The organism is uncultured Bacteroides sp. (assembly GCF_902491285.1).
Classification (GTDB): domain Bacteria; phylum Bacteroidota; class Bacteroidia; order Bacteroidales; family Bacteroidaceae; genus Bacteroides.
The window spans coordinates 1-57,671 of sequence record NZ_CABUHK010000025.1; the positions used below are offsets into that span (position 1 = coordinate 1).

The 57,671-nt window shown below is 42.8% G+C and carries 42 protein-coding genes, 1 tRNA gene and 4 pseudogenes; 29 read left to right on the top strand and 18 right to left on the bottom strand.

What is annotated here, in order from left to right:
- Window positions 1-100: 100 nt before the first annotated feature.
- The 9 genes and pseudogenes from RDN93_RS08525 to RDN93_RS08560 form a co-directional block, all read left to right on the top strand.
- Complete coding sequence (locus RDN93_RS08525; RefSeq protein WP_044919641.1) at window positions 101-1,060, top strand: phosphodiester glycosidase family protein; 960 nt, start codon at window positions 101-103, stop codon at window positions 1,058-1,060.
- A gap of 13 nt (window positions 1,061-1,073) precedes the next feature.
- Complete coding sequence (locus tag RDN93_RS08530) at window positions 1,074-2,987, top strand: BACON domain-containing protein (protein WP_308745117.1); 1,914 nt, start codon at window positions 1,074-1,076, stop codon at window positions 2,985-2,987.
- 84 nt (window positions 2,988-3,071) lie between these two features.
- The gene (locus RDN93_RS08535) at window positions 3,072-4,016 is read left to right on the top strand and encodes a phosphodiester glycosidase family protein (RefSeq protein WP_195402029.1); all 945 of its coding nucleotides are present in this window, start codon (window positions 3,072-3,074) and stop codon (window positions 4,014-4,016) included.
- Window positions 4,017-4,058: 42 nt separating this feature from the next.
- Window positions 4,059-5,012, top strand: a complete 954-nt coding sequence (locus RDN93_RS08540; protein ID WP_004323715.1) for a DUF6528 family protein — start codon at window positions 4,059-4,061, stop codon at window positions 5,010-5,012.
- Window positions 5,013-5,018: 6 nt separating this feature from the next.
- Window positions 5,019-5,589: pseudogene (locus RDN93_RS08545) on the top strand (glycoside hydrolase family 3 N-terminal domain-containing protein); the annotation flags it as partial.
- Complete coding sequence (locus RDN93_RS22085) at window positions 5,565-5,699, top strand: fibronectin type III-like domain-contianing protein (protein WP_349894419.1); 135 nt, start codon at window positions 5,565-5,567, stop codon at window positions 5,697-5,699. The pseudogene RDN93_RS08545 and the gene RDN93_RS22085, both read left to right, overlap by 25 nt.
- Window positions 5,700-5,723: 24 nt before the next feature.
- Complete coding sequence (locus RDN93_RS08550; protein ID WP_270592602.1) at window positions 5,724-8,303, top strand: glycoside hydrolase family 3 C-terminal domain-containing protein; 2,580 nt, start codon at window positions 5,724-5,726, stop codon at window positions 8,301-8,303.
- A gap of 4 nt (window positions 8,304-8,307) precedes the next feature.
- Window positions 8,308-10,731, top strand: a complete 2,424-nt coding sequence (locus RDN93_RS08555; protein WP_308745118.1) for a PQQ-binding-like beta-propeller repeat protein — start codon at window positions 8,308-8,310, stop codon at window positions 10,729-10,731.
- 515 nt (window positions 10,732-11,246) lie between these two features.
- A pseudogene (locus tag RDN93_RS08560) lies at window positions 11,247-11,549 on the top strand (transposase); the annotation flags it as partial.
- Between the two features lie 21 nt (window positions 11,550-11,570).
- Here RDN93_RS08560 and RDN93_RS08565 read toward each other — a convergent pair.
- Window positions 11,571-12,806: pseudogene (locus RDN93_RS08565) on the bottom strand (site-specific integrase).
- 456 nt (window positions 12,807-13,262) lie between these two features.
- Window positions 13,263-13,335 (bottom strand) — tRNA-Phe (locus tag RDN93_RS08570).
- A 203-nt stretch (window positions 13,336-13,538) separates the two neighbouring features.
- Between RDN93_RS08570 and RDN93_RS08575 the strand changes: the two genes are divergently transcribed.
- Window positions 13,539-14,795 (top strand): HAMP domain-containing sensor histidine kinase, encoded by a 1,257-nt coding sequence (locus tag RDN93_RS08575; RefSeq protein WP_308745119.1) that lies wholly within the window; start codon window positions 13,539-13,541, stop codon window positions 14,793-14,795.
- A gap of 93 nt (window positions 14,796-14,888) precedes the next feature.
- On the opposite strand, the gene gadC is transcribed toward RDN93_RS08575, so the two are convergent.
- Window positions 14,889-16,535, bottom strand: a complete 1,647-nt coding sequence (gene gadC / locus RDN93_RS08580) for a putative glutamine/gamma-aminobutyrate antiporter GadC (protein WP_308745120.1) — start codon at window positions 16,533-16,535, stop codon at window positions 14,889-14,891.
- A gap of 217 nt (window positions 16,536-16,752) precedes the next feature.
- Here gadC and RDN93_RS08585 point away from each other — a divergent pair, with 217 nt between their 5' ends.
- On the top strand, window positions 16,753-17,535 hold the full coding sequence (locus tag RDN93_RS08585) for a potassium channel family protein (RefSeq protein ID WP_308745121.1): 783 nt from the start codon (window positions 16,753-16,755) through the stop codon (window positions 17,533-17,535).
- Between the two features lie 107 nt (window positions 17,536-17,642).
- On the opposite strand, the gene glsA is transcribed toward RDN93_RS08585, so the two are convergent.
- Together glsA and RDN93_RS08595 are read right to left on the bottom strand one after the other, a co-directional pair.
- Complete coding sequence (gene glsA, locus RDN93_RS08590; protein ID WP_308745122.1) at window positions 17,643-18,608, bottom strand: glutaminase A; 966 nt, start codon at window positions 18,606-18,608, stop codon at window positions 17,643-17,645.
- 7 nt (window positions 18,609-18,615) lie between these two features.
- Window positions 18,616-20,061, bottom strand: coding sequence for a glutamate decarboxylase (locus RDN93_RS08595; RefSeq protein WP_308745123.1), 1,446 nt, complete (start codon window positions 20,059-20,061; stop codon window positions 18,616-18,618).
- 242 nt (window positions 20,062-20,303) lie between these two features.
- Here RDN93_RS08595 and RDN93_RS08600 point away from each other — a divergent pair, with 242 nt between their 5' ends.
- Together RDN93_RS08600 and RDN93_RS08605 are read left to right on the top strand one after the other, a co-directional pair.
- Entirely contained in the window at window positions 20,304-21,527 is a 1,224-nt protein-coding gene (locus tag RDN93_RS08600) for an MFS transporter (protein ID WP_308745124.1), read from the top strand.
- 4 nt (window positions 21,528-21,531) lie between these two features.
- Complete coding sequence (locus RDN93_RS08605) at window positions 21,532-22,446, top strand: DMT family transporter (protein WP_308745125.1); 915 nt, start codon at window positions 21,532-21,534, stop codon at window positions 22,444-22,446.
- Window positions 22,447-22,500: 54 nt separating this feature from the next.
- Here RDN93_RS08605 and RDN93_RS08610 read toward each other — a convergent pair whose 3' ends face one another.
- From RDN93_RS08610 to RDN93_RS08620, 3 genes are all read right to left on the bottom strand, one after another.
- Window positions 22,501-22,893 carry an HIT family protein gene (locus RDN93_RS08610; protein WP_308745126.1) on the bottom strand — a complete coding sequence of 131 codons (393 nt, stop codon included), beginning with the start codon at window positions 22,891-22,893 and terminating at the stop codon, window positions 22,501-22,503.
- A gap of 51 nt (window positions 22,894-22,944) precedes the next feature.
- Window positions 22,945-23,409 (bottom strand): transcription elongation factor GreA, encoded by a 465-nt coding sequence (gene greA, locus RDN93_RS08615; protein WP_308745127.1) that lies wholly within the window; start codon window positions 23,407-23,409, stop codon window positions 22,945-22,947.
- A gap of 181 nt (window positions 23,410-23,590) precedes the next feature.
- The gene (locus RDN93_RS08620) at window positions 23,591-24,742 is read right to left on the bottom strand and encodes a DUF4369 domain-containing protein (protein WP_308745128.1); all 1,152 of its coding nucleotides are present in this window, start codon (window positions 24,740-24,742) and stop codon (window positions 23,591-23,593) included.
- A gap of 196 nt (window positions 24,743-24,938) precedes the next feature.
- On the opposite strand from RDN93_RS08620, the gene pnp reads away from it, so the two are divergent.
- The 6 genes from pnp (at window position 24,939) to RDN93_RS08650 (ending at window position 35,039) form a co-directional block, all read left to right on the top strand.
- Entirely contained in the window at window positions 24,939-27,065 is a 2,127-nt protein-coding gene (gene pnp / locus RDN93_RS08625; RefSeq protein ID WP_308745129.1) for a polyribonucleotide nucleotidyltransferase, read from the top strand.
- A gap of 145 nt (window positions 27,066-27,210) precedes the next feature.
- Window positions 27,211-27,771, top strand: a complete 561-nt coding sequence (locus RDN93_RS08630) for an RNA polymerase sigma-70 factor (protein WP_308745153.1) — start codon at window positions 27,211-27,213, stop codon at window positions 27,769-27,771.
- 105 nt (window positions 27,772-27,876) lie between these two features.
- Window positions 27,877-28,818 carry a FecR domain-containing protein gene (locus RDN93_RS08635; RefSeq protein ID WP_308745130.1) on the top strand — a complete coding sequence of 314 codons (942 nt, stop codon included), beginning with the start codon at window positions 27,877-27,879 and terminating at the stop codon, window positions 28,816-28,818.
- A gap of 250 nt (window positions 28,819-29,068) precedes the next feature.
- On the top strand, window positions 29,069-32,386 hold the full coding sequence (locus RDN93_RS08640; RefSeq protein ID WP_308745154.1) for a TonB-dependent receptor: 3,318 nt from the start codon (window positions 29,069-29,071) through the stop codon (window positions 32,384-32,386).
- Window positions 32,387-32,405: 19 nt separating this feature from the next.
- Window positions 32,406-34,028 carry a SusD/RagB family nutrient-binding outer membrane lipoprotein gene (locus RDN93_RS08645; RefSeq protein ID WP_308745131.1) on the top strand — a complete coding sequence of 541 codons (1,623 nt, stop codon included), beginning with the start codon at window positions 32,406-32,408 and terminating at the stop codon, window positions 34,026-34,028.
- 327 nt (window positions 34,029-34,355) lie between these two features.
- Window positions 34,356-35,039, top strand: a complete 684-nt coding sequence (locus tag RDN93_RS08650) for a hypothetical protein (RefSeq protein WP_308745132.1) — start codon at window positions 34,356-34,358, stop codon at window positions 35,037-35,039.
- Window positions 35,040-35,276: 237 nt separating this feature from the next.
- Here the strand turns inward: RDN93_RS08650 and RDN93_RS08655 are convergent, their stop codons facing one another.
- Window positions 35,277-35,570 carry a hypothetical protein gene (locus RDN93_RS08655; RefSeq protein ID WP_308745133.1) on the bottom strand — a complete coding sequence of 98 codons (294 nt, stop codon included), beginning with the start codon at window positions 35,568-35,570 and terminating at the stop codon, window positions 35,277-35,279.
- A gap of 207 nt (window positions 35,571-35,777) precedes the next feature.
- Here RDN93_RS08655 and RDN93_RS08660 point away from each other — a divergent pair, with 207 nt between their 5' ends.
- The gene (locus RDN93_RS08660; RefSeq protein ID WP_308745134.1) at window positions 35,778-36,257 is read left to right on the top strand and encodes a helix-turn-helix transcriptional regulator; all 480 of its coding nucleotides are present in this window, start codon (window positions 35,778-35,780) and stop codon (window positions 36,255-36,257) included.
- A gap of 726 nt (window positions 36,258-36,983) precedes the next feature.
- Window positions 36,984-38,700: pseudogene (locus RDN93_RS08665) on the top strand (ATP-binding protein).
- Between the two features lie 62 nt (window positions 38,701-38,762).
- Here the strand turns inward: RDN93_RS08665 and buk are convergent.
- Window positions 38,763-39,824 carry a butyrate kinase gene (gene buk, locus RDN93_RS08670; RefSeq protein ID WP_308745135.1) on the bottom strand — a complete coding sequence of 354 codons (1,062 nt, stop codon included), beginning with the start codon at window positions 39,822-39,824 and terminating at the stop codon, window positions 38,763-38,765.
- Between the two features lie 18 nt (window positions 39,825-39,842).
- Window positions 39,843-40,799, bottom strand: coding sequence for a phosphate acyltransferase (locus tag RDN93_RS08675; protein WP_308745136.1), 957 nt, complete (start codon window positions 40,797-40,799; stop codon window positions 39,843-39,845).
- A gap of 180 nt (window positions 40,800-40,979) precedes the next feature.
- Between RDN93_RS08675 and RDN93_RS08680 the strand changes: the two genes are divergently transcribed.
- The 4 genes from RDN93_RS08680 to RDN93_RS08695 all read left to right on the top strand — a co-directional run bounded on the left by RDN93_RS08680 (window position 40,980) and on the right by RDN93_RS08695 (window position 44,192).
- Window positions 40,980-41,783 (top strand): glycoside hydrolase family 16 protein, encoded by an 804-nt coding sequence (locus RDN93_RS08680; RefSeq protein ID WP_308745137.1) that lies wholly within the window; start codon window positions 40,980-40,982, stop codon window positions 41,781-41,783.
- Window positions 41,784-41,793: 10 nt separating this feature from the next.
- A complete protein-coding gene (locus tag RDN93_RS08685; protein ID WP_308745138.1) occupies window positions 41,794-42,702 on the top strand; it encodes an LD-carboxypeptidase in 909 nt (302 codons plus the stop codon).
- A gap of 70 nt (window positions 42,703-42,772) precedes the next feature.
- Window positions 42,773-43,756: a M28 family peptidase gene (locus tag RDN93_RS08690; RefSeq protein WP_308745139.1), complete on the top strand. Its 984-nt coding sequence runs from the start codon at window positions 42,773-42,775 to the stop codon at window positions 43,754-43,756.
- Between the two features lie 10 nt (window positions 43,757-43,766).
- Window positions 43,767-44,192: a SufE family protein gene (locus RDN93_RS08695; protein ID WP_308745140.1), complete on the top strand. Its 426-nt coding sequence runs from the start codon at window positions 43,767-43,769 to the stop codon at window positions 44,190-44,192.
- Between the two features lie 27 nt (window positions 44,193-44,219).
- Here the strand turns inward: RDN93_RS08695 and RDN93_RS08700 are convergent, their stop codons facing one another.
- The 5 genes from RDN93_RS08700 to RDN93_RS08720 form a co-directional block, all read right to left on the bottom strand.
- Entirely contained in the window at window positions 44,220-44,999 is a 780-nt protein-coding gene (locus tag RDN93_RS08700) for a type II CAAX endopeptidase family protein (RefSeq protein ID WP_308745141.1), read from the bottom strand.
- Window positions 45,000-45,127: 128 nt separating this feature from the next.
- Complete coding sequence (locus RDN93_RS08705) at window positions 45,128-46,114, bottom strand: bifunctional riboflavin kinase/FAD synthetase (protein ID WP_308745142.1); 987 nt, start codon at window positions 46,112-46,114, stop codon at window positions 45,128-45,130.
- Window positions 46,115-46,126: 12 nt separating this feature from the next.
- Window positions 46,127-46,750, bottom strand: a complete 624-nt coding sequence (locus RDN93_RS08710) for an HAD family phosphatase (protein ID WP_308745143.1) — start codon at window positions 46,748-46,750, stop codon at window positions 46,127-46,129.
- The gene (locus RDN93_RS08715; RefSeq protein WP_308745144.1) at window positions 46,740-49,445 is read right to left on the bottom strand and encodes a calcium-translocating P-type ATPase, PMCA-type; all 2,706 of its coding nucleotides are present in this window, start codon (window positions 49,443-49,445) and stop codon (window positions 46,740-46,742) included. Before RDN93_RS08715 ends, RDN93_RS08710 begins: the two co-directional genes overlap by 11 nt.
- A gap of 90 nt (window positions 49,446-49,535) precedes the next feature.
- The gene (locus RDN93_RS08720) at window positions 49,536-50,711 is read right to left on the bottom strand and encodes an ATP-binding protein (RefSeq protein WP_308745145.1); all 1,176 of its coding nucleotides are present in this window, start codon (window positions 50,709-50,711) and stop codon (window positions 49,536-49,538) included.
- Window positions 50,712-50,934: 223 nt separating this feature from the next.
- Here RDN93_RS08720 and rd point away from each other — a divergent pair, with 223 nt between their 5' ends.
- Together rd and RDN93_RS08730 are read left to right on the top strand one after the other, a co-directional pair.
- Window positions 50,935-51,099: a rubredoxin gene (rd, locus tag RDN93_RS08725; protein ID WP_004306971.1), complete on the top strand. Its 165-nt coding sequence runs from the start codon at window positions 50,935-50,937 to the stop codon at window positions 51,097-51,099.
- A 131-nt stretch (window positions 51,100-51,230) separates the two neighbouring features.
- Window positions 51,231-51,938 carry a hypothetical protein gene (locus tag RDN93_RS08730; RefSeq protein WP_308745146.1) on the top strand — a complete coding sequence of 236 codons (708 nt, stop codon included), beginning with the start codon at window positions 51,231-51,233 and terminating at the stop codon, window positions 51,936-51,938.
- 89 nt (window positions 51,939-52,027) lie between these two features.
- Here RDN93_RS08730 and RDN93_RS08735 read toward each other — a convergent pair whose 3' ends face one another.
- The gene (locus RDN93_RS08735; RefSeq protein WP_308745147.1) at window positions 52,028-53,725 is read right to left on the bottom strand and encodes a Na/Pi cotransporter family protein; all 1,698 of its coding nucleotides are present in this window, start codon (window positions 53,723-53,725) and stop codon (window positions 52,028-52,030) included.
- 82 nt (window positions 53,726-53,807) lie between these two features.
- On the opposite strand from RDN93_RS08735, the gene RDN93_RS08740 reads away from it, so the two are divergent.
- Entirely contained in the window at window positions 53,808-55,481 is a 1,674-nt protein-coding gene (locus RDN93_RS08740; RefSeq protein WP_308745148.1) for a nucleoside kinase, read from the top strand.
- A 220-nt stretch (window positions 55,482-55,701) separates the two neighbouring features.
- The gene (locus tag RDN93_RS08745) at window positions 55,702-56,109 is read left to right on the top strand and encodes a hypothetical protein (protein WP_308745155.1); all 408 of its coding nucleotides are present in this window, start codon (window positions 55,702-55,704) and stop codon (window positions 56,107-56,109) included.
- Window positions 56,110-56,207: 98 nt separating this feature from the next.
- Here RDN93_RS08745 and RDN93_RS08750 read toward each other — a convergent pair whose 3' ends face one another.
- A complete protein-coding gene (locus RDN93_RS08750; protein ID WP_308745149.1) occupies window positions 56,208-57,581 on the bottom strand; it encodes an aminopeptidase P family protein in 1,374 nt (457 codons plus the stop codon).
- Window positions 57,582-57,671: the final 90 nt, after the last annotated feature.

Genomic DNA, 57,671 nt, shown 5'->3' on the forward strand with positions numbered 1-57,671 from the left:
AACTAAATTTCAAATATTTCAAAGAACTCTTTTAGATTTTAATGGGACAGCAATGGAAATAAATAGTCAATTACTGTAAATGAAAAGAAAAATGGAAAATATGAAATACACTATGTCATACATTGCAAAGAATTTTCGAGTAGCATTGATGCTGTCACTCATGATGTTATTGTGTAGCTGTTCTAGTGAAGATAAATTGGAGCTTCACAAAGGAGCCACACTTCCTATTATGCAAGGAATAGCCGATAATGTGCCTTACATTCAGTCGGTAGAAAAAGAATTAACTTACGACTTGTATGATGGGGTACGCATTACCGATGTCATCTTTACCTATTGCGCCAAACCTACCCGTATGATTATTGCGGAAGTAGATTTAAACAAGAATGTGACCATAGTTACCTCTACACCTGATAATAAGCCGGAGGTGGGTAAAATTCTTCAACAGGTAACTGTGCAGGCTGAGAAAGCCGAAGCAGCCGGACGCAAAGTGATTCTGGGAACTAATGGCGACTTTTATTCTAAGAAAAATGATCTTTGGATTCCTGGTGGGTTATTCTACAAAGATGGTGTAGCCATCAAGACTGAAATAGGTTGGGAGGCTGATCATGTATTCTATATGCTCAAAGACGGTACAGCACATATTACTTCTGTTCCCGAGTTTAAATTGGTAGAACAAGAGGTAGTGCATGCTATTGGTGGTTGGCAAAGAATGGTGCAAGACGGCGAGGTAGTGAAGAGCTTTACTGTAAATGACAACGCCATGCAATTCCATCCACGTACCTTTGTAGGTGTATCTGCCGATAATCGCAAGGTTTATCTATTTGTTGTTGATGGTCGTCAGCCCGAATATTCTAACGGTATGCGTCTTGAAGACATGATGTTACTCTGTCAAGGTGCTGGTTGCTACCAGGCGTTCAATATGGATGGCGGTGGTTCTACCACTATGGTACGTCGGGTAGAAAAGGGCAGTTCTGTATCATTTGAGGTAATGAATCAACCTTCAGACAATCCTGCCAGATCGGTGATAAACGGCTTGCAAGTTATTGAAAAAACTAATTAAAAAACGGAATAGTATGAATACATATAATATGAAATTCCATGCTTGGTTTAGGGAGGTGTTGGGGTTGTTCTTGGTAGCTTTCATAGCTTCGTGTGATGACTCCGATTTGATACGTCGCGTTGAACCAACTCTTGAAATTCAAGATGAATTGTTGATGGGGCCTGTCGCTTCTCGTCAGGTAATTGATTTACACTCTTCGTATCCATGGTTTGCCGAAGCTTCCGCTTCATGGATTAAACTGAAACGCTATCGTGGGCAAAGTTTGTTGCCCGACTCTATAGTGGCTGAAATCGAAGAGAACCCGGAGATGGCATTGCGTGAAGGCTGGATTGAGATTCGTTTGATGGATCAAATGTCGAAACGCATTGTTGTGAAACAAAACGGTCGTGGTTCATTGATTACGTTATCTAAGGAGGTACTTTACTTTAATATTAATGGTGGTGAAGCTGTTTTGGATGTAGTAACCGATCTTGAATGGAATGTAGAAGAGGAACAGATTGGTGGATTTACCTTTAAGAAAGTAGACGATACTCATTTGAAAGTTAAAGTAGCTAAGAACACCACTGGGGCCGAAATAAGAAAGAGTGTTATTTTATCCGACACGGGTAAAACTACGGAAACCAAATTGACAATTGTTCAGACCAATGTGGAAAAGATGTTGTCTATTTCTTTATCCGAAACAGAGAAAAATATGATTACCGACAAAAAAGGAATGCAATTTAATATTCCAGTCTCTTTAAATATACAATTTGATTGTAAGGTTTCTCATTCTTGGATTCATGTGGGTGAACTGCCTGAGTTTAGCGGTGATATTGTGCAGGATGTAAACATTCCTATCGAACTGGATGCTAACGACGGATTTGAAGACAGAACAGGATATATAGTTGTCAAGAATCAGGGCGATGTGGTAGAAGTATCGGATACTCTCTATGTTACTCAGCGTCTCTACACTCAGATTGTTTATGTGAAAGCTGGAGCCAATGGTGATGGTTCTAGCTGGGAGAGAGCGTTTGGCACTATCGAAGAAGGTCTGTCAGCCTGTGCTCACTATGGTGATATGCAAATGTGGGTAGCTGCAGGTGATTATTATTTGAAAGATTGGATTGAATTTAAGAAGGTGAATTTTTACGGTGGTTTTGAAGGAAAAGAGACTACAGTGTCTGAACGTACCATGAAGCGTAAATCTATTCTTCATGCTGCATCGTCTAATGTTTGGCCTTCTGTTTACATGTATAAATTGACAGAAGGTGCAACACGTGTTGTTGATGGTTTTGAATTTGTAGACTCTAAGGGAAAACAAGGTGAAGGCGCTTTGGTAGCTTATGAGTATTGGATGATTAGAAACTGTGTGGTGAGAAATAATACTTGTGCCCGTGATGCTGGTGGCGCATATTTTTTGTGTACATTGATTAACTGTGTGATACGTGATAACGAAACATTAAGTACATCTTCTACAATGAATGTTCAACAAAGCACTTGTCTATATAATGTGACTGTGGTCAACAATAGAAGTGCTGGTAGTAGTGCCGGTGTTCGTTTAGGTTCTGGTACCTGCCAGATGGTGAATTGCGTGGTATGGGGTAATGTTCATACTAAAGGTGATTTACACAGTGGCTATTTGGATCAGAACAAGGCTGCTATTTTTAAGAATTGTGCTATTCAAGGCGGATGGATTTATAATGGTGGAAATACTCCTCAAGTTTCTAATTGTATTAATCTGAATACGGATAATGCCGCTACCGATGGTCCTCAATTTGCTGATGTAGCAGGTAAGAACTATCAGCCCACAGAGAACTCTCCGTTGGTTGATGCTGGTTTGAACTCTGTGGTAAAAGATTGGAACTTGCTACTTGATATTCAAGGAGGTGCTCGTATATCAAACGCTGGAATTGATATCGGTGCATTTGAGTGGCAAGCCAATAAATAAAATATAGTGTAATATAGAAAGCAATTCTCTATAGTTCATAATAAAGAATTGCTTTCTTTATTTGTTTACCTAATTAAAAATAATATGAAAAGTAAATTCTTAACAATGAAGTTTATATTGGGAGCACTGATATTATCTTTTAGTTGTGCTTGTTCTAATAGTAATTCTGAAGAGGCTATGCCACAAACCGCCATAGGACGGCAATTGGTTGAATCTGGTATGGCCAATGATGTGACTTTAGATAACGAGAGTGTAGTGCGTGATGGGGTAAAACTGAATGAATTGGCTTTTAAAACGTTTGGAGAGTCTCAGCATATTTTCGTGGCTACAATCGACTTAAACAAACTTACTTTTACTCCGGCTACAAAAGACGATAAGAATGTACCGGCAACAGGGCCTGAATCTAGTGCGCCTCTCCCGATTCATGCTTTTGCGGCCGAGGCAAACGGCAAAACTGTTTGGCTGGGTGTGAATGGTGATTATTATGCTGACACACGTCGTGTTATGGGGGTTTTCTATAAGGACGGAGTGTGTATTAATTCGCAGTATTTTGAAGGGCACGATGAGGTGTTGTATCAACTGAAAAATGGTGAGACCTATGTGGGACAAGCTGATGAGGCGTTGGCTCACGAAGCCAATCTGTTGCATGCGTTGGGAGGATATGGACTATTAGTTAAAGATGGGGTGGTTCAAAATTCTTACGAAGAAATGGGTGATTTGCAGAATACCCATCCGCGTACTAGTGTAGGGCTTTCTCAAGATAGAAAGACCATGTATATATTTGTGGTGGACGGTCGTCGAAAAGACTCTTTCTTTGCATTGGGACTTACTTTGCCCCATCTGGCTTCTATGATGAAGGCTGTGGGATGCTATAATGCTATCAACCTTGACGGAGGAGGATCAACTACGCTTATAATCCGAAAGGTGAATGATGGTGGGAAGCCGACTTTTCCTATTTTGAATACACCGGCCGATGATCGGGTACCCCGTAAGGTTACCAACAGTATGTTGATTATAGAAAAGAAGTAATTGTATAAAGCCGACTTAATAGATTTAAAAGAAAATAGAATAATGGAAAAGATTTTATATGCCGCTATGTGTGCGATATTGTTCCTTTGTTGTAGTTCCAGCGATGAATCCGAAGCAAATTCCCAATCCCCTTTTACGCTTCCTGACAAAGCAATTGTACTGGCCGAGCAAGCCTCTAAGTCAGTTGTGATACTCGATGCTTCCACTTATCGTACTGTATGGAGTTGGAATCCGGAGAAGGCCGGTGTACCCTCCAATTGTCAAACATGGTTTCACAATCCTAGTGAGGTTAAGCCAGTGTTCAACAATCAGTATATCTTGATGACTGCATCAGGTGGTGCTGTAGCTCTTATACGTATTGCCGACAGTAAATTGATGTATTATGCGTATGTGGGTGAAAATCCACACTCCGCAGAGATTTTGCCCGATGGAAATCTCGTGGCTGTATCGTCTACCGATGGTAAGTTACGTACATTTATGACTGATACTATTAAAGGAACGGGCAAGTGGTTTGCCTCTTACGAGCTTCCTAGTGCCCACAACGTGGTATGGGATCTCCAAAGAGAGTTGCTTTACACCACCGAAGGGATTAAATTGTGTACTTATAAGTACAATTTCAACCGCAAGGAACCTAGATTGCAAGATCGAAGCGTAATCTTCGAATTACCCAACACCGAATCGTGCGGGCATGACCTTTTTCCCGTGTATAACAAGATCGATGTGCTATGGATCACTACTAATGAGAATGTGTGGCAATATGATATAAAGAATAACAAAGCTGAATTGATTTACCCGCTTTACGCTGTGAAGAGTGTGTGTAACAGTGCCGACGGGGTACTGATGTTGTATCCTACTACCGAGTGGTGGTCTGATGGTCTGATAAACGAGAAAGGTAAGAAACTATTTAACATCTACGGCGCTAAAATCTATAAGGGTCGCTGGGTAATGAATAATACCTTCAGCTACCCCAAGGAGCATAAACCCAAGTTTGAGTAATATATAATGAAAGTATGGATATTAGGAGCAGTGGGTCTTTGGACGATATGTAGTTTTGCACAGCAGCAAGAGGTTCCCATTTATTTGGATAATAATCAACCTATAGAGAAGCGTGTGGAAGAATGCTTTGGCACGCATGATTTTGGAAGAAAAAGCGGTAATGACCCATGCCCAATCTAAGTTCAGTTCTCCCGGTGTTCTTCGTTTAGGGATTCCTGAAAACTGGATGTCTGATGGTCCACACGATGTACGTGAAGAACTGCTTTGGGATCAATGGAATATAGCTAAGTGGACGAATGATTCTTGTATTGCCTTTCCGGCATTAACCTGTTTGGCGGCTACGTGGAATCCCGAATTATCTTATATATATGGAAGCAATATTGGAGAAGAAGCACGCTACCGCAATAAGAATGTCCTATTGGGGCCGGGAGTTAATATCTATCGTAGCCCGCTGAACGGCCGGAATTTCGAATATATGGGAGAAGACCCATTTGGGGCATCCCGTATGGTAGTACCTTACATAAAAGGTGTACAGAAAAACGGAGTAGCTGTATGTGTGAAACATTATGCACTGAATATTATGACGATGAGAAACACGAATGGGTGGTGGAACCGGGAGAATTTCGAGCTTTAATAGGAGCCTCCTCAGCCGATATTCGTAGTAGTGTAAAGTTTAAACTTAGATAAATAGATTAACCAAAATAAGAGAATATGAAGAAATATATAGGCCTCGTACTAGTGGCGATGTTGGGCTGTATACTTACAGTTAACGCACAGCAATCATTTTCTTATAAGAATCCACTTCTTCCTACAGAACTAAGAGTGAATGACTTGCTGGGCCGGATGACACTGGAAGAAAAGATAGCTCAGATTCGTCATTTGCATTCGTGGGATGTGTTCGATGGACAGATCCTGAATCAAGAGAAGTTGGATAAGATGTGCGGTGGAATAGGATATGGGTTCTTTGAAGGTTTTCCATTGACGGCTGCAAGCTGTCGTAAGACTTTCCGTGAGATACAAACCTATATGGTAGAAAAAACACGTCTGGGTATTCCCGGATTTCCGGTTGCCGAATCTTTGCATGGAGTGGTGCATGAGGGAACAACTATCTACCCTCAGAATATCGCGATGGGGAGTACTTTCAATCCAGAACTGGCTTACGAAAAGACTAAACATATTGCAGGCGAACTGAATACGATGGGAGTGAAGCAAGTGTTGGCACCTTGTATTGATGTTGTACGTGATTTACGTTGGGGACGTGTAGAAGAGTCTTTTGGTGAAGATCCTTTCCTTTGTTCAAAGATGGCGGTTGCTGAGGTAAAAGGATATATGGAACATGGAATTTCTCCGATGTTGAAGCATTACGGTCCGCATGGTAATCCTTTGGGTGGATTGAATCTGGCTTCGGTGGAGTGTGGTGTACGTGATTTATTTGATATTTATTTGAAACCATTTGAGGCTGTGCTTGCTGAAACTGAAATTATGGCTGTCATGTCCAGTTATAATTCTTGGAATAGAATTCCTAATTCTGCTTCTCGTTTTATGCTGACGGATATTTTGCGCAATAGATTTGGTTTCCGGGGATATGTTTATTCGGATTGGGGAGTTGTCAGTATGCTGAAGACTTTCCATAAGACGGCGGTGGATGATTTCGAAGCGGCCCGGCAGGTTTTGACCGCCGGAATGGACGTGGAGGCTTCCAGCTCTTGCTATGCAGTGCTGGCTGATAAAATACGGAATGGAGAGTTTGATATCAGCTATATCGATCAGGCCGTGAGACGAGTGCTTCGTGCTAAATTTGAATTGGGGTTATTTGAAGATCCCTATCAGGAACAAGCAGTCTATCGGCTTCCTCTCCGTTCGAAAGAAAGTGTGAAACTTTCACGTAGGATTGCAGACGAATCGACCGTATTGCTGAAGAACGATGGACAGTTGTTGCCGCTGAATGTTCGGAATTTGAAGTCAGTAGCGGTGATTGGTCCTAATGCGGATAATGTACAATTTGGAGATTATACCTGGAGTAAAAAGAAAGAAGATGGAGTGACACCGCTTCAAGGAATCAAAAACTTGTTGGGTGATAGGGTGAAAATCAACTATGCTAAAGGATGTTCTTTGGCTTCTTTGGATACTTCGGGGATAGCGGAGGCTGTGGATGCTGCCCGTCATAGTGATGTTGCTTTGATATTTGTGGGGAGTTCGAGTACAGCGTTCGTACGTCATACTCAAGAGCCGTCTACTAGCGGAGAAGGAATCGATTTGAGTGATATCTCTTTGACCGGTGCACAAGAACAATTAATACGTGAGGTTTTTGCTGTGGGAAAGCCGGTGGTTGTTATATTGGTGGCAGGAAAGCCTTTTGCCATACCTTGGGTGAAAGAGAATATTCCGGCGATATTGGCGCAATGGTATGCTGGCGAACAGGAAGGAAACTCTATTGCGGATATTTTGTTTGGCAATGTGAACCCTTCCGGAAAACTGACTTTTTCATTTCCGCAAAGTACGGGGCATCTCCCTGTCTATTATAACTATTTGCCTACGGATAAAGGATATTATAAAGAGCCGGGAACTTATGAAAAGCCGGGAAGAGATTATGTTTTCTCAAATAGTTCCCCGCTATGGGCATTTGGATATGGATTGAGCTATACTCAATTTGAATATCTGAAAGCTGTTACAGATAAGGAACTCTATCAGGCTAATGATACCGTTTGTGTGACTGTTCAATTGAAAAATACGGGGAAAAGAACCGGGAAAGAGGTGATACAGGTATATATGCGAGATGTGGTCAGCTCGGTGATGACACCGGTGAAGCAGTTGAAAGGTTTCAGAAAAGTAGATTTACTTCCCGGACAGACACGGGAAACGACTATAATGATTCCTGTTCATGAATTTTATCTGACAGATGATTTGGGCAATCGTTATCTCGAATCGGGCAAATTTGAATTACAGGTAGGTACTTCTTCCGACCGGATTTATTTCAACCTTCCGGTGTATATCGGTTCTTCCGGAAAGGGAGGACAGACGGTGTCCGGTACTTCTTTCAAATCACGGACAGATGGAAAAGTGATTCAAGTAAAAGGAACTGTCCGTGATATACAGGCAACTCCGCTTGCCAGAGTGAAAGTCCAGTCCGAAGAATCCGGTGAAAGTGCGTTGACTGACTATCGGGGCACATATACTATCAAGGTGAAAGATAATGGCAGACTTATTTTCTCGAAAAAAGGATTTGCCGATAAAACAATAGAAGTAGAGGGGCAGACTGATGTCAGTATTCAAATGGCTAAAGGTGAGTAGATACATGAAATACTGTATGGCTATTGGTTTGCTGGGTAGTATGACTTTACAAGCTATGGCTCAATATACAGGAAAGGTTTTCGTTGATGAGAACAGAAATGGTCTCCTCGATGAAGGTGAAAAACGATTGCATCGGGTCTCTGTTTCCGATGGGTTAAATGTGGTACAGACAGATTCAAATGGCGCATATCAATTGCCCGGACATTCCCGTATGCATTTTCTGTTTATTACTACTCCTTCCGGATATAAGACTGATAATGCCTACTATTACCGGATAGAGAACGGTCGTACGGAATACGATTTTCCGGTATATCCTTGTTATGGAGGAATTCAAGCTGACGGTAGTCACCGGTTTATACATATCTCTGATACAGAAATACGTGGAAAAGAAGGGAATCAAGCGTGGGTGGATAATCTCCGTGACTATTCGGCCAATGAGAAAATAGCTTTTATCGTGCATACAGGGGATATTTGTTATGAATCGGGACTGAACAGTCATATAGGCTTGCTGAATACCGCTTTGATGGAAGACACGCAAATCTTTTATGGAATAGGCAATCATGACTTGGTGAAAGGTGCTTATGGGGAAGAACTTTTCGAGAAACTCTACGGACCGGTATTCTATTCATTTGATGTGGGGAATACACATTACATAATGACACCTATGCTTCATGGAGATTATTTACCGGAGTATACTAAGGAAGATGTATATCGCTGGATGAAAAATGATCTTGCTTATGTAGGCAAGGAGAAGTCGATCATTGTTTTCAATCATAGCCTGCCGGAAGATACGGTAGCTTTTAAATATGGTATGAGTGATACGGAGTATATAGATTTACCGGCTATGGGATTGAAAGCTTGGTTGTACGGTCACTGGCACGTAAATCATGTGCATAAGCATAAAGTGACAGGGGTGTATACTATCTGTACCTCTACGCCTGCTTGTGGTGGTATTGACCATGCACCTTCTGCTTTTCGTGTACTGACTGTTGATACAGAGGGAAACGTGGCGTCCGAGTTCCGATACAGTTATCTGTCTCCTTCATTACATATTGTTTCGTTGGAGAATGGACAGCTGCCAACACTTCCTTCCGGAAAGATTCCTTTGTCCGTCAATGCCTACTCTACGGTTTCCCCAATACGAACCATGCGTTATTGGTGTGAATCGGAAGGTAAAAAAGTTCTTTCCTCCAATCTTTTGAAACGTCAGAGTGATTTCAATTGGTATGCGGAAATTCCTTTGCTTTCTCAATGGGAACATCGGCAGCTTACTGTAATAGTGGAGGCATTTTTCAATAATGGAGAGGTAAGGCGATGCAGGCGTTCGTTTTTTTATGAAAAGCCTGAAAGGAAACAATTGCCTTTGCGGTTGTCATGGATTAAAAATGTAGGCGCTTCTATTTTTATGTCTGCTCCTTTGGTATATCGGAAATGTCTCTTTACGGCATCGGTCGATGATAATGAATCAGGGAAAGCGGCTGTAGTGTGTATGGATGCGCAAAATGGAACAGTCTGTTGGCGGTATTCACTTCGTGGCTCTGTACGCAGTAGCATTGCGATTGCTGATGGACTGGTCTTTGCCCAAGATGTACATGGTTACCTATATGCGATTCAAGCAGAAACTGGGACATTGGTTTGGGAAAAAGATTTAAATATCGGTGTACTTCCTCCTTTGAATGACGGGCTGGTTGCTGCTTCGGATGTAGTATATGCCGGTACAGGAAAATCCTTATGTGCCTTGAAAGCAGCTACGGGGGAACTTATTTGGAAAAATGGAGCTTGGAGCAGGGGGGAGGGATGCGTGGCAACACTTTCTCTTGGACATAATATTCTGATTGGGCATGCAAACTGGAAGGGGTTGTATGCCAATAATGCAGTTAATGGTGAGTTGTTGTGGGAGAATAAAGATGCGGAATTAAAATATCGTTCGGCCTCTGTTGCTTGGGAAGGAGAGAATCTCTATCTTCTTTCTTCCCATTCCTTTTTTATATTGAATTCAAAGAACGGTGAGATTATAGTACGTAAAAAAATGAATTGTTCGGTCGATGTGAATTCAACTCCTTTAATTACTGAATCCGAGATAATATTTGGAACAGCTACTAATGGAGTCATAGCTTTAGACAAGCAGACCTTAGAAGAGAAATGGAATTTTAAAACAAACCCCGCTTTGATTTATACATCTCCTTATTCTAAACCATCATCTTCAACTGTAGAGACTAGTCCAGTGTTGGTTGGAGATACTATTTTCTTTGGGGCTTCTGACGGAATACTGTATGCATTGAACCGTATAAATGGCAAACTGCTGTGGAAATACCAAACCGGTGTACCCATATTTTCTACAGTATCTATTGCGGGAAACGCTTTGTATGTAACAGATTTTGCCGGTAATGTGTATGGGTTTATAATGAATAATAAAACACAAGATTAACGCGAATTATCGTAGATTATCACAGAAATGACTTTATAAGTTGTTGATTATTATATCAATATAGGGATATTCAATAAATGTCTTAAAAAAATACGATGGCATATGAAGATGATGTCCTAATATCGGGATGGGACTATCCATCTGATTGTGTAAATAGAAAGAGGCTGTCTCAAAATAGAATTTCAAGAACGAAAAACTTATAGATTGAAATCTCTTTAGAAAAATCCCCTTATTTTGCCCTTTCTTATTAAGGAAATAAGGCTAAAATAAGGGGATTCTTATACTTCAACTTACAGATTATAAGTAAGGCTGCCTCATTTTTCTATTTTGAGACAGCCTCATTTCTATCAAGAAAAGGTCTGCATGTATATGCGCCACCTTTTTTCAAAGGCTGTCTCTTATAACCGCTTTGTGGAATTGGAAAAGAGGTGGCCATCCCGTTGGCTTTGTTTATCAAAAAGATACTTTTAGGCAAATGTACAGGCATCAGTTTCGTTGACAGTACTCCTTTACGGGTATGCAAGAACCTCTTTCAAAGATTGTTTGTCAATGGCATACAGCTTATAACCAAGTTAAAAAGCAATATGAAAGGAACGTTGATGTCACTTTCAGACAAACTCCTTCTTAGGAAACGAACCATTATAGAAACCGTTAATGACGAACTCAGGAATATATCACAAGTGGAACATTCAAGACATAGAACCTTTGATAATTTCATTGTCAACCTCTTGGGTGCAATCGCAGCATACTGCTGTTTTCCAAAGAAGCCGTGTATCAATGTTACGAGAACAATTGATATACAGCTTGCCTTATTTTGAATTTGTCGAACTCACGTTAATTTATTGTGTCAATTGCTCCTTAACATGAATCATGGATTTCTTTAGGCTTGCATTCATTACTCGTGCGTAATGTTGCGTCATTCGTGTGGAAGCATGCCCAAGCATAACCGATACATCTTGTGGGGGTACATTGTTAGCGAGCGTAATGGTAGTCCCGAATGTATGCCGGGCAGTATGAGTGGTGATATTTTTTTTAATCCCGCAGAAATCTGCTATTTCTTTGAGATAGCTGTTCATTTTCTGATTGCAGGGAACTGGGAGACAATATCCTTTTTTGATACAGACAGGATTATTTTCATACTTTTTTAGTATGGCAAGCGGAACGGGAAGTAGAGGTATGTTACAGATTGAAGATGCTTTACGCCGATGCATCAGTTTGATTCTTCCTTTTCTGATCCACTAGTCTCCATTATTATCTTGCACCATATCTTCTTTTTTGAGCGTGGACACATCGACAAATGCCAGACCGGTGAAACAGGCGAAAATGAAAATATCCCGTACCAGTGCCAGTCGGGGTATAGTGAATTCCTTATTCATAACGGTCTGTAATTCGTCATATGTGAGGAATACAGGAGCTGTTTCATCCTGTTCCATTTTGTATCCATAAAACGCATCTTTCTTCATCCAACCTTTTGCCAGTGCCATATTTGTGATTTTCTTGAAACATTTCATATATCGTACAATAGTGTTGCGGCATAAACCGACTTCTGTTTTTAAATGAAGGTCAAAGGCTTTTATGAATTCCGGAGTGAGTTCATGGAAAGTAATATCTTCTTTGTCATAAAATGTAGGAATGGAATTTTCGAGTTTTTTCAGTACATTTTTGTAACGGTTGATGGTCACTGGTGCATAGTCAATATTCACAACTTTCTCCATCTCCTTGATTTCTTGTCGTATTGCTCCAAGCAGGGTACGCATTTCCGTATCCTTACCGAATACACGTTTTAATATTAAGGAGGGAGTGGATATTGCCTGCTCCAGTATAAGTTCCTTATACTTTTCCAATGCTCGCGTGGCTAATTCAGATAAATAACTGTTGAGTTCATTGGAAGCCCGGTCTTTTCCTTTACTACATCCTTTGGCTGCGTTCCACAGTTTGAGAGGAACGCTTCTTTGGATTCGTGTTTCTTCGTATTGACCGTTAATTGTGATTCTCATTAGAATAGGTGCTTCACCATTTTTTAATAATTTCGTTTTGAGAACGAAAAACAGAATCTTCATTGTTCCTTGTTTCATAACCTTTTTTCTTTAAGTTGGTAAATACAATTAGTTATTCTGTCAACTTGAAAGATGAGTTGGAAGTCGGTAAAAAAGTTAAAATCGGTGGCTTTTTGGTAGACATGGTCTGAAAAACCACCGTTTTTTTTAGTTTTAAGATTCTCTTTGTTTTCCTTCATCTTATATTTGTCAGTAAAGGAAGAATCTTTTTTGCTTTTCTTTTTTCGCTGTTTCCATTACATTCAAGCAGGTATGCAAAAGTATGTTTTTGCTCCTAAAAATGATTGGCGCAAATTATTGTAAATGAGTGAAATATAGTGCAATCGGTGGTTTTCTAAAGGGACTCTGAAAAAGCCACCGAATGGGACATTTCCAGATACTCGAATCGGCTAGAATTTGCGTATTGGAGTATAAAAGAAAACCCATTGAAATGACTGAATTTCAATGGGTTCCGAGAAATTACCGAATCGATAGTGGTGCCACCAGGAATCGAACCGGGGACACAAGGATTTTCAGTCCTTTGCTCTACCAACTGAGCTATGGCACCTTTCTCGTTTGCGGGTGCAAAGATAAGTATATTTTTTAATACCACAATAACTTTGAAAGAAATTTTCGTCAATTTCTGGTATAGGAAAAAATAGTAGCAGTTTTTAGTGAAGAAATATGTAGATAAATGCTGATTTTATGGTGTATATTTCATACTTTTACACAGTAAAAACAATTCAAGCAATATTAAAATCTTCTATTATCATGGCGGCATTAACTGTTTTTGTCATAGCTGTTTTAGCAATATTTCTCATTTGTGTGCTACTGAAGTTCCAATTAATCCGGAAAGAAATACGTGCCAAAGAGGCGGAGCTCGATAAAGTCGGAATCCCGTCCATGATTCTACAGAATATCAATGCTTACTTTCTGTTGATTGATAGAGATTTTGTGGTTAGCGATACCAATTATTATTCATTGAACGGCCTTTCGGCTCCGGTAGACGGGACAATCAAAAGAGTTGGGGACTTGCTGCATTGTCGGAATGCGATTGCGGCAGGCGAGTGTGGCAAGCATGAACAATGCAAATTTTGCTGTGTCCGTACAAATATCAGTAAGGCATTCCGTGACAAAACAGACTTTAAAAAATTGGATGCTTCCATGAGATTGCTGAGTGAAGACGAAAAGAAAGTGATTCCTTGTGATGTGTCGGTTTCGGGGACGTATCTGGAAATTGGTGGTGAGGATTATATGGTACTGACTGTTTATGATGTGACGGAGTTGAGAAATATGCAGCGACTGTTGACTATTGAAAAAGAACACTCCATCTCTGTCGAGAAGTTACAATCTGCCTTTATATCCAATATGAGCCACGAAGTGCGTACACCGCTGAATGCTATTGTCGGATTTTCCGGTTTAATCGTGTCGGCTGCCAGTGAAGAAGAAAAGAAGGTATATGCCGACATTATCACAGAGAACAATGAACGCTTGCTACGTCTTGTCAACGATATTTTCGACCTTTCGCAAATAGAAGCGGGGGCGGTGAATTTCCAATATTCGGAATTTGACGCAAATGATTTACTGCGGGAACTGGAGGGAGTCTTTAGAATGAAGATGAACGGGCAGTCTGCAGTAAAACTGGTTTGCGAGGCGCAAGTACAACCGATTATGCTGTATTCGGAACAGCAACGTATTATTCAGGTGGTGACGAACCTGTTGCATAATGCGATGAAATTCACAGAATCGGGCGAAATACGTTTTGGTTGTCATATGGAAGGTACGGAAGATGTGCGTTTTTATGTGTCCGATACGGGTATCGGCATACCTGAAGAGGAACAGGATAAGATATTCTCGCGCTTCATTAAGTTAGATCGTGAAGTGCAGGGGACAGGGCTTGGACTGGCGCTTTCGCAAACGATTATCAAGAATTTAGGTGGGAGTCTCGGAGTGGATTCCGAATTGGATAAAGGTTCCACTTTCTGGTTTATACTGCCACAGGGCATACAGCAAAAGATACAGGGATGAATCCGTCTTTGGATAAAAAATAATCCCGCTTTGGCTTTTTCGAATAGCTGAAGCGGGATTACTTTTTTCATAAACAGGATGTACGCTTAGTCTTTATGATTTAGGTGCATCCTTATTCGTGTCTCCGCTTCCCGAAGACGCTTTACTTGAAGCGGAACTTCCGTTCGAAGCAGTGGGACTGCCTGATGGAGTAGCGCTTGAAGCGTTGGTATGGGAAGTTGTGGTACTGGGGGCGGCTGTACTTGCAGTGGTGCTTCCGGTAGCTACATTAGCAGTAGCAGGTTGAGCCTGTACTTCCCAGTGGAACGGTTCGAAGTTAGAGTTAGGATCTACCCAGGACGGTTTCTTGGAAGCGTAGATGATGAACGGAGCAACGACAACGATGATTGCACCGATAATCAGTACGGAGAACCAGACAGTATTGCTACCTGTAGAAATCTGGCTGGGCGGAATGAAGCTGAGGATAAAGGCAAGCAATGAACCACAGAATCCGAGTCCGCCGACGAACCACATCAAACCGTTACCGGATTTACCGATACGGAACGGACGGTTCAGCTTTTTCATCTTATAACGCAGTGCGATAGCTCCTGAGAACATCAGCAGATACATGATAAGGTAAAGAATAACTGTCAACTGTGACAGAATCTGATAGAAACTCTGTACGGAAGGCATTACTACGAACAACAGGCTTAATACGGTAACAGCGATACCCTGTACGAACAAGATATTCTTCTGTACACCCAGCTTGTTTGTTTTCTGGAAGAACGGGGGCATATAACCTGCCTTACCTACGGCAAAGATACCTTTTGACGGACCGGCAACCCATGTCAATACACCTGCCAATACACCGAATGCAAGGGCAATGGCGATGATGGGTGACAACCAGGAAGCGTGGATATACTTGAAGTAGTTGTCAAAACCGACGAGCAGGCTCTGAGTAAGGTTGATGTCTTTTGCAGGGATGATAACACCGAGTGCGAAAGTACCGAGAACGAAAATAAGAACAGTGATAAGTGCACCGATAAATACTGCCTTCGGATAGTTCTTGGATGGGTTTTCTACGTCTTTCACGTGGATACCGCCCATTTCCATACCGGCATAAAACAGGAAGATACTGGCGGCAAGAACGACATTGTCAAAGTTGGTAAAGTCAGGGAAGAAACTGCTGTCGAAGTTCATGTTGGACTGTCCGCCGGTTGCCAGGTAGATGATACCCAGGATAATCAACAAGGCAGCCGGGATAATCGTACCGACCATACCGCCGACTTTGGCTACTTTACCAACCCAGCTCATACCTTTCAGAGAAATGAAAGTTGCCAGCCAGTAAATGATAAGTACCACGACAAGAGTGTAATACTTATTGTTAGCCAGTGACATGTCATGTGCGTCATTCATTCCGATAAAGGCGATGGATACGGCACCGAAGGTTAATACTGTAGGATACCAGATTGTACTCTCAATCCATTGTACCCAGATGGCAAGGAAGCCCAGTTTCTTACCGTAGGCTTCGCCTACCCACCGGAACACACCACCTTGCTTATCCTGAAACATAGCCGCCAGCTCTGCTGCGACGAGCGATGTAGGAATCAGAAAGACGATAGCTGCGAAAAGATAGTAGAAGGCCGAACTCATTCCGTATACGGCCTCGGCTGGTAGTCCACGCAATGATACTACTGCCGTAACGTTCATGATAGCGAGGGTAAACACCCCCAGCTTCACTGCATTTTTAATATTTGCCATAAGTTAAGGTTTTAAGTGAAAAATATTTTAAAGTCAGTGATATAACAACATTTTGCGTGAGATGTTCCCGCAATATCTTTCAAAGTTCGTTAATTAACATCGTAAAATCGAATATATTGTACCCTCAAAATGGCTTGTCACGAAACAATCGCTTTCTCTGATTGTTTCTACACATTATACATTATACAAGAATCATTTTATTATAAACTAAGTAGTTATGAAATCAGCACTTTCGGATTTTATCTTAGGGAAAAAGGGGATTTATGGCATTCTTCACCTTATTATATTAGTGATGTCCCTTTTTCTGGTTATCAGTATTTCTGTGGATACTTTTAAAGGAATTCCTTTTTATACACAGTCGTCGTACATGAAGACTCAGTTATGGATTTGTCTTTGGTTTCTTTTCGATTTTGTACTGGAGTTTTTCCTGGCAAAGCACAAAGGACGTTATTTACGGACACATTTCATCTTCTTGCTGGTAGCCATCCCTTATCAGAACATTATTGCCTATTACGGATGGACGTTTTCTCCGGAGATTACTTATTTTCTCCGTTTTATTCCTTTGCTGAGGGGCGGATATGCGCTTGCCATTGTGGTCGGCTGGCTGACGTACAACCGGGCTTCGAGCTTGTTTATCTCTTATCTGACTATGTTGTTGGCAACGGTCTATTTTTCCAGTCTTGCGTTTTTCGTGCTCGAACATAAAGTGAATCCGCTGGTTCATGGGTATGGAGATGCCTTGTGGTGGGCATTTATGGATGTGACTACCGTCGGGTCGAATATAATTGCGGTGACGACTACCGGTAGAGTGCTTTCCGTACTGTTGGCAGCTCTGGGTATGATGATGTTCCCGATTTTTACAGTCTATATCACGAATCTGATTCAGGAATCCAACAAACGGAAAAAGCAATATTACGAAGCACAAGAAGAGCAGAAAAAGGCTGCTGAGCAGAAAGCGGCTGCAACAGAGAAACCTGCGATACAAAATACGCAAGGATGATGATATTCGCCAAAGCCCTCAAGTATGAGCTTTTGGCCGGATAAGGGGAATGGAAAAAGGTTACTATCGCGGGATAGTAACCTTTACTTTTTTATCAGGAAAGTCTTTTAGTCGACAATGGTGATATGATTGTGACCGAATACATTCAGACCCAGTTTGTTCATGATGTATTGGATAGCCAACTGCGCTTTTACAGAGTTACCCGAACCATCCAAAGGAGGAGCGAATGCAGCGATACCGAATTGTCCGGGCAATACCCCCATTACGCCGCCACCTACACCTGTTTTTGCAGGGATACCGGAAGTGTACATCCAGTCGCCGGTATGTTCGTAGAAACCTACTGCGGCAATCATGGCAGTGATTTTTGGAGCCAGACTGGCATCGAACACCTCCTTCTTGGTTACAGGGTTTACACCGCCGTTGGCGATTGTTCCGGCTGCGATAGAAAGTTGCAGTGCGGTAACTCCCAGTGAGCACTGGCGGGTATAAAGGTCTAACGACATATCCGGGTCGTCATAGATACGGTTGTAGTTTTTCAGCAGCCAGGCGATGGAGCGGTTGTTGAAGTTCGTATCCGATTCGGACTTGTACAATTCATCAATCAACTGGGGAGCGCTACCGCACAAGTCGGTTATGTTTCCTACGATGGCATCCCATTTCTTCGCAGCATCACCGATAGGCTCTACCATGCTGCAGGCAGAAATGGCACCGGCATTTACCAATGGAGTGGACGGATGGTCATTCTCCAGTAAGATGGCGATGATTGAGTTGAAAGGCAGGCCCGTTGCATCGGCCCCGATCTTGTCCAGGATTTCCTTGGCGCCATATTGGCGTAATGCCAGAATTGCCGTATGTACTTTGGATACGGATTCTATGCCGAAGCGGTAGTCGGTGTCTCCTACATGGATGGTTTGCCCGTTGAGCAGGCAGACACTGATTCCAAAGAGATCTTTATTGACATTTGCCAGGTAAGGGATATAGTCGGCGTTCTTGCCGCCGGTATTGGTTTTTACCTGGTCGTATGCCTCCTGTACCACTTCTTTCAATTGAGCGAGTGTTACTTTTTTATCCATAGTTCTTTTATTTTTTTACTGTTTTGTGACGGCGGCCGCCATGGTTGAACATCTTGGTTTCTACCGGCAGATTCTTGTCCTGTGCCATACGGGTAGGAGTCGGATATTCCAGCTTTTCGAGTTCTGCGATAGCGTTGTTGATGTCACCCAACAACATATCTGCCATGTCGCGGCTGAATCCTTGACGGACAACGACACGCATTACTACATAACTTTCCAGTTTGGAAGGCAATGTATAAGCAGGAACCATCCAACCGTGCTGAGACAGTTTGTCTTGCAAATCGTACAAAGTCCATTTGGCTGTTTTGGCATATTCCGGTTTCAAGTACCAGATGAACAACGGGTTCACAACCTCTTCGGAGTAGTTGACGAACGGAACCATCTTGGCGATTTCGTCATGGATGTATTTGGCAATCTGCAATGAGTTGTATTGTACTTCCTTGTAACCCTGGAATCCTAAACGGATAAACTGGTAATATTGTCCGAGAATCTGGGCAGCAGGACGGGAGAAGTTCAAACCTACCTGAGTGATGTTGGCGCCCAGATAATTTACGCTGAATGACATCTCTTCGGGCAGATATTCTTTACCTTTCCAAACGACCCAGCCGAGTCCCGGATATACCAGACCGAACTTATGACCGGATACGCTGATAGAAAGTACCCATTTCAAACGGAAGTCCCATTTCTTTTCCGGATAAAGGAAAGGAAGGATGAAACCACCACTTGCGGCATCTACGTGGATAGGAATGTCATAACCGGTCTTGGCATTGTAAGCATCCAGTGCTTTGTCCAATGCTTCAACATCATCGTTCAGTCCTGTCCATGTAACACCTTGGATAGGTACGATACAGATTGTGTTTTCGTCACACATCTTCAAAGCTTCTTCGGGGTCGAGAGTGGTTTTATCGAGAGTCAAAGGCACTTCACGCATTTCGATCTGCCACAACTGTGCGAACTTTTCCCAAACAACCTGGAAACCTGTCGAAATAACAAAGTTCGGTTTATCGAATGGTTTGCCCTGGGCTTGTCTTTTCTTGCGCCAGCGCAACCAGGCAGCTACACCACCCAGCATACAGGCTTCGGAAGAGCCGATGGCCAATGCTCCGGTTTTCCAAGTATCTTTTTCAGGAGAGTTCCACAAGTTGGCAACTATGTTGATACATTTGCCATTCATTACTGCGATACGCGGATACTCTGTCTCATCAATGTAGTTGATATTGATGGCTTCGTTCATCAGTTTGGTGGCATATTCATCCATATAGGTGGTTACGAAAGTAGCCAGATTCAAACGTGGCTGAGTCTGGGCGAATGTTTCGTCTTTAACCATTTGGTAGGCAACTTCAGGAGTCGTTGGTCCATCAGGGATTTTCTCTACCGGAGAGGGTTGTAACATTCTGTCTGAACCAAATACATCGGTTTTTGCATCACCTTTTCTGAAATTTAAATCTTCCATACTTAATTTGTTTTTTTAAAGGTTTAGGACGATGGGGATTTTCCCCGTCGAATTTCCCACAACAACAGCAGATGGATTTGAAAGTTTTCGGCTTTTACATTATTTGGCGTTTATTAAGGGGGAGGTTTTTTCTCATCTGCATAAGGCCGGTTGATAAAATATAAAACCGTAAATAATACGCTTTGAACTTTATATGGTGAGTATTGTTTTCTTCAAACCTGAACTTTTTAACGAATAAGCATATGAAAATACAGACTGGACGAGGAACAATTCCTCTTATTACTTTAATTGCCATTTGGTCTATTTCGGCATTGACCTCACTGCCGGGGCTGGCTGTCTCGCCGATATTGGGTGATCTGACGAAGATATTTCCAAAAGCTACGGATTTGGATATACAGATGTTGACCTCGCTGCCGTCACTACTTATTATTCCTTTTATATTATTGGGTGGTAAACTGACGGAAAAAGTTGATTATGTCCGTATCCTGAAGATTGGACTCTGGCTTTTTGCGGCAAGCGGCATTTTATATCTGATTTCCAATAAAATGTGGCAATTGATTGTGGTAAGCGCTTTGCTTGGTATCGGTTCCGGACTTATTATCCCTTTATCTACCGGATTGGTCTCCCGCTATTTTGTGGGAACTTATCGTGTGAAGCAATTCGGATTAAGTTCTGCCATTACCAATTTCACACTGGTGATAGCCACTGCCGTGACCGGTTATCTTGCAGAAGTCAGTTGGCATTTACCATTTTTGGTTTATCTTCTTCCTTTAGTTTCTATCCTGCTGGTCGGGCATTTAAAGACGAACCAGCCGGGGACGGATACGGTTGATAGTGGCGGTTCAACGTCGGGACAGCCTGCCGTAGATATCGGAAAGAGCAAGTATGGCATCCATCTCAAACACTTGGTACAGTTGATGCTTTTTTATGGAGTGACAACTTACATTGTGCTGGCTGTTATTTTCAATTTACCATTTCTGATGGAGAAACATCATTTTTCCAGTGGTAACTCAGGGCTGATGATTTCGCTTTTCTTTCTGGCGATTATGGCGCCTGGATTTGGGCTGGATAAGATTGCAGGCGTATTGAAAGAGCGGACAAAAGCATATAGCTTGTTGGCAATGGCTTTGGGGTTATTGTTGATTTGGATAGCTCCGATAGAGTGGCTGATTGTTCCGGGGTGTATTCTTGTCGGTTTGGGATATGGTGTCATCCAGCCCATGCTTTATGATAAGACCACCCATGTTGCATTGCCGGAAAAGACAACTTTGGCATTGGCATTTGTAATGATGATGAATTACCTCGCCATTCTGCTTTATCCTTTTATGGTCGATTTTTTCCAGTGGATATTCCACACCCAGTCTCAGGAATTTCCTTTTATCTTTAATCTCCTGATTACGGTAGTAACCTTTTTCTGGGCTTACCTGCGGCGTACTACCTTTTTGTTTAATGATCAACTGAAATAAAAAAATGAAGAATAAGAAACTGGAGGCCAATCTGAGCATGGCTGTCTCGAAAATTTTTAGCGGTTTGAATATGAATGCCTTGAAGTTCCTTCTGCCTTTGTGGATGAGTCCGCTGACAGGGGCAACACTTCGTTGCACATTTGCAGCAGTCGCTTTTTGGGTAATCGGATGGTTCATGCCACCGGAAAAATCATCGGGCAGGGACAAATGTTTACTCTTTTTGTTAGGGGCTTTGGGACTTTATGGCTTTATGTTTCTTTATTTGGCGGGGTTGAGCAAAACAACCCCTGTCTCCAGTTCCATATTCACCAGCCTTCAACCTATCTGGGTATTTCTTATTATGATCTTCTTTTATAAAGAGAAAGCGACGGCAAAGAAGATAATCGGTATCTCTATCGGACTGGTCGGTGCGTTGGTCTGTATCTTGACGCAACAGAGTGATGACTTGGCATCCGATGCCTTCACCGGAAATATGCTTTGTCTGGCTAGTTCCGTAGTCTATGCTGTCTATCTGATTTTGAGCCAGCGTATTCTCACGGCTATCGGAGCGATAACTATGTTGCGGTACACATTTTCCGGTGCGGCCGTATCCGCTATTATCGTGTCGCTGATTACAGGTTTCGATGCTGCTGTGTTCTCTGTACCGTTTCACTGGATGCCTTTCCTGGTTCTGATGTTTGTCCTGATTTTCCCGACTACCATAAGTTATATGTTGCTTCCCGTTGGTCTGAAGTATCTGAAGACAACAGTGGTGGCCATTTATGGTTATTTGATTCTGATTGTGGCAACCATCGCTTCTCTTATTTTAGGGCAGGACCGTTTCAGTTGGATGCAGACGTTTGCTATCATTTTTATTTGCATCGGGGTATATTTGGTGGAAGTTGCCGAGAACAAGGGGAATAAAAGTCCCTCAGTGTGAAACAAAAAAAGAGCGTCCTTCACAGAACGCTCCCGTTTATTTCATCATCATGTTTTATAGAGAGGAGTTGATTGCTTGCGCTATGGACTTGAATTCTTCATCCGACAGCTTCAGCTTCGGATTCGAGAACAACATATCCGATTCCTTCTGAATAGGAATCAAATGGATGTGCGCATGAGGAACTTCCAGTCCGATAACAGCTTCGCCTACTTTCCGGCAAGGGAAAGCTTTTTCGATGGCACGGGCTACTTTTTTTGCAAATACATGCATTGCAGCCAGATCTTCATTGCTCAAATCGAAAATGTAGTCTACTTCCTGTTTGGGCACCACCAGTGTATGTCCCTTTACCAGTGGGTTGATATCGAGAAATGCAAAAAACTTGTCGTTTTCCGCCACCTTGTAGCAGGGGATTTCGCCTGCGATGATTCTACTGAATATTGTTGCCATAACTTTTTGGGATAAAATAAGGCAAGTCTTATACGAAGACCTGCCTTAACGTTAAATGGATATGTTTACTACTTCCAATGCAATCTTACCCTGTGGAACGGTAATTTCTGCTATTTCACCTACCTTCTTGCCAAGCAGACCTTGTGCAATCGGGGTGTTGACGGAAATCTTTCCTTCTTTCAGGTTAGCTTCGCTTTCAGAAACGATGGTATAAATCATTTTCATTCCATTCTTTACATTCTTCAGCTCCACTTTATTTAAAATCTGTACGGAATCAGTTTTGAGTTTGGACTCATCAATGATTTTTGCGTCAGCGATCACTGTTTTCAGTTTGTTGATACGCATTTCCAACATACCTTGCGCCTCTTTGGCTGCATCGTATTCTGCATTTTCCGACAGGTCTCCTTTATCTCTAGCTTCGGCTATTGCCGCAGAGATCTTCGGGCGTTCCACTGTTTCTAGTTCTTTAAGTTCCGCCATTAGTTTCTTGTAACCTTCTTCTGACATATAAGCCATGATGTTTTCCTCCTTTAATTGTTTTAAATGGTCATATAAACAAAAAAGAATTCCAACATGGCACATGTTGGAACCCTCTTTTCATTATTTCTTTGCAAAGATAGCCTTTTAAGAGATACGTGTCAAGCGAAAAATGATGCTATGTAACATATTTAAAAGAAATATGCTAAATTATAACAACTTAGAGCAATGACTTGACAGCCGCTTCCAAGTCTTTGATATCTTCACCGCGAAGTTTCAATTCGTTGTTGCGGTTTATCAAAAAGACAGATGGAACCTGGCGGACATTATATACGGCTACGTTCGTAGAGTATACTCCGTTTCCATCGCGTACACATACCCACGGTAGGTTGTCTGCCGATGTTTTCCAGTAGTGTTCGTCCGCATCGAGAGATACCTGGTAGATTTCCAGTCCTTGTGAAGCGTATGTATTATATAGTTCGCGAAGCATCAGGTTGTGAGGTGCTCCGGCGGGCGACTGGAAAACGGAAAAGTCGAGCAATACGACTTTGCCTTTCAGGTCGGTCAGTTTGCGTACATTCCCTTTCACGTCGCGCAGGGCGATATCGATGATTCCGGTTTCTACAATTTTATCCTGTGGAATTTCCAGTGCTTTCGCTTGTGGCTGGCGTGTATTCTTCATTCCCTTGATTACAATATTATAAAGATTTTTGGAACGTACGGCATCGGGGAATGCATTGTTGAGGCTCGTGGCAACGGCTGCGAAGCACTTCACGTCATCTTTATTGTTCAACGGGTCGAATATCAGATAATTGTTGAGCTTTTGGAATAAAGCAAAGTAAGCTGCCGCCGTGTTGGGTGCGGCAAAAATATAGTTTACTTTTACATCTTCCTTATAGTTGTTGAGCAGTGTGACCAAGCTGTCTTCAAAGACATCGTGACCTATCTTGTTGCTGCGCAGTGCAGCCAGTAAATCGTCCACTTCTTTCTGAAGCCGGATTTGTTTCAGTGTCAATTCTTTTATCTTGTTGCTGTTTTCCGAACCTTCCACAGTGTAAGTAGTGGAGAAATCTACATACGGTGCTTTAATCAGGATTGTTTCGATGGAGTCTACAGAAAAGTTGATGACTTTGTCGTCTACCCGCAAGCGATAAAATTCGGGTGATTCGGGACGGGGTTGCTTGAAGCTGAATGTACCTTCCCCTTTCAGTTTTATCGAATCGAGCGGAATAATACCTTCCAGACCGGAAGCTTCGAGATAAAGCATTTTACCGTCGGCTCCTGATACATCCCCGTTCACCTGGAATTCAGGGCCGGAACTACAAGCTGTAATAGTAAGTGCGGCGAGCGCTGCAAAAGTAACCTTTTTCATATAGTGTGTGTTATTAACGAGATGCAAATATACTTCTTTTCGAGATTAGTCAAAGCATTTTGCTGTGTTCTTCATCCTAATTTTGAAAAAAAATCAGTTCGCCACTAACTTTTTACCTCATTTCCACCTAATTACCACGATAAATGTATATCTTTGCAGGAATTTTGAAAGAAAAAGTATAGATAAAACAATTTTTATGATTAACCCAATTGTTAAGACAATCGAGTTACCTGATGGAAGAACCATCACGCTCGAGACGGGAAAGTTGGCAAAACAGGCAGACGGTTCTGTAATGCTACGCATGGGAAATACCATGTTATTAGCTACTGTTTGTGCCGCTAAAGATGCAGTTCCCGGAACTGATTTCATGCCTTTACAGGTAGAGTACAAAGAAAAATTTGCGGCATTCGGCCGTTTTCCTGGTGGTTTCACCAAGAGAGAGGGTAGAGCTTCCGATTATGAGATTCTGACTTGCCGTCTCGTTGACCGTGCTCTCCGTCCTTTATTTCCTGATAATTATCATGCAGAGGTATATGTAAACATCATCCTCTTCTCGGCTGATGGTGTAGATATGCCGGACGCATTGGCAGGACTTGCAGCTTCAGCAGCACTTGCCGTTTCAGATATCCCCTTCAACGGACCTATTTCTGAAGTACGTGTAGCACGTATCGACGGGCAGTTCGTTATCAATCCTACTTTTGCACAACTGGAAAAAGCTGATATGGATCTTATGGTTGCCGCTACTTATGAAAATATCATGATGGTAGAAGGTGAAATGCAGGAAGTATCCGAAGCTGAATTGCTGGAAGCAATGAAAGTAGCTCACGAAGCTATCAAGATTCATTGTAAGGCTCAGATGGAGTTGACGGAAGAAGTCGGCAAAACAGTGAAACGTGAATATAACCACGAAGTGAACGATGATGAACTTCGTAAGGCTGTTCGTGAAGCATGTTATGACAAGGCATATGCCGTTGCCGCTTCAGGAAACAACAACAAGCATGAGCGTTTTGAAGCTTTCGAGGCTATCCGTGAAGAATTCAAGGCTCAGTTCTCTGAAGAAGAGTTGGAAGAAAAGGCTGCGCTGATTGACCGTTACTACCATGATGTGGAAAAAGAAGCAATGCGCCGTTCTATTCTTGATGAAGGTAAGCGTCTCGACGGTCGTAAGACTACCGAAATCCGTCCTATCTGGTGTGAAGTCAGTCCTTTGCCCGGTCCTCACGGATCTGCTATCTTTACTCGTGGTGAGACTCAGTCACTGACTTCTGTTACACTGGGTACCAAACTCGACGAGAAGATTATCGACGATGTTCTGGAACACGGAAAAGAACGTTTCCTGTTACATTATAACTTCCCTCCTTTCTCTACAGGTGAAGCGAAAGCACAGCGTGGTGTAGGTCGTCGTGAAATCGGTCACGGTCACTTGGCTTGGCGTGCTTTGAAAGGACAGATTCCTGCTGACTATCCGTATGTAGTACGTGTGGTTTCAGATATCCTCGAATCTAACGGTTCTTCTTCTATGGCTACCGTATGTGCCGGAACATTGGCATTGATGGATGCAGGTGTGAAGATAAAGAAACCCGTATCAGGTATCGCCATGGGATTGATTAAGAATCCGGGCGAAGAGAAATATGCTGTATTGTCTGATATCCTCGGTGACGAGGACCACCTCGGAGATATGGACTTCAAAGTAACCGGAACAAAAGACGGTATTACTGCTACTCAGATGGATATCAAGGTAGATGGTCTGTCCTACGAAATCCTGGAACGTGCTTTGAACCAGGCTAAAGAGGGACGTATGCACATCCTCAATAAAATCACAGAAACAATCGCTGAACCGCGTGCTGACTTGAAAGAACATGCTCCTCGTATCGAAACGATGACAATTCCAAAAGAATTCATCGGAGCAGTAATCGGTCCTGGTGGAAAGATTATCCAAGGTATGCAGGAAGAAACAGGTGCTGTGATTACTATCGAAGAAATTGACGGTATGGGTCGCATCGAAGTTTCCGGAACAAACAAGAAGTGTATTGATGATGCAATGCGCATGATTAAGGCAATCGTTGCTGTTCCTGAAGTGGGTGAAGTGTACAAAGGAAAAGTTCGTTCTATCATGCCTTACGGTGCGTTTATCGAATTCTTGCCGGGTAAGGACGGTTTGCTGCACATTTCCGAAATTGACTGGAAACGTCTTGAAACTGTTGAAGAAGCCGGAATTAAAGAAGGTGACGAAATCGATGTAAAATTGATTGATATTGATCCGAAAACTGGTAAATTCAAACTTTCCAGAAAAGTTTTGTTGCCAAGACCGGAGAAAAAGTAAAAAAGTGATAGCTTTTATATGACAAAGGATAGTCCGAAAACTAAGTTTTCGGACTATTTTTTTGTCTGAAATTTTGCTTTTATGGAAAACTTTCTGTTCTTTTGTATAAAAGAAAGAAAACACCAACCTTTAAAGCTAATGCGTGATGCACAAAACGAGTAATATCTCTTCTGTTCAACTTTTTTCTGAATTCTTTCATGAGAATCAGGAGAAGTTTTTGTCATTCGCCTATTCATACATCCGTGATAAGCAGGAGGCAGAAGACATATTGATGGAATCTATGATAACTTTGTGGGAAAACCGAGATAAATGGGAAGAAGATTCTAATTTGCACGCGTTGCTGTTGACGATCATAAAAAATAAGGCGCTGAACTATCTGGCACATCTGCAAGTCCGTCTTCGTGCCGAAGAAGAAATAAACACGCACAGGCAGCGTGAACTGGATCTTCGTATCTCTACATTGGAGGATTGTGAGCCGGATACTATTTTCAATGCGGAAATACAGCACATTGTGCAAAAGGCCTTGAAGCGGATGCCGGAACAGAGCCGGAAGATTTTTATGTTGAGCCGTTATCAAAATACTCCTAATAAAATAATCGCCGAACAGCTTGGGATTTCTCTTAAAAGCGTGGAGTTTCATATCACTAAAGCACTGAAAATTCTGCGTACCGAACTGAAAGATTATCTTATTTCTATTCTTTTATAAAAAAAGTCGCATTTTTCGTTAGGGTTGTCCAGGGTTGTCCTGTTTTATATATAGAAGGGGAGAAAAAGGCCTCTTATAAGTATTAACAGGAAAAAGACAATTCATATGACCCAAGAGTTATTACATAAATATTTTAAGGGCAACGCTACTGTTGAGGAAGAAAAGCGTATTCTTAACTGGGTGGACGAGTCCGAGGAAAACCGGAAGGCATTGCAGAAAGAACGTATGCTGTTTGATATTGCCCTTTTTACCGATACCAAAACCAACAGGAAGAGAGAGAAGGCGGCAATGGGCACTCGCATTTTACCTATGTTAAGGTGGAGTGCCCGCATAGCTGCTGTCATAGTAGTGGCAATCAGTTGCGGATTCCTGTTCAAGGAATACCATTACGGTAAGACAGCGCATCTGCAAACAGTGGCGGTTCCTGCCGGTCAACGGGCGCAGATCACTTTGGCAGACGGTACGAGAGTATGGTTGAACGCACAGTCCACATTAAGTTATTCCCATGATTTCGGACGTAATGAGAGGGATGTGGAGTTGGACGGAGAAGCCTACTTTGAAGTGGCGAAGAACAAAGAGATACCATTTAATGTAAACACGGAGACGAATCAGGTGAGAGGGGTAGGAACACATTTTAATGTATGCGCTTACCGGGGAAGCAATGAATTTACGACTACTTTGCTTGAAGGTATTGTCGATATCTACGCAAATGGCGGCGAACGTCCGCTCACTCGTCTGGGAGTGAATGAAGTTTTTATTTCCCGTGACGGAAGGTTCAGAAAGGAACGGTTTACAGATTTTGATTATCTCCGCTGGAAAGACGGGCTATACTGCTTCGATGATACTCCCTTTAATCTGTTGCTTGGCAAACTGGAAAAATATTATAAGGTGAAGATTATCGTGAATAATCCGAAAGTGCTGAATTATCGTTGCACGGGTAAGTTCAAGGATCAGGATGGTGTGGAACACGTACTCAAAGTGATTCAGAAAGATCATCCGTTCACTTATTCCATGAGTGCCGAAAAAGACAGCATCTTTATAGAATAAGAAATGAGCTCACATTAAATACATACCTTAGATTAGTACTAACCCTTAAAAGCATAAGAATTATGAATAACAGTCAATAACCCCGTTATCTGAAAAGAGAATCGGAAAGTACCCCCATACTTTCCGATTCGAAACAGTCAAAAATCGACCTTAATCAATTTATTAACTTAACACGTTGCAAAGATATGAGAAAAATTTCTTTGAAAGGGCTTTTTTGTCCAAAAAGTTTAGAATCTAAGCAAATAATACTATCACTTTATTCCTTCTTCTGTTCGTAACATTTCAAGCTTATTGTGAGAATGGATACTCTCAGAGTGCAAAAATCAGCATTCCCCGCTCGACGCTGAAAGTAAGTGAGTTACTCTCCAAGATAGAGTCACAGACCGATTACTTGTTCGTTTACAACAAACAAACAGTTGATGTAAAGCGGGTAGTTGATGTAGTTGCCGACAATCAGCCGGTAACCGAGATACTCGACCGCGCCTTCAAAGGTACGGGTGTCCATTATGTAATGGAAGGTAATAATATTGTGTTGACCAAGACTGCAGAGAATAGTGCATCCACACAACAACAAAAAATAATAACCGTAAAAGGTGTCGTGACTGATGCGAGAGGTGAAGTGATTATTGGTGCCAGCGTTGTAGAAAAAGGTACGACGAACGGGACGATTACCGATTTGGACGGTAACTTTACTCTCAAACTTCCCAGTGACGCTGTTATCAATGTTTCCTATGTAGGTTATCAACCGCAGAGCATCCCTGTCAACGGGCAGACGAATTTCAAGATAAAGATGGAAGAGGAAGCGATGGCTTTGGAGCAGGTGGTGGTTACCGCTATGGGTATCAAGAAGAAAGAAGCTTCTCTGACTTATTCTACCCAGCAAGTGGGAGGTGATGAACTTACCCGTGCTAAAGATCCGAATATGATTAATGCATTGGCCGGTAAAACCGCTGGTGTACAGATTACTAAAAGTTCTTCCGGACTTGGCGGTTCTGCAAAGGTTTCTATTCGCGGCAGCCGTTCTGTCAGCGGAAACAATCAGCCTCTTTATGTGATTGATGGTGTCCCGATGCTGAATGGTAGTAATGAACAGGCGTCAACGGCAATCGGTGGTACGGCGGATGCAGGTAACCGTGACGGTGGTGATGGTATCTCTAACCTGAACCCGGATGATATAGAAAGCATGAGTATTTTGAAAGGTGCTTCCGCTGCCGCTCTTTATGGTTCTCAAGCTGCCAATGGAGTTATCCTTATCACAACGAAGAAGGGTAAAGCGGGTATGCAGAAAGTAACATTCTCATCCAACCTGACTGTTGACCATGCGATTTGTTTGCCGGAATTCCAGAACAGTTATGCTATGGATCCTACTAACAAAAACGGATGGGGTGAAAAGAAAGCATTGAAAGACTACGATAATGCAGGTGACTTCTTCCAGAATGGAGTGACGGCTATTAACTCAGTATCGTTTATGACCGGTAGTGATAAGATGCAGACTTATTTTTCTTACGCCAATACAACTGCCAAAGGTATTGTTGAAAAGAATAAGATGCAGAAGCATAACCTCAACTTCCGTGAGACAGCCAATTTCTTCAATGATTATCTGAAACTGGACGCTAATGTGAACCTGATGACGCAAACAATCAAGAACCGTCCTACTTCCGGTGGTTATTATATGAATCCGTTGGTTGGACTATATGGTTTCCCCAGAGGTGAAGATATCTCCGAATATAAAACTGAGTTTGAACAATTTGATGCAAAGCGTAATATGAATGTTCAGAACTGGTATACTTCTTATCAGGACATGGAACAGAATCCTTACTGGATTACGAACCGTATCAATAGCAATGATAAACGTACACGTGTAATCGCTTCATTGACAGCCAGCGTGAAAATTACGGATTGGTTGAATATTCAGGCTCGCGGTACAGCCGATTATACGCACGACCAGTATCAGCAGAAAATGTATGCTTCTACGGCTCCGGCTCTTTCGGGACAGAATGGACGCTATATTGACTTGAATCATACCGAGACTCTGTATTATGGTGATGTTATGGCAATGTTCAATAAAACATGGGACGATTTCTCATTGAATGGAGCAGTTGGTGCCAGTATCAACAGTACCAATGTGAATTCTTTGAGACTGGATTCTAAAACAGCTTCCCTTTATTATCCGAATGTCTTTACAGTATCCAATATCAAGATGACGCAAGCTGCTTATATTGAAGAACTGATTAATCAACGAAGAGAATTGCAATCTATATTCGCTACGGCACAACTTGGATGGAAAGAGAGCCTTTACCTGGACGTAACTGCCCGTAACGACTGGTCGTCTACATTGGCCTTTACCGACCATAAGAGTTTCTTCTATCCTTCTGTCGGCCTTTCCTGGATTTTGAATAAGACCTTGAAACTTCCTGAATGGATTTCATTTGGTAAAATCAGGGGCTCATGGTCAAAAGTAGGTAACGACCTTCCTTTGTTTGTCAGTAATTCGATTCCCGGAAGTAACGATATTATTGGTGCCGGCGGCGCCATCGTTTCTTATGCAAGCGCACCTTTTAGCGATTTGAAGCCGGAGATGAGTACCTCTTATGAAGTGGGTACGGAATGGAAATTCTTCAATTATCGGTTGGAGTTTGATTTCACTTACTATCGTACGAATACTAAAAACCAATTGTTTACCTTACCTTCTTCAGCAGGTGCGGAATATAAGTCCTATCTGGTGAATGCCGGTAATATTCAGAATGAAGGTATTGAACTGACTTTAGGTGCTACGCCGGTGATGAATGATGCTTTCCGCTGGAAAACTCAATTTAACTTCTCAACCAATAAAAATAAGATTGTCGAATTGCATCCCGACTTGAAAACATTTGTTTATGGTGATGAAAGCTTCTCTTCTTCCTATTCCATGCGTTTGGTACAGGGCGGTTCGTTTGGCGACATCTATGGCAAGGCTTTCGAGCGTGATGATAACGGTCAGATAGTATATACTACGGATAAAGACGGTGATAAAGTGCCGAATGTGATTGGTGGTGGTAACACTGAAAAGGTTGGTAATTGTAATCCGGACTTTATGTTGGGTTGGAGTAATACCTTCACTTACAAAGGTTTCTCACTCTATTTCTTGATTGACGGACGTTTTGGCGGTGATGTATTGTCACAGACACAGGCAGAACTCGACCAGAGAGGTGTCAGCCTGAATACAGGTGATGCCCGAAATGCCGGAGCGGTTAATCTGGAAGGCACTTCTGTAAATCCGAGGAAATTCTATACGGCAGTCAGCGGTCGTGACGGATGTACGGAATATTATATGTATGACGCAACTAACATCCGCTTGCGCGAACTTTCATTGGGATACTCTTTCCCGCAATCTTTGCTTGCAAAAGCCGGTGGGGTATTCAAAGAAGTGCAGTTGTCCTTTGTAGCGCGCAACCTGTTCTTTATTTCGAAGAAAGCTCCGTTTGATCCGGATGCAGTATTGTCAACCGGCAACGATAATCAGGGTATTGACGTGTTTGGTATGCCGACTACCCGTAGTTTAGGTTTCAATGTTAAGTTTACATTCTAAAATGAGGAGGTTTTATATTATGAAGAATAATATCACATATATAGCTAGTTTACTATTAGGCGGCATGATCGGATTTTCGTCTTGTACAGACTCTTTCGAATCATACAATACCAATGAAGCCGGATTTAATAACGAATCCAAAAAGCAGGATTTTAATTATTACACGATTCCTTTGAGCATTGTACAGCAAGGTGTTTATTTTAATTATGATTGGGGAAGTGGCAAAAACTGGACTTTTCAGACCATGCAGAACCTTGGCTCGGACTTGTTCGCCGGATATGTTCATGATTTCAATCCTTTCAATGACGGCAAGAATAATAGTACCTATTACATGATGGACGGATGGAACGGTTCTTCATGGGACAATACTTATGGATATATCATGCCTGAAGTACAGAAATCCGAGCAGATAAATGAAAATATTAACTGGGGCTTTTATGGCATAACTAAAATCTTGAAAGTAGAGTTGATGCATCGCATATCCGACCTTTACGGACCGATTGTCTATACCCAGTTCGGCTCTAAAACCGGTTCAAAACCTGATACCCAACAAGAGGCTTATACAGCGTTCTTCAAAGATTTGGATGAAGGCATTGACAAGATACGTAAGTTTGTGGCTGATAACCCGGGTATGGAAAACTTTACCAGCTTCGATGTCTTTATGCCTGAAGGAAAGAAGAACTATGCCCAGTGGATTAAGTTTGCCAATTCTCTTCGTCTGCGTCTGGCTGTACGTCTGTCAGTCGTAGCTCCTAAGACTGCTGCCGCTGAGATTGAGAAAGCAATGAATCCGGATGCAGGTGGATTGTTGGAAGCTAATAATGACATTGTTGCTGTTTCCACTGCATTGGGCTTTACAAATCCGTTTGGAGAAATCAACAAAGGATGGGGTGAAGTATTTTTGAATGTCAATCTGGAATCTTACATGAAAGGTTATGAGGATCCTCGTTTGGAGAAATATTTTGAAAAGGCGGAAGGGATAAAAGATGAAACGAGTGTTATAGCCTATGCTGGGACTTATAAGGGAATCCGTCCGGGAACCGGTTTTAGCCATAAGAACTATGCCAAACATTCCAAAAGTACCATCTCGCAAACAACGAGTGCAGTGCTGATGACTCCTGCCGAAATATGGTTTCTTCGTGCTGAGGCCGCTTTGAGGGAATTTACAACAGAAGATCCGAAAGATTGTTATGAAAAAGGCGTGAGAGCTTCTTTTGCCCAATGGGGAGCTGATGGAGCGGATAAGTTTCTGGCAAGTGATAATGTGCCTGCGGATTATAAAGATGCGTTCAATGCGGAATATAATGTGAAGGCTGCCGGTACGATTACGCCGAAATGGGATGAAGGAGCAGAGCCTGCTGTGAAGTTGGAACGTATCATCACTCAGAAATGGCTGGCAATGTTTCCTGAAGGTTGTGAGGCATGGACAGAGCAACGTCGCACCGGATTTCCTAAGTTATTTGAAGTGATGGTGAATCAAAGTGGCGGTACGGTAGATTCGAAAATCGGTCCTCGCCGTTTGAACTTCTTTGTAAGTATTAAGACCACTAATCCGGAACAGTATCAGCAATTGCTGGATGCTTTGGGTGGAGCAGACAATTGCGGTACACGTCTTTGGTGGGATACCGGCCGGAATTTTTAAGAGTTGAAAATAGTTTATAATTATAGGTATAACTTTTTTGATCCAAACATGTTTTCTCCGTGTATTAGGAAATGAAGGGAGAAAGATTGCGGGGGAGCGAAGTCGAGGGGGCTTCGCTCCCTTTTTTCTGTAATATTCAAGGTGAGCTGTGGATATGGCTACTTTTTTATCATTTCATATTTTAATGGGTATTATTAATAGTGATATGATTAGAATTGTACTAATTTATTGGTGGATTTAAAGAGAAATGACAATTTTATTTGTATATATACTTCTTTTTTTTAACTTTAAGGCGATATGATATATGTTGTTTATAAAATTAATGCCATGAAGAAATATTTTGTAAAACAAGTTTTTCTTATCTTTATGCTTAGTTGCTTTGTTAGCTGTACTAACGATGAGGTTTTGTATGATGTCTCTAAAGCGAATGTTATTAAGGATGATATCGAAAGTCTAAAAAAGGTAACTACTAGTTTTCGGGTGAAACAGGTCGATGCTATTTTAAAAGAATATCAGTTGGACGGTATTGTGAATTATCAGACTATTATTCCTGAGGAAAAACTTACTTTTGATGAAGAAAATAGCTTACGTATATATTGTGAGTCAGTGAAGAAATATATGGATATATCTATATTTGGACATGGTAATATTGACTATCAGTATGAGGCTGATGAACGTGGGGGGATGTGGATTGGAAGAAGAACTTCATCAGCCCCATGGATGACTGAATTTTTATGTGCTGTGTCTTGGACGATTAATGGTAGTGCACTTAGTGATGTTATTACTGCATTTACTCCTAATCTTCAAAATACTTGGTATACACCTGATGAAGTTACTAGAGATTGGTCCGAGCCTTACCCAATACAATGGAGAGAATCCGGTTTTCTTTATGATAGTGCTGGCATTTTTATTGCTGTTGTGTATATAGGTGGTCAGTTCGCAGAAAAATCTACTTCTGGACCAACTGGAGAAGCTATTTGCAATATAGATATTATAGGTTTGGGAGGATAATTTATGCCTTACAATAGACCTTTGTGTTGTATACAGTTAATTATGAAAAGGGAAATTGGGGTAAAGTTAGGGGTGTATCTTGGAGGAGATAAAAAGGTTAGTTCGTTTTTTGAATATTTAAAGGAGTTATAGCTTATTGGGAAAAAAGAACGTATCAAAAGACGGTGTCTACTTCCTTTTGGTACGTTCCTTTGAAATAAAGAACTGGTTAGGGTATTTATATATAGGACTAAGGATTTATTTTTTAGTTAGATGTTGAGTGAATATTTCTTCTGATTTATAGTCTTCTGCGATCTGTTTTATCCGTTCATTGGTTTGGTTTAATATCTCATACAATTCTGTTTCATCGAAACAATCTCCCAGTTCTATGGCAGGTGTCAGAAAATCAGGTCTGTTATCTCCTTCTTTCTCATGGATTATAATTACGATTTTTCCTTCTTGATTCGTGGAAAACAAAATGCCGTGTTTTCGGATTAACTCAATAAATTCTTTTACGAACTTATATTCTTTTCTTGTTAATATTCTTTCCATGGTTTTCTGTTTGTATGTTGTTTGCTGCAAAGTTCGTGTTTTTTTCTATAATCAGGCTGTTTGGAAGTATTCATTTTATTACTTTTGACCGGTAGTAATATTCCTTTTATCCATATTATCACATCTATTCGTTTTTTTCGTATATTTGCTTCGAGCGAAACTTTTCATTTGTATATTTGTTGGATTTTAAAAAGAAAGAAAATAAAAATGGAAACAGAAGAATTGACAATTGGGAGAGTCCATCACGGACGCAATATACGTCGTACCCGTATTGAAAAGAATATGAACCAGGAAGGTTTAAGTGAATTGGTACACCTTTCACAACCTGCTGTCTCTAAATATGAGAAGATGAGAGTGATTGATGATGAAATGTTGCAGCGTTTTGCACGGGCATTGAATGTGCCTTTCGATTATCTTAAGACTTTAGAAGAGGATGCACAGACGGTGGTGTTTGAGAATAATACGGTAAATAATAACGATCAAGGTTCAGGAGGAGCAAATATTAATATTGGTACTGTGAAATCCTATACAGAAGATAGTGACAGTAGCAGCGATAATCGAGTTAACAATTTCAACCCTATCGACAAAATCACCGAACTCTATGAACGTCTTTTAAAAGAAAAGGATGAAAAGTATGCAGCTTTAGAACGTCGTTTGCAGCATATTGAGCAAGGTTTGCAGAAATAAGTTGAAATATAATCTCCCGATATTCTACCTAGGGAATTAAAAAGTGAAAATTTGCTGTCATCTGTCACATGTTTGTGCTTAAATGTTTGATTGTGAGTGAGTAATGATGTGATAGCGGTGTGTGACAGCACGGTGATGGCATTTTTGCTGTCACACCTCTTCTTCTCTTTCTTTTAAAAGCAAGTTCCAGGTTAGTCCTTTATCTGAAACTTTAGTTTCATCGGTAAGAAACTAGAGTTTCATAACTAAAGAAACAAAAGTTTCAAGTAACTGGAACTTTAGTTTCAAGCAGGTGAAACTTTGGTTTCAAACCTTTGAAACTAGAGTTTCGAGCCTTGAAACCAATAGTTTAAAGGCATGAAATGAATGTTCCCCTTATGGCTGAAAATATGAAGTTATGCAGGTTATGACTTTCAAGAAAGAGAAAAGAGAGGGAAGAAAGAAAAGGGAGACAAATGGTGACAGAACTTTTGCTGTCACAGTGCTGTCACGTACTGCTGTCACATCATTACTCGTTTACAATCAAATGTTTAGGAACGAATAAGTGACAGGTGACAGCAATTTTTCACTTTGTAATCCCCTAGTAGAGTGTTAGGAGATTATATTTCGTCTTATTTTTGCACAGTGACATTTCAACTTTCTTTCCCTTTCTTTGTTCTTTCTGCGGGAATGAGTTACTTTTGTACTATCCCACAATGGGTATGGGGACTAAAGAAAGGAACAATTATGGAAGAAGTAAAAAGAATCCCTTATGGTGTTTCCAACTTTGTGGAAGTGGTGGAGCAGACCCAATATTATGTAGATAAAACGATGTATCTGCCTTTGTTGGAAGAGCAACCCAGCAATTTGTTCTTTATCCGTCCCCGTCGTTTCGGCAAGAGCATCTTTCTGAGTATGCTTCGGGCTTATTATGACATCGTTCAAAAAGAAAAGTTCGAAAAACGCTTCGGCAATCTATGGATAGGTAATCGTCCTACGCGGCTGCAAGGGACTTTCCAAATACTTTATCTTGATTTCTCCCGAGTGGGAGGGCTTGATAGAACACTTGCCCAGAACTTTGATGATTACTGCTGCGGCGGACTGGATGATTTTGCTTCTACCCTATTATTATCCCGGCTTTGAAGAGGAAATGAAAGCCCAATACGGCACTACCAACAAAATTAACTTTCTGGATCGCAAGGCACGTAATAACGGGTCCAAGCTTTATCTGATAGTGGATGAATACGATAATTTCACTAACGTGGTGCTAAACGAGCAGGGCGACAAAGTCTATCATGCCCTGACCTATGCCAGTGGTTTTTACCGCGAAATATTCAAGAAGTTCAAAGGTATGTTTGAGCGTATCTTCATGACGGGCGTCAGCCCTGTGACACTGGATGACTTGACTAGCGGATTCAATATCGGTTGGAATGTCAGTACCGATCATCAGTTTAACATGATGCTGGGATTCAGCGAGACTGATGTACGCGAGATGATCCGGTATTATAAGGATGCCGGACAGTTACCGGGCAATACGGATATAAATGCGATGATAGAGGAAATGCGCCCGTGGTATGACAATTATTGTTTTGCCAAAGAAAGTTTGGAGCGCGATCCGAAGATGTTCAATTGTGACATGGTGTTCTATTATCTGCGTCATTATATGACTTTGGGCAAATCTCCCAAAGAAATGATTGACCCCAATACCCGCACGGACTACAACAAAATGAAGAAACTCATCCGGCTGGATAAGTTGGACGGTAACCGTAAGGGCGTACTGCGCAAAATCACAGAAGAGGGGCAGATTGTCACCACGTTAGTGACTACCTTCCCCGCTACCGATATAACCAAGCCGGAGATTTTCCCCAGTTTGCTTTTCTATTATGGCATGCTCACCATTACCGCCACCTACGGGAAGCGTATGGTGCTAAGTATTCCCAATAATAATGTGCGTAAGCAATATTATGAATTCCTGCTGGAAGAGTATCAGGACAGAGAACATATCAATTTGAATGATTTGGCAGACTTGTTTGATGAGATGGCTTACGAAGGTCATTGGCGTGAAACGATGGAATTTATCGCTCATGCCTACAAGGAAAATTCTTCCGTGCGAAGTGCCATCGAAGGCGAGCGCAACCTGCAAGGCTTTTTTACTGCCTACTTGAGTACGAATGCCTATTACCTGATAGCTCCGGAAGTGGAATTGAACCACGGTTATTGCGACTTATTCCTGATGCCCGACTTGGTGCGTTATGATGTGAAGCATAGCTATATTATTGAACTGAAATACCTCTCCGCCAAGGACTCGGAAGAGAAAGCCGAAGCCCAGTGGCAAGAAGCCGTAGAGCAGATAAAAGGGTATGCTGTCGGTCCTAGGGTACGCCAGATGGTGCACGACACTGAGTTACATTGCATCGTGATGCAGTTTCGCGGATGGGAGTTGGAACGGATGGAAGAAGTTTGACATAATCAATAACATTGGGGGGAAGAGTAGGCGGTTAACTTATTCTTGTGCAAAAGGTCATGTTACTTGTAGACCTGTATAGGCAACTCTCCTTTCAATGCTCCTATCGCATTAAACGCCAATGACTCCATTTCGTTTTCCCCGGGATAGATATGGATAGGAGCCAGAAATGAGATGCGTTTTTTGAGTCGGGAAATAACATAATCTGAATAAGCGATTCCCCCGGTCAGAAGGATGGCATCTATTTTCCCGCATAGGACGGTAGCAGCGCCACCGATGGCTTTTGCTACATTATAAATCATGGCATCCAATATCAGTTCCGCTTTTTTATCCCCTTCTTCTATGGATTTGATAATAGCGGGTACGTCCGTAGTCCCCAGATGTGCAGTCAGACCGGCACGACCGGAAATCCGTTTTTTTAATTCATCTTTCGTGTGCTGTCCGCTGAAACAAAGGTCGATGAGTTGACCTGCCGGAAGCGTTCCGGCACGTTCCGGTGAGAAAGGGCCTTCACCGTCCAACGCATTGTTCGCGTCGATAGCCCGTCCGTGATGGTGGACAGCTATTGAAATGCCGCCGCCCAGATGACAGATAATCAAATCAAGGTCCTCATACTTTGTTCCCTGCTCTTTGGCAAAACGCCGGGCTATTGCCTTTTGATTCAATGCATGCCAGATGGTGATTTTCGGCATAAGCGGAGAGCCTGTGATACGGGCTATATCTTCCAGTTCGTCTACGACTCCCGGATCGGCAATGAAAGCAGGACAATTGGGAAGAGAGGATGCCAGTTCTTTGGCTATCAAACCGCCGAGGTTGCAGGCATGCGTGCGCATGGCATGCAATGTGTCCCGTTCCATAGCTTCATTCACTTCATATACGCCGCCGGGAATGGGCTTTACCAACCCGCCACGTCCGATGACAGCATCAAAAGCAAAAGGAATACCGTTGGATTCTAATTCCTGAAGTACCAGATCCTTTCGGAACTCAAACTGATCTATCACCTGCGGATAAACGGATAATTCTTCTACCGTATGCTTGATATTGCTGACCAACAGAGGTGTTTCGTTTTCATATACAGCAATTTTTGTAGAGGTGGAACCGGGATTGATGACCAGAATCTTCATAGAGTTTTAATGTTTGAATTATGAATTATTACCTTGATTAAGCACTTGTTTTCTGCATTCGCAATCTCCTGAAACTTGCAGGCATGCCATCGCTATACTGTAATATTTGGACAGTCCCGAATCACTGCGGGACGGAAGGACGACGGGGCAAATCGGTCCTTGCAGCAATCCTGCCATTTCTGCATTGGCAAACAGGGAAACAGATTTGTAGAATGCATTTCCTGATTCTATATTAGGGAATATAAGTACATCTGCCTGTCCGTTGATAGGAGATACAATGCCTTTTATATCACCGCTGGCCTGCTCGCAGGACGTACGTACATCCAAAGGGCCGTCGATAATGACGTTTCCGAATTCTCCGGCTTCGGCCAGTTCCACGATATTCACATAATCGAGTGAATGAGGGAACTTGGCGCTTACTTTCTCCGTACAGTGAATCAATGCCACACGCGGCTGTTCAATGCCGAAATGCCGGCAGGTACAAATGGCATACCATATCATTTCTATACGTTGTTGCAAGGTAGGACGTGGGATAACTGCGGCATCCGAGAAGAAAAGCAGTTTATGGTAAGTCGGTATTTCCATCACAGCCAAATGCGTGAGGATTTTCCCTTTCGGAAGCAGTCCTTTTTCTTTATCCAGTATGGCGTGCAGTAGATTGTCCGTATTGATGATTCCTTTCATTAAAATATCCGCTCCGCCGTCACGGACGATGCGCACGGCTTCGCGTGCCGCTTCGTCCGGATCTTCTATATGAATGCTTTTCACATATTCCGGATATTGCTTGAGTGCAGGATATTTTTCGAGGATAGCCGAATCTCCAATCATCAGAAACTCCGCAATCCCTTCTTCCAAAGCACGCGTAATGGCATACTCCGTATTAGGATCATTGGCACAAACCACTGCAATTCGTTTTCTTTGGTTCAGTTTCTTGAGGTGGTTTGTGAGTTGGGCAAAATTTAGAATAGGTTCCATAACGTTAGATTTTTAGCAAATATCAGAAAAATGATTGAAAAAATAAGGATTATAACCCGAAAAAATACATCTGTTGTGTAACATTTTGCTATATTTTATTTGTTTTGCCTGCCGGATGCGTATGGAATCGTTTTTTGATGTATTTTTGCATACATAAATCCCCCGATTAATAAAAGTGGCATGAAACAGTTTGAAAACCTATTATTTGTTAGCTTGATTCTTCTTTGTTGGTTGCTTGCATCCTGCAAAACATCTAAAACTCCTTCCGGATGGTCTTTAGTGTGGGAAGAGAACTTCAGCCGGAAAAAGAGTTTCGATTCGAAGGTATGGAGCAAGATTCCACGCGGGAAATCCGACTGGAATAATTATATGACCGACTTTGATTCTTGTTATTCTATGCGTAAGGGCAAACTGGTATTGAGAGGTATTGTCAATCATACACAGCTTAATGACACTGCTCCCTATTTAACCGGCGGGGTCTATACGAAAGGTAAAAAAGCCTTCGATAACGGGCGTATCGAGATTTGTGCCAAACTTAATGCCGCTAAGGGGGCATGGCCTGCCATCTGGATGCTCCCTGAAAAAGCAGCCTGGCCGGCGGGTGGAGAGATTGACATTATGGAGCGTCTGAATTACGATTCCATTGCCTATCAGACGGTGCATTCTCATTATACCTATACGTTGGGTATCAAAGAGACTCCCAAGTCACATTCCACAGGAGTGATTTGTCCGGAACGGTACAATGTTTTTGCGGTAGAGATGTCTCCGGACAGTCTTTCATTTTATGTCAATGATGTACATACGTTTACTTATCCCCGCATACAGACCGAGGAAGAAGGACAGTTCCCTTTCAATCAACCTTTTTACCTGCTGATTGATATGCAGTTGGGTGGGACATGGGTAGGTGCTGTCGAACCTGCCGACCTGCCGGTGGAGATGGAAATGGACTGGGTACGTTTTTATCAACGAAAGTCAATAAAATAGAACATAACATATGGATATTCAATTTCCCCCCTTTTTGCAGAAGGGTGATAAGGTAGTCATAGTGTCGCCTTCCAGTAAGATAGACAAGCTGTTTCTGAAAGGTGCCGGGAAACGGTTAGAGTCATGGGGGCTGAAAGTTGCCGTAGGAAAGCATGCCGGCGGCTCTTCCGGGAGATATGCCGGAACAATCAAACAACGTCTTAAAGATTTGCAGGATGCAATGGACGATCCGAATGTGAAAGCCATCCTTTGCAGCCGTGGAGGATACGGAGCCGTACATTTGATTGATAAGATTGATTTCACGGCTTTCTATGAGCATCCGAAATGGCTGCTTGGATTCAGTGACATCACGGCACTGCACAATCTGTTTCAGAAGAACGGATATGCATCTCTGCATTCATTGATGGCACGCCATCTTACGGTGGAGCCGGAAAATGATCCGTGTACCTCGTACTTAAAGGATATTCTGTTCGGAAATCTGCCTTCTTATACTTGTGAAAAGCATAAACTGAACAGACAGGGGAGTACACAAGGTGTCTTGCGTGGCGGAAATATGGCGGTGGCTTACGGCTTGCGGGGGACTCCTTACGATATTCCGGCGGAAGGTACGGTGCTGTTTATAGAAGATGTCAGCGAGCGGCCTCATGCCATTGAGCGTATGATGTATAACTTGAAGCTGGGTGGTGTGCTTGAGAAATTGTCCGGGCTTATTGTCGGACAGTTTACTGAATATGAGGAAGACCGTTCGTTGGGTAAGGAACTGTATGCAGCTTTGGCGGATTTGGTGAAAGAGTATGATTACCCCGTTTGTTTTAATTTTCCGGTGGGGCATGTCACTCACAATTTGCCGCTTGTCAATGGAGCAAAAGTGGAGCTCACGGTCGGAAAGAAAAATGTCGAATTAAAGTTTATTTGTTAATAATCTATTCCATCTGAACAATGCTGTGATGAAAATGACTAATTTTGAGACTTTAATAGAAAAGAGAACGATGAAAAAGAAACCTATGATAATATTGACAAGTGCCTTTTTGTTATTATCGGCTTTCTCCTGCGGAGGTGGCAACAAGGCAAATACTACAAATGAACAAAGCGAAAAGATAGCGGTGAACGTGCCGCAGTTTGATGCCGACAGCGCTTATCTGTATGTAAAGAGTCAGGTGGATTTCGGACCTCGTGTGCCTAATACGAAGGGGCACGTAGCCTGTGGAAATTATCTGGCTAAGCAGTTGAAAGATTTCGGTGCGCAGGTGACCGACCAGTATGCTGATTTGATAGCTTATGACGGGACTTTGCTGAAAGCGCGGAACATCATCGGTTCTTATAAGCCGGAAAGCAAAAAGAGAATTGCCTTGTTTGCGCATTGGGATACACGTCCCTGGGCTGACAACGATCCTGATGAAAAGAACCATAAGACTCCTATTCTGGGAGCGAATGACGGAGCGAGCGGAGTGGGGACCTTGTTGGAAATAGCCCGTCTGGTTAATCAACAGCAACCGGAACTGGGTATTGACATTATTTTCCTGGATGCGGAAGATTATGGAGCGCACGATCAGAATAATGAAGAATCATGGTGTCTGGGAGCGCAATATTGGGCGCGTAATCCTCATGTGCAGGGATATAATGCCCGTTTCGGTATACTGCTCGATATGGTGGGCGGCAAAAATACCGTTTTCCTGAAAGAATCATATTCCGAGAGATTCGCACCGGATATCAATAAGAAAGTGTGGAAAGCTGCCAAGAAGCTGGGATACGGCAGTATGTTTATTGATGAAGACGGTGGCGGAGTGACGGATGATCACTTGTTTATCAACCGCTTGGCGCGTATCAAAACGATTGATATTATAGCTTCTGATCCCGAAGGTGGATTTACTCCTACCTGGCATACGCTTACGGATAATATGGAGCATATTGATAAAAGCACATTGAAAGCAGTCGGGCAGACTGTACTGGAAGTAATCTATAACGAGAAATAATATAAATAATATGTCAATTAATGAATTGCAGGACGAAGTTATTGCAGAATTCAGTGACTTCGATGATTGGATGGACCGTTACCAACTACTTATTGACTTGGGAAATGAGCAGGAACCGCTTGAGGAAAAATATAAGACGGAGCAGAATCTGATTGAGGGATGCCAAAGTAGGGTATGGCTTCATGCGGATGATGTAGACGGCAAGATTGTTTTTAAGGCGGAAAGTGACGCGTTGATTGTAAAAGGTATTATCGCTTTGCTGATTAAAGTGTTGTCAGGGCATACGCCTGATGAAATATTGAATGCCGACCTTTATTTTATTGATAAAATCGGATTGAAGGAGCATCTGTCGCCTACACGCAGCAACGGTTTGCTGTCGATGGTGAAACAAATACGAATGTACGCATTGGCGTTCAAAGCAAAAGAGGGGAAGTGAAAACTTCCCTTTTTTATTGCTGCCTTTCTATTCTTGCTTTCTGGAAGTCAGGTAGCGCATAGCCAGGATACTTCCGATAAGTAAGAGAACCGCTCCTGATAAAACAATCAGATAGGGTGTGCCGCTTATCAGGTCATCCATATTCTCTGCTTCGGGATATTTGATACTGAGATAGACGGAAAGGGAATTGTTCAGTATATGCATGAGGATACAGGGAATCAGACTGCCGGTCTTATAATACGTCCACGCCAGCAGGATACCAATCAGAAATGCCGGAAGTATCTGGGCGGGATTAATGTGGAAGACACCGAACAGGAGTGCGGAGATGAGAATTGCCTTCGCCGGATTGTACTGTTGCAGCAAGGCTTTGGTGATGGCTCCGCGGAACAATAGCTCTTCGAGCACGGGACCTACGATAGCTATCGCAAGAATACCGCCCCAACCGGATTGAAGAATATCGAAAGACTGCTCCATGATATTGGGAATCCAGTCCAGCAGACTCATAAGTGCGGATACCAGAAAGCCGCCGGTGAGGATAGCCAATGCGCTGCCAATCAGATAAGGGGCTGAAACTGGCGACCATGCAGACTTTTGTGTGCTGATATAGCCTGCTTTCCAGAGATAGATACCCATCATGACCTGTCCGGCCAGTTGTGCCGGAATCATGATTGTCTGCGTTAGGACAGCTTTATCCAGATTCCCGGTAGTGACCAATAAATAGATGGTACAGGGAATCATAATCAGAATAGGAGCGACTATCTGCGCGATGAGAAGGTCGATTAGTACTAATTTGACGGCTGTCTTCATAAGGGTGTCGTGCTTTATTTAGTGGTAAAGAAACTGCATATAAACATAGCTAACATAGATATGGCTATTACCACCAGCGAGATACTCATAAATGTCTTTTGCATAAGAAACTATTTTTTAAGTTGTTATTATTCATTTTGCTCTTTCTGGAGGGAGTAGCCGGCACCTTTGTCAAGAAGGATGGCTTCTGTCTCTTCAGCGTCTTTGTGAAGTTGCACGATTAACTCGTCAATGCTGGAATATTTCAGTTCGGGACGAGTCCGTTTTACAAAAGTAAGCCGGATAAACTTGTCGTATATGTTGGAGTGGAAGTGAAGGATGTTCACTTCAATCGTCCGGTTAGGCCCGTTGCCAATCGTCGGGCGGATGCCTATATTCAACATACCCATATACGTTTTTCCGTCGAATGTCACCCACACGGCATAAACACCGTCTGCCGGAACGAGCTTGTCCGGGTTGTCAACGCTTAAGTTAGCGGTCGGGAAGCCGATTTTCCTACCCACCTGATAGCCGCCTACAACCGTTCCGTCCAAGAAATATTCGTATCCCAGACAGCGGGCTGCCAAGTCTACATCTCCTTTATGAAGCAGTTTGCGGATTAGGGAAGAGCTGACTGTTGTATGCTCTCCGTCCTTCATTTCTATATTGCTGGCATAGGCTTTTGCCTGAATAACTTCTATGCCGATTTCTTCTCCATAACGTACATAGTCCTCGAAGCCTTCGCTGCGGTTGTGTCCGAAACGGTGATCGTAGCCGATGACCAGGCATTTTACCTGAAAGCGTTCTTTGAGTATCTGAGTCATAAACTCGCGTGCCGTCAGTCGGGAAATATCCGGGGTAAAGTCGAGCATCAGGCAGTAGTCTACTCCAATGTCGGACAGTAAGCTGATTTTTTCTTCCGGTGTGGTCAGAAGCTCCGGGCGATAGTCGGCGTTCATCACTTTGCGGGGATGAATGGGGAAAGTAACCAGTGCAGAACGTAAACCTTTGGCTGCGGCTGTCTCTTTCACTTGGTGGATGAGATAGCGGTGTCCCGCATGAACTCCGTCAAAGAAGCCGATGGTAGCTACACAGGGTTCCGGGATAAGGGTCGATATGTCACGTATAATCTGCATCTCCACGGTTTTTTATTTGTTTTTGAAAAGATGGCTCCAGTCTTCGCCGGCTTTTGCGGTATAAGTGAAAATACCCAGTTCGCGGGCTGCTTGACAATTTATCTCAGAGTCGTCGATGAAGAGTGTTTCTTGCGGTTCGATGCCTGCATCTTCGATGACGGCTTTAAAAATTTCCGGTTCCGGTTTTACCATGTGCATCTCATAAGAGAGATACGTTTTTTCAAAATAATCTTCTACTTTGAAGGTGCGGTATGGAAATAAATTCTGGCAGGTGTAGTTCCAATGGAGTTCATTGGTGTTGCTGAGCAGGTAGACAACGTACTTAGTGCGTAATTCCAGCAGCAAGTCGAGCTTGTAGGCGGGGATGTCTACCAGGAAACTATTCCAGGCTGCATCTATTTGTCGGTCACTTGCTGCTTTGCCCATCATATTCCGAATTTCATCCCGAAATTCGGCGGCAGTGATCAGACCTTTTTCCTGCTGCATGAATATTCCATGCAGTTGCTGGATGTTCAATCGCTCTTCTACGTCTGTGAACCCTAATTTCTTAAAGCTCTCCATGCAACGTTGGCGGTCGAGATTGATAAGCACACCGCCCAAATCAATAAGAAGGTTTTTAATTCCTTTACTTTTCATTTCTACTCTTTTTGTGAATAATACGTTGTGCAAGGCGAACAAGTTCTCCAACCCATAACACCGTGGACGAAACGCCTATAATCAGAAGCCAGGTTTGCCAGTCGAGTGGTGTCGTACGGAATACAGCTCCACCGAACTGTACAATCAGGAATTGTCCGACCAGAATAGCCAGTACGATCAATTCCATTCCATATGATTTGGAAAGTCCTTTGAATGCCGAGTCGGTGGTTCCGAATACGCGGGCATTGAAGAGATTCCAGAATTGTAACATGACAAAGAAAGTGAAGAAGACGGTGAGGTTGTGTATATCCATACCTTGCGGGCTGTGGTCGAAATAATAAATCATTCCGAGCAGTACGATAAGGAAAACAGAGCCTACACCTATTATATTGGACCGCATTGCCTTGCTGATGATAAAATCAGTACTGCGACGGGGTTTTTCAAGCATCACGGTTTCACTGGGCGGGATGGAAGCCAAAGCCAGGGCGGCAAAGGTATCCATAATCAGGTTTACCCATAACATCTGCGTGACCGTCAGCGGAAGTTCCGTACCGATGACGGAGCCCAGCAGAACGATAAGCAGCGCGACGAAATTAATCGTCAACTGGAAAACGATGAAACGCTGGATATTCTTATAAAGTGAACGTCCCCACATGACGGCGGTTCCGATACTGTTGAACGAGTCGTCGAGCAAGGTGATGTCGCTGGCTTCTTTGGCTACGGAAGTTCCTGTTCCCATCGACAGGCCGACTTGTGCATGATTCAAAGCCGGTGCGTCGTTTGTACCGTCCCCGGTTACGGCTACTACCGCTCCCTTTTGCTGGAGTAATTGTACCAGGCGTTGTTTGTCTGTCGGGCGGGCGCGTGACATGATTTTAAGATCCATTACCCGGTCTAATGCTTCTTCGTCACTCAATTCGGCGAATGCCACTCCGGTGATGCGGTTCCGCTCCGTATCCGTCTCCGGATTCCAAAGACCTATCTGACGGGCAATCTCCGTGGCAGTTCCCGGCGTGTCACCGGTGACAATCTTAATGCCGATGCCCGCCGACTGGCATTTGGCAACGGCAGCAGGCACATCCGGACGAATCGGGTCGGAAATGGCTACGACGCCTAAGAAGTTCAAATCATTGGCTGATACCAACTCCGTACAGTCGTCCGGTTCGTTCTCTCCGACAATCTTGAAAGCAAATCCAAGTGTACGCATCGCCATATTCTGATAATTCAGCAATTGCGCTTCTATCGTCGAACGGTATTCCACGGCATCTATCCGTTTCCCGTCCAGTACAACTTCCTTACATTTGCCGAGAACAATTTCCGGTGCTCCTTTGATATAGAGTATTTTCTTTCCGATTAATGGCGATTCTACAAGTGTCGCCATGAATTTCCGTTCGGTAGAGAATGTTAACTGGTCGAGGATATGTGCATTCTCACGAAGAGCCAGATAATCTCTTCCCTGGCTGTTCAGCCATAATAACAAAGCTACTTCGGTAGGATTTCCTACTCCTTTCGGCTTTTCACCGGCAGCCGATTCCTCAAGAAAAGCGGTTGAATTGGCGCTGATACCTTCTGCGATAAGCGTGCTGATATCGTCGTCGGACAGGTTGCTGCCGTTCTTTATACCATAGAAGTTGGGCTCGTGCACCTGCATCAGGTTTTGTGTCAGTGTACCGGTCTTGTCCGTACAAATCACAGTGATAGCACCCATCGTTTCGCAAGCGTGCATCTTCCGTACCAAGTTGTTGGTAGAGAGCATACGGCGCATATTCAGCGCCAGGCTGAGAGTAACGCTCATGGGCAAGCCTTCGGGCACGGCTACTACGATCAGAGTAACTGCCATCATAAAGTATTTGAGTGTTTTCTCGAAAACCGGTAACCATCCATGCCACCCGTTTAATGTGCTAAAGTCAAAGGCGAGCAGTACATCTTTCACAAAGAAGATGAGGAAGGCAAGACCTGCAACGGTAAAACCGATTTTCCCGATCAGGTTGGCTAGCTTTGTCAATTGTATGTTCAGCGGAGTCGGTTCGAGATTCTCTTCCGTACTTTGGCGGGCTACTTTCCCGATTTCGGTAGCGTCTCCCACATGCAGTACACGCATGGTTCCGTGTCCGTCGACTACCGTAGTGCCGCGCATCACCAAATTGGAAGCATACGTTGCCTCTTCGTCAAAATCCGCTTCTATGGTCGTTTTGTTGATAACAGGTTCTCCTGTCAGATTAGATTCGTTCACCTGCAAAGAAATTGCTTCCAGCAACTCTCCGTCCGCGGGAATTTCCTCACCGGTTTCCAAAATCACTATATCACCTACCACTATGTCTTTACGGGGAACTTCCTGTACACGTCCGTTGCGGATTACTTTTACCAATGTCTCTTCGTTGACTGCATTCAGCAAATCGAACTTCTTGCTGGCGTCATATTCGAAGAAGAAACCTATACCGGTGGCCAGCAGGATAGCGGCAATGATTCCGATTGTCTCGGCATATTCATTCTCGATGATGGAGATGATTAACGAAAATGCGGCTGCCACTAACAGTACGCGTACAACCGGATCCTCAAATTTTTCAAGATAGAGCTTCCAAAGGGAAGGACGCTTGGGAGGCGTTAACAGGTTAATGCCATTTTTTTCCCTGCTTTGCAGGACTTCATTATCAGTAAGTCCTATATGATAAAAATCATCTTTATTTGTACTCATGCAGATACATGCGTTTAGTTTGGGCTACAAAAGTACAACATAATATTGTGATTAAATGTTTAATTAAAAAAAAATATGAAGTTGGATTTGTTACTGTGGCTTACCGCACGTCCGGTAGGGGATAGTGAACCAGAAAGTGGATCCTTCGCCTTCTACGGAGTCCGCCCCGATCTGTCCGTCCAGTTTGGTTACGATGGTTTGGGAGATGGAAAGTCCCAGCCCCGTTCCCTTTTTGTCTTTGTTCAACTTCACGAAGCGTCCGAATACGTCCGGCAGTTTATCTGCCGGAATACCTGCACCGGTATCCTTTACATAAAAATAAAGTTCGGTGTCTCTGGGCTCATATCCGAGACGCACCGTACCTTCAGTCGTGAATTTTATCGCATTGGTGGTAAAGTTGGAAATCACCTGGGCCACGCGGTTACGGTCGGTCTGGATGAGGCAGGAAGAACACGATGGTTCTGCGATAATTTTAATCATCCCGCCGGCATCGTTCACCCGCATCTGGAAAAGCTGCTGTAAATCCGAAAGTAACAGATTGATATCTACCGTAGTATATACAAATTCCAAAGTCCCTGCTTCAATCTTTGACATATCGAGGATGTCGTTGACCAGTTGCAGTAAGAGGTCGGCATTCATCTTTATGATTTCCTGATATTGGGCTTTCTCCTCTTCTGTATTTGCGCTGCCCATTATTTCCGCAAATCCGGTGATGGCGTTGAGAGGCGTACGTATCTCATGGCTCATATTAGCCAGGAATGCAGACTTGGAAACATCGGCATTTTCCGCTTTTTCTTTGGCGTGTATTAATTCCTCTTCCGCTTTTTTCAGCCGGGTGATGTCGTGGACGGTGAGTACCATATTTTCTTTTTCATCCAGAAGAAAGTACGAACCGGAGATGACAGCATTGCATTCTACCGTCTCGCTTTCGGCAGTAGCTATGCTAAGTGTGGCTTCGAGGTCTGTGAAACTTCTTCTTTGTTCGAAAGCCTGTCGTATGGCAGCACGTATCGGGCAGGAGCCGCAAAAACTGTGTGTGCCGCAGCCACCTTCGGCAGCCAGTGCATTACGGCATTGCAGCAGGTCGCCCACTCTTTTTTCTTCCGTTCCTTTCGGGGTTCCGGTTTTCTGATAGTAGTTGGTTCTCAGTACTTTGAAATCGTTGTCTATTAGCAGGATAAAAGCATGCACATTTTTTAGGACAGAACCGGCGATACGATTAGTACGTTCCAATTTCCTGGATTCCCGGAATAATCGTTGTTGCATTCGGAGATATTTTCTGCGCTCCCATAAAAAGCAGAGTAGTAGAATGGCGCATAAAACTATTAATGTTGATAATAATGCAATTAGCATACTTGTATACTGTTGTTTTAGCTTGATGAATATGCTTACAAAGATAGTTTTTTCTTTCATTATAAAAGAAGTGTTGAACAAATATCTTGCTATTTGTGTTATATTAATTAGAAAACCAATTAAAAATACGAACGTTATGAAGAAGTACATTTGCACGGTCTGTGAATATATTTACGACCCCGAACAAGGAGATCCGGAAAGCGGAATTGAACCAGGAACTGCGTTTGAAGACATTCCTGATGATTGGACTTGTCCACTTTGTGGAGTCGGAAAAGAAGATTTCGAACCGTACGAAGGATAAAACAGAGAGGGAGAGAATTTATTAAGTGGAAATGACCGGATGCCATATGTGCCCGGTCATTTTTATTTTTATGCCCGAAAATTATTCTGCTGATTATAAATGTAATATCTTTGCCAACAAAAACCAAAATCATGTATAAGAACAAGACAACTGCCGCTATCTGCTCAAATTTTCTTTTATATCCTGTTATCTTTCTTTTGATGATATTCAACCTTTTGATGGCTGGTTGTAGTGATGATGAAAACGAAGAGGAACCACCTGCTCCGGATACGCCGGATTATAGTACGATAATAGTCAAAGATATACGGAATATACCTGATAATTTTATATTCGACCGGGTTGAAGTGAAAGTGACGGGCGCTGACTGGCAAGTGATCGAGACTCTTTCATTCCCTTATGAAAACGGACAGATTATTATGGACTTGCCCACTGTCTTTTCTCCGGAAGTGTTACAGAAAGTGGACCGCCGGGGAGGTGATATGGGAGGATACTGGACGGGAACTTCAAATGACGGCGATGCCCTTGTAGCTACATTGGGCGATTTCTTTGTTTTTAAAGGTGATAAGAGAGTGGGGCGAATAGCTTTATCCAATTGGACAGGCAAGGGCTCTTCCGCAGGAAAAGCAATGATTGGCTATCAGTTTGCCGACCGTCCTTTTTCGTTGACAGGCAGTGACAAATCCTATAATTATAGTGATTGCTCTTTCGTTAGCGGATGGAATATGTTTGCTAATATCAATCCGGTGTCGGAAAACGGTACGGCAAAAGTCCTTCGAACCACTGTTGTGCCGGAAGCTACTTTGTTTTGGCGGCTGGCGGAATCGTATGTGTATGAGTAAAAAATATAATGGATAAATAAAGAAAGGAGAACCGGACAGTAAATATGTATCAGCCGGTTCTCCTTTCTTATCTCTTGCTATTTGTCTTATCAGGAAGCCTTCTTTTCTTTCACATCACTGCTGGCTTCTACCACATTTACTATATAGTCGCCCAGTTTCTCACATTCGGCGATAATATCCATATAGTAAACGCCCATTTGATAATCATATTCCTTGTTGTTCACATCCAGGATATTCTGATTCTTCAATTGGTTGCGGTAATTATTGATTTCGTTCTCAATATTGAAAGACTTGTTGATGTCGATGCTCTGATGTTCCGGTTTCTCTACTACCATAATCATCTGTGCAAGAGCATCGTTCGTCAGCTTCATCATGAAGTGAATATGCTCGTATTGTTTTTCGGTGAAGTCTTGGTTGGTCTGGCGTTTCCGGTTGATGGTACGTGCCAGGTTGTAACAACTGTCTCCGATGCTTTCAATCTCCGTCACTTCACGCAGCATGGCGCGTATCTGCAGCTTACTTTCAGAACTCAAACGACCTTCGGATACCTGGTTCAGATAATTGGCTATTTCCAGTTCCATGTTGTCGCTGATATTCTCATATTTCTCTATCCGGCTGAACACTTTATTGAAGTCATCATCTTTTTCGGTATGCAGCAAGTCCTGCACCATGCCGAACATACGGTGCGTACGTTCTGCGAAAAGATGAATCTCCTTGCGTGCCTGAAGAATGGAAAGTTCCGCCGTAGAAAGCATACCACCGGTGATAAACCGCAGTCTCGGTTCTTCGTCCTCTTCTTTCGGATGGATTAAAGCACATACGGTACGTTCGATTAACTTCACAGCCCATATCAGGACACATACGTTACAGATATTGAAGATAGAGTGGAAGGCGGACAGCTTATAAGAGATGGTAACTTCGGGATTGCTGCTTTGGAAGAAAGTGTCTACTACCCAGTTGACCAGTTGCATGAAAGGGTGGAAAATAATCAGTACCCAGATAACGCCGAACACATTAAAAACAAAATGCGCCAATGCTGCCCGTTTAGCCTGTGTGTTGGCTGTTAATGCGGCAAGATTGGCGGTGATTGTAGTTCCTATGTTTTCTCCCAGTACGAGGGCTGCTCCCAGTTCCAGACTGATCCATCCGTTGGCACACATAATCAGTGTAATTGCCATCGTGGCGGCGGAGGCCTGTACAATCATGGTCAGTATCGTACCGATGAACAGGAACAGGAGAATGGAGAAGAATCCCATATCCGTGTAGTTCTGTACAAAGGCGAGCATTTCCGGATTGGCATTCAGGTCGGGCGCATTTGCCTTCAGGTAAGAAAGCCCCATAAAGAGGAAGGAGAAGCCGAAAATGAATTCACCGACGGACTTGCGGTTGCTTTTTCCCGAGAAGATAAGCGGAAGGGCGACGGCGAGCAGAGGAAGGGCAAAGGCGGCCATGTCAACCTTAAATCCGAAAATTGAGATAATCCAGGCAGTGACCGTAGTACCGATATTGGCACCCATGATGACACTGATAGATTCAGCGAGAGTGAGTAACCCGGCATTCACGAAACTCACGACCATTACCGTCGTTGCTGAAGAAGATTGGATAAGGGCTGTGATTAACACACCTGTTAAAACTCCCGTTACCCTGTTGGTAGTCATTGCCGTCAAGATACTTCGTAGTCTGTCACCCGCGACCTTTTGCAAGCCCTCACTCATTATCTTCATTCCGTACAGGAAGAGCCCTAATGAACCTATGAGCTTTAAAAAATCATAAAAAGAATATTCCATCTATAATATTTTTAATGGTTATTTGTTCTCAGTCTGATTATAAGTATATTAGTCCCAAATTATTCACCTTTTAACGAACTCGATGAAACAGATGTTACAAATATGTTGCAAAAATAACAATATTTCTAAAGAATTCCCTATCGGAAGCTCACTTTTGGATATTTATTACGGTTTTAATCTTAATTTTCCTTATCAAGTGGTTAGCGCTAAGGTCAATAACCGCTCTGAGGGACTTAATTTTAGAGTATATAACAATAAGGATATAGAGTTTCTGGACGTGCGAGACCAGTCCGGAATGCGTACTTATGTCCGCTCACTCTGTTTTGTATTGTTCAAGGCTGTCACAGAGTTGTTTCCCGAAGGCAAGCTGTTTGTAGAACACCCCGTGTCGAAAGGCTATTTCTGTAATCTGCGTATCGGGCGTCCCATTGAACTGGAAGATGTGAGACGCATCAAGCAGCGGATGCAGGATATTATTGCGGAGAATATACCTTATCACCGCATCGAATGTCATACGGCGGAAGCGGTACGCGTTTTCAGCGAGCGGGGGATGGATGACAAAGTGCGGCTGCTCGAAACTTCCGGCTCCCTCTATACCTATTACTATACGTTGGGCGATACGGTCGATTATTATTATGGTAATCTGCTGCCCAGTACCGGCTATATTAAATTGTTCGACATCGTGAAATATTACGATGGACTGCTTCTTCGGATTCCGAGCCGCGAGAATCCCGAAGTATTGGAAGATGTTGTGAAGCAGGAGAAGATGCTGGACGTCTTTAAGGAATATCTGAACTGGAGTTATATCATGGGACTCAACAACGCAGGGGATTTCAACCTGGTTTGTGAGGAAGGGCACGCCACAGACCTGATTAATGTGGCCGAAGCCTTGCAGGAGAAAAAGATAGCCCAGATTGCCGATACTATTTTCCACCGGGGAGAGAACGGCAACCGTGTGAAACTTGTATTGATTGCCGGGCCGTCGTCTTCGGGAAAGACGACTTTCAGCAAGCGTCTCTCTATCCAGTTGATGACAAACGGTTTGAAACCCTATCCCATCTCTCTGGATAATTATTTCGTGGACCGAGAAGACACTCCTCTGGATGAAAACGGAAACTACGATTATGAATCACTTTACGCACTCGACCTGGATTTGTTCAACCGGCAATTGCAAGCCCTGCTTCGTGGCGAGGAGGTGGAACTTCCCCGTTTCAACTTCTCCCTCGGCAAGAAAGAGTATAAAGGAGACAAACTGAAAATAGAGGATAACACGATTTTAATCCTGGAAGGTATTCATGCGCTGAATCCCGAACTGACTCCCCACATACCGGCTGAACGCAAGTTCAAGATTTACGTGTCTGCACTGACTACCATTTCCCTGGACGACCATAACTGGATTCCGACAACCGACAACCGTCTGTTGCGCCGTATTATCCGTGACTTCAATTATCGTGGATATTCCGCCCGCGAAACCATTTCACGCTGGCCTAGTGTACGTGCCGGTGAAGACAAGTGGATATTCCCTTATCAGGAAAATGCCGATGTCATGTTCAATTCGGCATTACTCTTTGAGTTTGCCGTTCTTCGTCTGCATGCGGAGCCTATTTTGATGGGAGTGCCGCGCAACTGTCCCGAATATTGTGAAGCCTACCGGTTGCTGAAATTCATTAAATATTTTGTTCCGGTACAGGATAAGGAAATTCCGCCGACTTCCCTGCTTCGCGAGTTTTTGGGTGGAAGCAGCTTTAAATATTAAGTAGGGCTATAAGCAAGAATATATTTGTCCTTGTGTTTTCTGCAATGAGAACACAAGGATTTTTTTATGCTGTAAAACTGCAAAAAAGATACAAAATAGATGATAATTAGATTCTATTTTCAAAAAAATAGCGCCTGAACGTTCTATTAGACTTTAAAACATTGAACCTTTGGTTATCTATTCTGTTATGAATAAACATACAATGAAAAAGAGAGAGAATATGATTTGTTACAATAATCTTTTAGCAAAATGGTTCTTAGGAAAAGGGAAGAATAAGAGTCATTACTTTATGTTCGGTGGTTTTTTCTTTACCCGATATAAGTATTTGGAAGTGTGGGAAGATATGGAACTGCGGATTCATGCAAGGCAGTTTTGGGAGTGTTTCCTTTTGACGCTGTTGCCAGCCTTAGTTTTGTCATTAGTGTTTTCATGGTGGTGGATGATACTCCCCTTCATGACATATCATTTGTTTTACTGGCTGGAAAAGTCATTCCGCCCTCATTCGGTTTTCGATTGGGAAGCGATAGAAAATTGTGGTGACACGCTTTATATCAGAAAAAGAAAATCGTATGCGTGGATGAAGTGGTATGGGAAAAAGACTCTGCCTTTTTCTGATTGGGACGATTAAAAACAAGTAAAACGATTGAAGCGATAAAGTTCTGCCACTGATTATACAGGTATGTGTTGTATAATCAGTGGCAGAATTTTATTTCCGGCAGAAAACTTTTATCTCAAAGCTTCTACTTCTTCCGGTGTCAGAGGAATCTTCTTGCCCAGTCTGCGAGCGCCTGTTTCTGTAATCAGATAATCTTCCTCGTTACGGATACCACCGAAATCCTTGTAGGTCTCCACTACGTCATAGTTGATGAAATTAGCGAATTTCTTTTCCGCTTTCCACATATCAATCAGTTCGGGAATAAAGTAAATGCCCGGTTCTACGGTATGTACAAATCCCGGTTCCAACGGAATGGCGAGACGCTGTGATTTACGACCGAACTGTGTACTCTTCGGCTGACCGTTGTATCCTACCCATATCTCTCCCAGATTTTCCATATCGTGTACATCCAGCCCCATCATATGACCTAATCCGTGCGGATAGAACAGGGCATGAGCACCTTCGCGGACAGCATCCTCTGCATTTCCTTTCATCAGTCCGAGTGCCTTCATGCCTTCTACCATCACACGGGCGGACAATTCGTAGACTTCCATATAAGGAATTCCCGGACGGAGAGCTTTCACCGATTCGAGATGCATTGCATTTTGAATTTCGTACACTTCACGCTGGCGGGTCGTGAACTTCTTGTCGGCAGGAATCGTAGACGACATATCGCCTGCATATCCTGATTCAACTTCCGCACCGGCATCAATCAAGAACAAATCACCCGGTTTCACAAGATTACCGTGATAATGGTTGTGCAGCGTCTGACCGTTGATGGTGGCAATTGTGGCAAAAGAGAGTTGGCAGTTGTTGGATTCCGCTACCCGGTTCATTTCCGCTACCACCTCATATTCGTACATACCCGGACGAAGTACTTTCATCGCTGTGATATGCATATCGGCAGTCACGTCGCAAGCCTTTTCTATCTCTACGATTTCCTCTGCGGATTTATAGTTACGTTGTGCTATGACGGCGCGGATGAAAGGTATGGAGCCCTCCTGGCGTGCAGGCGGTATCCCCAGCCAGTCCATCAGTTTCAATTTGTGCTCAGGACGGTAAGGGGGCAGATAATGAATCGCTTTCCCTTTTTGTACGCATTTGTGAAGATAACTTACAATCTCGGCAGACGGCATTAAATTAGCCACACCCACACGTTCGCACTTATCGCGTAATGTCGGTTGTGACCCCATCCATACGATAGCGTCAATAGACAGTTCATCACCAAAAATGATTTCCTTGTCTTCATCAATATCTATGATTGCCGAAAGTCCGGCACATGAAAGCCCGAAATAATAGAGGAAGGTAGAATCCTGCCGGTAACGGAACGTGTTATCCTCGTAATTCAGTCCGCACTCGTCATTTCCAAGAAATAACAATACTCCAGAGCCTATATTCTTTTTCAGCAGGGCTCTCCGCTGCATATACGTTTCTTTGGCAAACATATGGTCCTAATTTTTAAGTTCGTGCAACAAAGATAACGAATTTTGTGTTATAGGATTAAAAATTATCTCCCTAATCTGTGTAATCTCTCG

What these genes read in the sequence shown, in the direction of transcription:
- RDN93_RS08525 (WP_044919641.1), top strand. Translation starts at nt 101, where the DNA reads ATGAAATACACTATGTCATACATTGCAAAGAATTTTCGAGTAGCATTG.
- RDN93_RS08530 (WP_308745117.1), top strand. Translation starts at nt 1,074, where the DNA reads ATGAATACATATAATATGAAATTCCATGCTTGGTTTAGGGAGGTGTTG.
- RDN93_RS08535 (WP_195402029.1), top strand. Translation starts at nt 3,072, where the DNA reads ATGAAAAGTAAATTCTTAACAATGAAGTTTATATTGGGAGCACTGATA.
- RDN93_RS08540 (WP_004323715.1), top strand. Translation starts at nt 4,059, where the DNA reads ATGGAAAAGATTTTATATGCCGCTATGTGTGCGATATTGTTCCTTTGT.
- RDN93_RS22085 (WP_349894419.1), top strand. Translation starts at nt 5,565, where the DNA reads ATGTGTGAAACATTATGCACTGAATATTATGACGATGAGAAACACGAA.
- RDN93_RS08550 (WP_270592602.1), top strand. Translation starts at nt 5,724, where the DNA reads ATGAAGAAATATATAGGCCTCGTACTAGTGGCGATGTTGGGCTGTATA.
- RDN93_RS08555 (WP_308745118.1), top strand. Translation starts at nt 8,308, where the DNA reads ATGAAATACTGTATGGCTATTGGTTTGCTGGGTAGTATGACTTTACAA.
- RDN93_RS08575 (WP_308745119.1), top strand. Translation starts at nt 13,539, where the DNA reads ATGGCGGCATTAACTGTTTTTGTCATAGCTGTTTTAGCAATATTTCTC.
- gadC (WP_308745120.1), bottom strand. Translation starts at nt 16,535, where the DNA reads ATGGCAAATATTAAAAATGCAGTGAAGCTGGGGGTGTTTACCCTCGCT.
- RDN93_RS08585 (WP_308745121.1), top strand. Translation starts at nt 16,753, where the DNA reads ATGAAATCAGCACTTTCGGATTTTATCTTAGGGAAAAAGGGGATTTAT.
- glsA (WP_308745122.1), bottom strand. Translation starts at nt 18,608, where the DNA reads ATGGATAAAAAAGTAACACTCGCTCAATTGAAAGAAGTGGTACAGGAG.
- RDN93_RS08595 (WP_308745123.1), bottom strand. Translation starts at nt 20,061, where the DNA reads ATGGAAGATTTAAATTTCAGAAAAGGTGATGCAAAAACCGATGTATTT.
- RDN93_RS08600 (WP_308745124.1), top strand. Translation starts at nt 20,304, where the DNA reads ATGAAAATACAGACTGGACGAGGAACAATTCCTCTTATTACTTTAATT.
- RDN93_RS08605 (WP_308745125.1), top strand. Translation starts at nt 21,532, where the DNA reads ATGAAGAATAAGAAACTGGAGGCCAATCTGAGCATGGCTGTCTCGAAA.
- RDN93_RS08610 (WP_308745126.1), bottom strand. Translation starts at nt 22,893, where the DNA reads ATGGCAACAATATTCAGTAGAATCATCGCAGGCGAAATCCCCTGCTAC.
- greA (WP_308745127.1), bottom strand. Translation starts at nt 23,409, where the DNA reads ATGGCTTATATGTCAGAAGAAGGTTACAAGAAACTAATGGCGGAACTT.
- RDN93_RS08620 (WP_308745128.1), bottom strand. Translation starts at nt 24,742, where the DNA reads ATGAAAAAGGTTACTTTTGCAGCGCTCGCCGCACTTACTATTACAGCT.
- pnp (WP_308745129.1), top strand. Translation starts at nt 24,939, where the DNA reads ATGATTAACCCAATTGTTAAGACAATCGAGTTACCTGATGGAAGAACC.
- RDN93_RS08630 (WP_308745153.1), top strand. Translation starts at nt 27,211, where the DNA reads ATGCACAAAACGAGTAATATCTCTTCTGTTCAACTTTTTTCTGAATTC.
- RDN93_RS08635 (WP_308745130.1), top strand. Translation starts at nt 27,877, where the DNA reads ATGACCCAAGAGTTATTACATAAATATTTTAAGGGCAACGCTACTGTT.
- RDN93_RS08645 (WP_308745131.1), top strand. Translation starts at nt 32,406, where the DNA reads ATGAAGAATAATATCACATATATAGCTAGTTTACTATTAGGCGGCATG.
- RDN93_RS08650 (WP_308745132.1), top strand. Translation starts at nt 34,356, where the DNA reads ATGAAGAAATATTTTGTAAAACAAGTTTTTCTTATCTTTATGCTTAGT.
- RDN93_RS08655 (WP_308745133.1), bottom strand. Translation starts at nt 35,570, where the DNA reads ATGGAAAGAATATTAACAAGAAAAGAATATAAGTTCGTAAAAGAATTT.
- RDN93_RS08660 (WP_308745134.1), top strand. Translation starts at nt 35,778, where the DNA reads ATGGAAACAGAAGAATTGACAATTGGGAGAGTCCATCACGGACGCAAT.
- buk (WP_308745135.1), bottom strand. Translation starts at nt 39,824, where the DNA reads ATGAAGATTCTGGTCATCAATCCCGGTTCCACCTCTACAAAAATTGCT.
- RDN93_RS08675 (WP_308745136.1), bottom strand. Translation starts at nt 40,799, where the DNA reads ATGGAACCTATTCTAAATTTTGCCCAACTCACAAACCACCTCAAGAAA.
- RDN93_RS08680 (WP_308745137.1), top strand. Translation starts at nt 40,980, where the DNA reads ATGAAACAGTTTGAAAACCTATTATTTGTTAGCTTGATTCTTCTTTGT.
- RDN93_RS08685 (WP_308745138.1), top strand. Translation starts at nt 41,794, where the DNA reads ATGGATATTCAATTTCCCCCCTTTTTGCAGAAGGGTGATAAGGTAGTC.
- RDN93_RS08690 (WP_308745139.1), top strand. Translation starts at nt 42,773, where the DNA reads ATGAAAAAGAAACCTATGATAATATTGACAAGTGCCTTTTTGTTATTA.
- RDN93_RS08695 (WP_308745140.1), top strand. Translation starts at nt 43,767, where the DNA reads ATGTCAATTAATGAATTGCAGGACGAAGTTATTGCAGAATTCAGTGAC.
- RDN93_RS08700 (WP_308745141.1), bottom strand. Translation starts at nt 44,999, where the DNA reads ATGAAGACAGCCGTCAAATTAGTACTAATCGACCTTCTCATCGCGCAG.
- RDN93_RS08705 (WP_308745142.1), bottom strand. Translation starts at nt 46,114, where the DNA reads ATGCAGATTATACGTGACATATCGACCCTTATCCCGGAACCCTGTGTA.
- RDN93_RS08710 (WP_308745143.1), bottom strand. Translation starts at nt 46,750, where the DNA reads ATGAAAAGTAAAGGAATTAAAAACCTTCTTATTGATTTGGGCGGTGTG.
- RDN93_RS08715 (WP_308745144.1), bottom strand. Translation starts at nt 49,445, where the DNA reads ATGAGTACAAATAAAGATGATTTTTATCATATAGGACTTACTGATAAT.
- RDN93_RS08720 (WP_308745145.1), bottom strand. Translation starts at nt 50,711, where the DNA reads ATGCAACAACGATTATTCCGGGAATCCAGGAAATTGGAACGTACTAAT.
- rd (WP_004306971.1), top strand. Translation starts at nt 50,935, where the DNA reads ATGAAGAAGTACATTTGCACGGTCTGTGAATATATTTACGACCCCGAA.
- RDN93_RS08730 (WP_308745146.1), top strand. Translation starts at nt 51,231, where the DNA reads ATGTATAAGAACAAGACAACTGCCGCTATCTGCTCAAATTTTCTTTTA.
- RDN93_RS08735 (WP_308745147.1), bottom strand. Translation starts at nt 53,725, where the DNA reads ATGGAATATTCTTTTTATGATTTTTTAAAGCTCATAGGTTCATTAGGG.
- RDN93_RS08740 (WP_308745148.1), top strand. Translation starts at nt 53,808, where the DNA reads ATGAAACAGATGTTACAAATATGTTGCAAAAATAACAATATTTCTAAA.
- RDN93_RS08745 (WP_308745155.1), top strand. Translation starts at nt 55,702, where the DNA reads ATGATTTGTTACAATAATCTTTTAGCAAAATGGTTCTTAGGAAAAGGG.
- RDN93_RS08750 (WP_308745149.1), bottom strand. Translation starts at nt 57,581, where the DNA reads ATGTTTGCCAAAGAAACGTATATGCAGCGGAGAGCCCTGCTGAAAAAG.